Source organism: Bradyrhizobium sp. th-b2, assembly GCF_000426785.1.
Classification (GTDB): Bacteria; Pseudomonadota; Alphaproteobacteria; order Rhizobiales; family Xanthobacteraceae; genus Bradyrhizobium; species Bradyrhizobium septentrionale.
The window spans coordinates 54,955-110,703 of the sequence record NZ_AUGA01000005.1 but is presented as its reverse complement, the minus strand read 5'-3'; the positions used below and the strand labels follow the sequence as shown (position 1 = coordinate 110,703).

Below are 55,749 nucleotides of genomic sequence, written 5' to 3'. Positions count from 1 at the left end.
GCGCGCAGTGGCACGGTCGAACCCGCGCAAGGTCGAGACCTGCAAGGTGCCCGTGGTGTTCGATCCGCGGGTTGCCGGTTCGATCGTCGGGCATGTCGTCGGCGCCATCAATGGCGCCTCGATCGCGCGCAAGACCAGCTTCCTGAAGGACAAGCTCGGCGAGCAGCTGTTCTCCAAAGATATCCGCATCATCGACGATCCCCTGCGCGTACGCGGCCTGCGCTCGCAGACCTTCGATGCCGAAGGCGTCAAGGTGAAGCGAACGGCGCTGATCGACGAGGGCGTGCTGACGACCTGGGTGCTGGACTCGGCGACCGCGCGCGAGCTCGGCCTGGTCACGACGGGGCATGCGCATCGCGGCGTGTCGTCTTCGCCGTCGCCCGGCACCTATAATCTGCATCTCGAGCCCGGTGCGGTGACGCCGAAGCAGCTGATCTCCGACATCAAGCAGGGCTTCTACGTCACCGACCTGATCGGTTCCGGGGTCAACGGCGTGACCGGCGATTACAGCCGCGGCGCGTCCGGCTTCTGGATCGAGAACGGCGAGATCACCTATCCGGTCAGCGAAGTGACCATCGCCGGCCATCTGCTGCCGATGTTCAAGTCGCTGGTCGCCGCCAACGATCTGGAATTCCGCTACGGCGTCAATTCACCGACGCTGCGCATCGAGGGCCTGACGCTTGGCGGACGCTGATACGGACGACTGGACCAAGGCGCGCGATGCCGCCTTGCTGACCCGCTCGGTGCAGGAGGCCGGCCGGCTCGCGCTGTCGCTGTTCCGCACCGAATTGAAGAACTGGACCAAGGGCGCGTCCTCGCCGGTCTCCGAGGCCGACATCGCGGTCAATGACCTGCTGGGGCAGCAGCTGCGTTCGGCAACGCCAGCCTATGGCTGGCTGTCGGAGGAAAGCGCCGACAACACGGCCCGGCTCGGCAAGCGCTTCACCTGGATCGTCGATCCGATCGACGGCACCCGGGCCTACCTCGCCGGCCGCGAGGACTGGTGCGTCAGTGTGGCGCTGGTCGAAAATGCAGCTCCGGTGCTCGCGGCGGTGTATGCGCCGGTGAGCGAGGAATTCTTCTTTGCCGCCCGCGGGCAGGGCGCGACGCTGAACGACAGCGGCGTCCATGCAACCGCAGGCACTGAATTCGATTTTCCCCGTATGGCCGGACCGAAGCCGCTGGTGCAGCGGCTCAGCCCGACGTCGGACGAGATCACGCTGTTTCCGCGGATCGGATCGCTGGCGCTCCGGCTGTGCCGTGTAGCACAAGGTCGACTTGACGCCGCCTTTGCGGGCGGGCAAAGCCGCGACTGGGATCTTGCCGCCGCGAATTTGATCGTGCAGGAGGCGGATGGTAAGATGACCGCGCTCTCGGGGGAAGCGATTGAGTACAATCGCCGGGAGGTGACGCATGGGGTGCTGGTGGCAGCAGGACGCGAACGTCATGCACGCATTGTCGAGCATTTTCGCAACCGTCCATTGCCGTGAGACCCCGCCGATCCGCGCCGTTCCTCCGATTGCGACGACCAGACGTTACGACCGACTTGTTACGACAGACCTGTGACGACCAGACTTGTGACGACCACGACTTTGCCGGGCATCTCGTTAGGAAAAACCATCATGTCAGACAATGCCCAGCCGCAGCTGCTCCACCTCGTCATCGGCGGCGAGTTGACCGATCTCGAGCACAACACCTTCAAGAACCTGGACGAAGTCGAGATCGTCGGCGTCTATCCGAACTATGCGACCGCGCATGCGGCCTGGAAGGCGAAGGCGCAGCAGACCGTGGACAACGCCCAGATGCGCTATTTCGTCGTTCACCTCCACCGGTTGCTCGATCCTGAGCAGGACGCAAAGCACTCCCATTGAAACGACTACTTCGCGATCTGCTGCGCAGCGGCTTCGTGCAGCGCGTGCTGGGTGTGCTTGCGGCCGAGTATCTGCGGCTGGTCTGGCACACCAACCGCTTCAGCTACCAGCCTCCTGACGTGTATGGGATCGTCGAGCCCTTGATGCCGGCGATCTTCGTGTTCTGGCACGGCCAGCACTTCATGACGCCGTTCATCAAGACCAAGGAGAGCTACCGCGCCAAGGTGCTGATCTCCCGCCACCGCGACGGCGAGTTCAACGCGCTGGCGGTGGAGCGGCTCGGGATCGGCACGATCAGAGGTTCCGGCGACCATTCCGGCGCGTTCCATCGCAAGGGCGGCGTCGGCGCTTTCCTGGAGATGGTTCGGACGCTGGAAGACGGCTGCAACATGGCGACCACGGCCGACGTGCCGAAGCGGGCGCGGGTGGCCGGTCTCGGCGCCATCATGCTGGCGCGGGAGAGCGGCCGGCCGATCATCCCCTTTGCGATGGTCACCAGCCGATTCATCCGGTTGAAAAACTGGGATTCGACCACCATCAATTTGCCATTCGGGCGCGGCGCAGTGGTAGGTATTGAGCCGGTCTATGTGCCGCCCGATGCCGATGCCGCGACGATGGAAAAGCTTCGGCAGCACGTGGAGAACCTTCTCAACGAAGCGACCCGACGCGCCTATGCAGCTGTCGGGCGGCCGGAGGCAACGCTTGGCTAGCTCGCTACCGATGACGTTGCGTGTGTACCGCAAGCTGTCGTCCGCGATGGTGCCGCTCGCGCCTGCCCTGATCAAGCGGCGGCTCAAGCTCGGCAAGGAAGATCCCGAACGCGTCGGCGAACGGCGCGGCATGAGCGCCGATGTCAGGCCGCAGGGGCCGCTGGTGTGGATCCACGGCGCCAGCGTCGGCGAGGTGCTGGCGGCGGCAGGGCTGATCGAGCGGTTGCGCGCGCTCAATTTGCGCATCCTGCTGACCTCGGGCACGGTGACCTCGGCCGCGATCGTGGCCAAGCGCTTTCCGCCCGATGTGATCCACCAATACGTGCCGTATGACTCGCCGCGCTATGTCACGCGCTTCCTCGATCACTGGCATCCGTCGCTGGCGCTGTTCATCGAGTCCGATCTGTGGCCGAACCTGATCCTGTCGTGCGCGGCGCGGCGGCTGCCGATGGTCTTGATCAACGGGCGGATGTCGCAGCGCTCGTTCCCGCGCTGGCGCCGGGTCTCCAACACCATCGGGGCGCTGCTCGGACGGTTCGACATCTGCCTCGCGCAGTCGAACACCGACGCCGAGCGTTTTGCCGCGCTCGGCAGCCCGAACGTCGTCGTCACCGGCAACCTCAAGCTCGACGTCGCGGCGCCGCCGGCCGATCCCGCCAAGCTGGAGCGGCTGATGTCGGTGACGCGCGGCCGCCCGATCGTGGTCGCCGCATCGACCCATCCCGGCGAGGAAGAAATCCTGATCGAGGCGCACAAATCGCTGGCCGGATTCTTCCCCGGGCTGCTGACGGTGATCGTGCCGCGGCATGCTGCGCGCGGCGAGGCGGTGGCGCGGCTGGTGACGGAGGCGGGCCTGCGCCCCGGCATGCGTTCGCATGAAGATCTGCCGGTTGCGACCACCGACATCTACGTCGCCGACACGATGGGCGAGCTCGGCCTGTTCTACCGGCTGGCGCCGATCGTGTTCATGGGCGGCTCGCTGGTCGCGCATGGCGGCCAGAATCCGATCGAGGCGATCAAGCTCGGCGCTGCGATCGTGCACGGTCCGCACGTCTTCAATTTCACCGACGTCTATGACGCGCTCGATCGTGCCGGCGGCGCGCGGCGCGCCGACGATCGCGACGCGCTGGTCAAGCAGCTTGGCCAGTTCCTCGCCGATCCCGCGGCCCGCGACGCGTCGCTCGTGGCCTCCGAGCGCGTCGTCGAACAACTCGGTGGTGCGCTGGAGCGCACGGTGACTGCTCTCGAGCCCTATCTGTTGCAGTTGCGGCTCGAGATGGGAGCCGCCAATGCATGAGCCGGCCTTTTGGCACCGGCCGTCGTCCTGGATATCGCAACTGTTGAGACCGCTTGCCGCGCTGTACGGCGCGGTGGCCGCGCGGCGCATGCAGCGCGCCGGCATCGACGCCGGCATCCCCGTATTTTGCGTCGGCAACTACCATGTCGGCGGCGCCGGCAAGACGCCGACGGTGCTGGCGCTGGCTAAATTGCTGCGCGAGCTCGACGAACGGCCGGTGGTGCTCAGCCGCGGTTATGGCGGCAGGCTTGCCGGCCCGATCAAGGTCGATTCCGACAGCCATACGGCGGTAGATGTCGGCGACGAGCCCCTGATGATGGCAAAGACCTTGCCGGTCGTGGTGTCGCGCGATCGCGCCGCCGGCTTGGCGCTGGCGCGGGCGCAGAACGCAACCGTGATCCTGATGGACGACGGCTTCCAGAACCCGTCGGTCGCGAAGGATTGCTGCCTGATCGTGATCGACGGCACGCGCGGCATCGGCAACGGCCGCGTCATTCCGGCCGGACCGTTGCGCGCGCCGCTGCCGCCGCAGCTGGAGCGGACCGACGCGCTGATCGTGGTCGGGGAGGGGCGTGCGGCGCAGGACATCGCGGCCGAGATCGCCTCCCGCGGCAAGCCCGTGCTGTCGGCGCATCTGACGCCGGACGCGGCTTCGCTGGCGGCGCTGAGCGGCACGCGTGCGCTCGCCTTTGCCGGCATCGGCGATCCCGCGCGCTTCTTCAATTCGCTGCGCTCAAGCGGCGTCGATGTCGTGCGCAGCAGGGCTTTCGCTGATCACCATGCCTTCACCAGGGACGAGATCGAGCAGCTCGCCGCAGACGGGCGAGACAATGGCCTGACGCTGGTGACGACGGAGAAGGATTTCGCGCGCTTGCGCGGCACCAACGCGGCGAAGACGATCGTGCCGTTCGCGGTGACGCTGCAATTCGCCGACGCCGGCGCGCTGCGGCGTCTGGTGACCGATCAGCTATTCAAGGCGCGGGACCGGAGGCTGCGCAAGTGAACCTGGCCTCGAGCTTAGGCCTGCGACTTGAGCACGCCGGGATGGTGGCGCTGCAGCACGGCGGTCGGGGTGGCATAGGCCTCCTGCAGGTCGACGCTCCAGTACTTCAGCTCGTCGAGCGGAATCCGGACATCGGTGATCGCACAACGGACGAAGGTGCCGGGCGAGATCACGCGGAAATCGCCGTCAAGATATTGCACCTGCGCTTCGCCATGGCCCGAGGGACCGAACTTGTTCAGCACGATTGAGCTCTCCGCCTTGCCTCTGACGAGGCCTCCTGGATATTCATGAAGCCGTCTATCACAGATAGGGGGTCATGTCCGCCCGTTAAACCACCGACTTGTGATGATTTGGCGGCGGAAGCGCATGGTAGCGTTGTACGTGTGGTTCGCCGCGTTTGCAGCGCCATGACGAGCCGGCCGGATCGGATGCGCCTCAAGCCAGTTTTCATGTGTCTCGCGATGCTTGCCGTGCCGGCCGCGGCCGCGGCGCCGCTCCCGGCCCCGCATCAGGTCGAAATTCCCGAAGGCAATGTCACGCTGCATGCGCAGCTCTACCGGCCCGATGGCGACGGACCGTTCCCGACGGTGATCGCGCTGCATGGCTGCGGCGGTCTCGGCGGCCACTCCGAGCCGGTCGCACCGCGCTATCGCGATTGGGCCGAACAGCTCCTGACAAGCGGCCATGCGGTGCTGCTGCCGGACAGCTACGGCTCGCGCGAGCTGGGTCCGCAGTGCCGCATCAGGGAGCATCAAGTTCAGACCCGCCGTGCGCGGGTCGCCGACATCAACGCGGCGCGGCAGTGGCTGGTGCAGCAGAAATGGGTAGCGAAGAGCCGCATCAGCCTGATCGGCTGGGGCAACGGCGCGGCCGCCTTGCTGTGGGCGGTGCGGCCGCAGCTGGCGTCGCGCAACGCCGAGCCGGATTTCCGCTCGGCGGTCGCGTTCTATCCGGATTGCCGCGCCTCGTTCGGCCTCGGCTGGAGCGCGCGGGTGCCGACGCTGGTGTTGATCGGCGCGCGCGACGATGTGACATCGTCATCGGCCTGCCACCAGATGGTCGAGGCCGCGCATGGCCGCAGCGCGCTGGCGCGGATCGTGGTCTATCCCGAGGCGTATCACGACTTCGACCGTGCCAACCTGCCGCTGCACGCGGTCGCCGCCTCCGATGCCGACATCGCCGAGCGCGGTCACGTCGGCACTGATGCGGACGCGCGCAAGGATGCGCAGAAGCAAGTCGCCGAGTGGCTGGCGCGCTAAAACAGGCTGCCCTGATCGACCGGCTTTGCGACCCGCTTCGGCGCAGCGGGTTTTGCCTCGCGCGGCTGCGGCTTGCCCTGGTTCTCGGGCGCCACCGTCGCCGGCGGCTGATCGGCATTCACGGTGGCGGCGACGCGGCCATCGGCGAACTCGATCGAAAGGCCGGCGTTCGGACCGACCGCCGCGGCGGAATGTAGTGCGTGGCCCTGATCGTCGCGCACCAGCGCAAAGCCGCGCGCCAGCACGCCGCGATAGGACAGCGCCGACAGCAGCTGGCCGCGATGAGCAACCCGCGCCTCCAGCCGCTGCATCGTCGTCAGCAGCGCGCGCCGGGCGCGTTCGGCGAGGCGATGGGTGCGCTCGAGATCGCGCGCGATCGCGTTGCGCTGGGCCTTGGCATTGGCGAGCTTCGAGGCCTTGAGCCGGATATCGAGCCCGCCAAAACGCTCGCGCCGGCGATGCAGCAGCGCGCGTGCCGACAGCGTGATGCGCTCGCCCGAGACGGTGAGCCGCTGCCGCGCATGCGCGACCTGGCCGCGCAGCACGCCGATGGTGAGCCGCGAGCTCGTCGCGGCAAAGCGGCGGAAATGCGCATGCGTATTGGCCTTCAGCCCGCGCGGCAGCCCGGCTCCGAGATGATCGAGCCGTTGCCTGGGGATCGCGAGCAGTTCATTCGCCGCCGGCAACGCACGCGCCGCGGCGCGCAGCTCGGTGCGGCGGGCCTCCTGGGCCCGTTGCCAGCACACCATGGTGCGGCGGGCGAGGCTTTCGACCTCGACGAACAGCTCGCTGCGCACCGGCACCGCCATTTCGGCGGCGGCGGTCGGCGTCGGCGCGCGCTTGTCGGCGACGAAGTCGATCAGCGTGATATCGGTCTCGTGACCCACCGCTGAGATCAGCGGGATGTGGCTCTCGGCCGCGGCGCGGACCACGATCTCCTCGTTGAACGACCAGAGGTCCTCCAGCGAGCCGCCGCCACGCGCGACGATCAACAGATCAGGGCGCGGAATCCTGCCGCCTTCCGGCAGCGCGTTGAAGCCGCGGATTGCGGCCGCGACCTGCTCGGCCGAGCCGTCGCCCTGCACCTTGACCGGCCAGACCAGCACGCGGCGCGGAAAGCGGTCCTCGAGACGATGCAGGATGTCGCGGATCACCGCGCCGGTCGGCGAGGTGACGACGCCGATCACCTCGGGCAGCCACGGCAGCAGCTGCTTGCGCGCCTCGTCGAACAGGCCCTCGGCCGCGAGCTTCTTCTTGCGCTCCTCCATCAGCGCCATCAGCGCGCCGACGCCGGCCGGCTCCAGCGAGTCGATGACGATCTGGTATTTCGAGGAGTTCGGATAGGTGGTCAGCTTGCCGGTGGCGACGACCTCGAGGCCTTCCTGCGGCTTGAAGCGCATCCGGGCGTGGGCGAACTTCCAGATCACGGCCTCGATCTTGGCGTTCTCGTCCTTCAGCGCGAAATAGCAATGGCCGGAGGAGTGCGGGCCGCGAAAGCCGGAAATCTCGCCGCGGACGCGGACATGGCCGAACCGGTCCTCCACCGTCCGCTTCAGCGCGGAGGAGAGTTCCGAGACGGTGAATTCAGGCGCGTTGACGAGATTAGGCGCGGCAGCAGTCATTTGCAGGTGATTCGGCTGTTTGTGAGCTTCAACGCAACGTAGGGACTTTTGCCCGCCATCGCCAATCCGAGGGCTTGTTTGTCCATATACTCTGTGATACAGAGTTCTCTGTATTGAACTGATCGCGATCCTCGTTTGGGGGCATACCGATGATCCCGCATGTGACGCTGGCAGGTTTCGTTCATTCCGCGGCAGGCGCGATCCACGCCGTTGCGGCAATCCTTTGCATCGGTGTCGGGCTGATCCAGTTCCTGCGCCCGAAGCGCGGTGCGGGCCACCGCGCACGCGGCTATCTCTACGTCTACGCCATGCTGGTCGCCGACGGGACAGCGATGCTGGTCTATCAGTTCAGCGGCCGCTTCAACCTGTTCCATGTTGGCGCGATCGTGAACTTCGCCTGCATCGTGGCGGCGATTATTCCGCTGCTGCGCAGCCCGCGGCCGACGAACTGGAAACTGAAGCACTACTACTTCATCTCCTGGTCCTATGTGTCGCTGATGTCGGGGGCGTCGACGGAAATCGTGGTGCGTCTGCTGCCGCCGATGACGCGTGGGCAGATCGGGCTGATGGCTTTCGTCCTGTCGATCGTGAGCATGACGATCGGCTATATCCTGACCGGCAAATATCGCCCGCCGGCGGAAGCGCCGCCGGTGTCCGCCCAGCTCGCCGAGCAGGGTGGGGCGCCGATATGATCGACAGCCAGCAGGCCAGCGCGGCGCTGGCCGACATCAACGACGTCGTCCAGCGCGTCCGTCAGTCGCGGATCTATCAGATCGCGAGCATCATCATCACGCTATGGGGCGTGCTGCTATTCGTGGCCTACATCGCCAACCATCTCTGGCCCCGGCAGGGTTACACGATCTGGACCGTCGCCAATCTCAGCGGCCTTGCGATCAGCACCGCGGTTGGCTTCGTCATCAACCTCCGTTCCGGCAATCGCACCTTTCCGATCCGTTCGACGATCAGCTTCCTGCTGATCGGTGTATTCGGCGTTTACTGTTCGGTCATGCTCGGCCATTTCGGCCCGCGCCAGATGATCGTGTTCTGGGTGCTCTACGGCACGCTGTTTTACGCCATCGCCGGCGTGTGGTTCGGTTACGCCTTCATCGTGATCGCCGCCTGCACCAGCGCGCTGACGCTGATCGGCTACTACTATATCGGGCCGGCGTTCCTGCTATGGATGGCTGTGGTGCATGGCGGCGGGCTGATGCTCGGCGGCCTCTGGATGCGCCGGATCTGACGCGATGGCCGAACTCGACGAGATCATCCACCAGCCGCTGCGGCTGCGGATCATGGCGGCGCTCAACGCCTTGCCGGTTTCGACCGGGCTCGAATTCGCCCGGCTGAAGAAGCTGACGGGCGCCACCGACGGCAATCTCGGCGCCCATATCGAGACGCTGGCCAGGGCCGGCTATGTCTCGGTCGACAAGGCCTTCGTCGGCAAGAAGCCGCAGACCACGGTGACCGCGACCGCGGCCGGCCGCGGCGCCTTCGCCCGCTATGTCGCGACGCTGCAGGAGATCATCGCCGGCAAGCAGCCGTGAGCCGGAATGACGGGGGAATCGGCCCCGTCGCCCCTTGCAGGCTGGCGGGGATTCGTGCGACCGACACGGGTCTTACACCCTGTTCTTGCACCCTTTCGAGCCCGTATCAGATGAACATCCTTTTGCTCGGTTCCGGCGGCCGCGAACATGCGCTGGCGTGGAAGATCGCAGCATCCCCGCTGGTGACGAAACTCTGGTGCGCGCCGGGCAATGCCGGGATCGCACGCGAGGCCGAATGCGTCGCGCTCGATGTCGCCGACCATGCCGCGGTGATCGAATTCTGCCGGCGCAACGCGGTCGATCTGGTGGTGGTCGGCCCCGAGACGCCGCTTGCCGCCGGCATAGTCGATGATCTCGCCGCCGTCGACATCAAGGCATTCGGGCCCAATACGCAGGCCGCGCAGCTTGAGGGCTCCAAGGGTTTCACAAAAGACCTCTGCAGCGAGTTCAACATTCCGACCGGCGCCTATCGCCGCTTCGACAATGCCAGGGACGCGGTGGCTTACGTCCGCGCGCAGGGCGCGCCGATCGTGGTCAAGGCAGACGGGCTTGCGGCCGGCAAGGGCGTCGTGGTGGCGCAGACGCTTCCCGAGGCGGAAGCCGCGATCGCAATGATGTTCGAGGGCGTGTTCGGCTCGGCCGGCGCCGAGGTGGTGATCGAGGAATTCTTGTCGGGGCGCGAGATCAGCTTCTTCGCGCTGTGCGACGGCGATACCGCGATTCCGCTGGCGACCGCGCAGGACCACAAGCGGGTGTTCGATCACGACAAGGGGCCGAACACCGGCGGCATGGGCGCCTATTCGCCGACGCCGTTCGTGACGCCTGAGGTGCACGACCAGATCATGGCGCGAATCATCCTGCCGACGGTTGCCGGGATGAAGAGCCGCGGTACGCCGTTCAGGGGCGTGCTCTACGCCGGCGTGATGCTGACCGCGCAGGGCCCAAAACTGTTCGAATACAATGTCCGCTTCGGCGATCCCGAGTGCCAGGTGCTGATGCTGCGGATGATGTCCGACATCGTGCCGGCGCTGCTCGCCGCCTGCGAGGGGCAGCTGAAACATTTCGATCTGCGCTGGTACGACGAACCGGCGCTAACGGTCGTGATGGCGGCGAAGGGCTATCCAGGCGACTACATCAAGGGCACGCGGATCGAAGGCCTTGATGACGCCGCAGCTGTCGAGGGCGTCGAGATCTTCCACGCCGGCACGGTGGCGAAGGATGGCGCCATTCTCGCCAACGGCGGGCGGGTGCTGAACGTCTGTGCGATGGGCAAGACCGTCACCGAGGCGCGCGACCGCGCCTATCAGGCGGTCGATCGCATCAAGTGGCCCGACGGCTTCTGCCGGCGCGATATTGGGTGGCAGGCGGTAGAGGCGGAGAGGGGCTAGCGCGCTCCACTCGCTTCGCCCGTCATGCGCGGGCTTGACCCGCGCATCCATCGCCTTCGCGAGAGTCTCTTCGTGAGATGGATTGCCGGGTCAAGCCCGGCAATGACGGAGTGTGCGGGACGCCGCCGCCGACTACAGCAAATCCCCGCCCGCCGCTGATGCGGTGGTGCCGTGCTCGCGGAACGCCTTGATGACGTTCTTGCCGATCTTCCACTTGTGCACCTCGTCGGGGCCGTCGACCAGCCGCTGCGAGCGCACCTGGGTGTACCATTTGGCGAGCGGCGTATCCTGGCTGAAGCCGAGCGCGCCGTGCAGCTGGATCGCGGTGTCGATCACCTTGTGCACCATGTGGGCGTGGAAGATCTTCGCGATCGAGTTCTCCTGGCGGATATCGAGGCCCTTCTCCGCCTTGTAGGCGATGTGCAGCAGCATCAGCCGGCCGATATAGAGCTCGCTCGCGCAGTCGGCGAGCATGAACTGCACCGCCTGGCGGTCGGCCAGCAACTGCCCGAAGGTCGAGCGCTTGGTGACATGGGCGGCCGCCATGTCGAGCGCGCGCTGCGCTTTCGCAACGTTGTGCATGCCGTGCCGCAGCCGGCCGTAGGCGAGGCGGTGCTGGCCCATGTTGAAGCCGTTGCCCTCGCCGCCGAGCAGATTGTCGGCCGGCACCTTCAGATCCTTGATCTCGATCTCGGAGTGGCCGCCATGGATCACGTCGTCGTGCGGACCCTCGATCGCCATGTTGGCGACGTTGCGCTTGATGCGGTATCCGGGATTCGGCAGCTCGACGATGAAGGTCGAATATTGCTTATGGCGCGGCGCGTTCGGATCGGTCTTGGCCATCACCAGCGCCATGTCGGCGACGCTTGCCGACGAGGAGAACCATTTCTCGCCGTTGAGGATGTAGTTCTCGTTGCCGTCCTTCACGGCCGTGGTCCGCATGCCGGTGGCGTCGGCGCCGGCGGCCTTCTCGGTCATAGAGAAGCAGATGCGCTTCTCGCCGTTCAACAGGGGTTTAAGGAATTTCTCCTTCTGGTACTCGGTGCCGTGCGCCAGGATCGTCATCATCGAGGCGTCGTCCGGCCCCTGCGTGTTCATCGAGAGCGCGCCGAGCATGCTCTCGCCGAGTTCCATCTGCACCAGCGCGTTCGCCAGCGGGCCGAGGCCCATACCGCCATACTCCTTCGGCACGAAGGGGCACCACAGGCCCTGCGCGCGGGCCTTTTTGCGCAGCGGTCCAAGCACCTCGGCAAGCGGCTTGGTGTCGAGTTCCTTTTCCGCCGGAATGCACTCGTCGTGCACGAATTTGCGGACCTTCTCGCGGATCGCCTTGGCTTCGGCGGGAATCTCGAAATCGATCGACATGGCACTTCCTCGTTTCATGTTGTTGTTGGCTTGGCTTGAGGATGGCATAAACCTCGCCGAAAGCAGCGGCAACGCCGAACAAAGTTTGAAGCAGCGCGGCCGCGACAGGGAAGGGAGCCACCGATGCCTGATCTCGCTGATCTTTTTCCCGGCTATGCCTCCGAATGGATCAACACCTCGCAGGGCCGCATCTTCGCCCGCGTCGGCGGCAAGGGCCCGCCGCTGCTGCTGCTGCACGGTTTCTCCTCGACCCATGTGATGTGGCACACGGTGGCGCCGAAACTCGACGACAAGTTCACGCTGATCATCGCCGACCTGCCGGGCTACGGCTGGTCTGACATGCCGGACAGCGACAAGGACCATACGCCCTACACCAAGCGGGCCTGGGCCAAGACCATGGTCGAGGTGATGGAGCGGCTCGGCCATGTGCATTTCGCGCTTGCCGGTCACGACCGCGGCGGCCGGGTGTCGTATCGGCTCGCGCTCGATCATCCCGGCCGGCTGTCGAAGCTCGCGGTGCTCGATATCGCGCCGACCTATGATTACTGGCAGAAGCTCAATCGCCTCTCGGCGCTGAAGATCTACCACTGGGCTTTTCTGGCGCAGCCCTATCCGCTGCCGGAGACGCTGATCTCGGGCCACGGCGAATTCTTCCTCAAGGAGAAGATGGCGAGCCAGACCAGGAACAAGACGCTCGATGCGATCGATCCGCGCGCGCTCGAGCATTACCTCGCGCCGTTCCGCGATCCCGCCCGCATCCATGCGATGTGCGAGGACTATCGTGCCGGTGCCTATGCCGACTACGAGATCGACAAGGCGGATGTCGACGCCGGCAAGAAGATCACGATCCCGATGCTGGCGCTGTGGGGCGATGCCGGCGTGGCCAGCGCGGCGACAACGCCGCTCGACACCTGGAAGAACTGGGCGACCAATGTCAGCGGCGCGCCGGTGGCGTCAGGGCATTTTCTGCCCGAGGAAGCTCCCGACGCAACGGCGAAGCTGCTGCGGGAGTTTTTCCTGGCGGGGTAGCGCTAACACTGACCCGTCATCCTCAGGATGACGGGGAGAGAGTTCGCGCCGGGCATCGGCCGCAGCGCATCGCTGCTATCGGCTAACGCAACTGGTCCGCCTGAGCTCCGCGTCGTACGACACGGAGGTATTTTTGCGAATCCGTCCCGGGAATGCTGCATTGAACAAGCCCGTCGTGAGCGAGGAGGCGCTGGGCGAACCGGTGCTGGTGCCGGAGCTGCCGCCCTCGCTGGCCGCGAAGGCGGCTGCCGCGGGACCGGCCTATGTCGTGCTCGCCGGCATCAGCTTCTCGCACTTCCTCAACGACACGATGCAGTCGCTGATCGCTTCGGTCTATCCGATCCTGAAGGACAATTACGCGCTCGACTTCGCGCAGATCGGCATGATCACGCTGGCGTTCCAGTTCACCGCCTCGCTGCTGCAGCCGCTGGTCGGGCATTTCACCGACAAGAAAGCGCAGCCGTTCTCGCTTGCGATCGGCATGGGCTTCACTTTCTTCGGGCTGTTGCTGCTCAGCGTCGCGCACAGCTACGGGATCATCCTGATCGCCGCCTCGCTGGTCGGCTTGGGCTCCGCGGTGTTTCATCCGGAATCGTCGCGCATCGCGCGGCTGGCGTCAGGCGGCCGTTACGGTTTCGCGCAATCGGTGTTTCAGCTCGGCGGCAGTTTCGGCACCTCGATGGGACCGGTGCTGGCCGCGTTGATCGTGGTGCCGTTCGGCCAGCCCTCGATCGCCTGGTTCTCCTCGATCGCGTTCCTCGCCATCGTGATCCTCTGGCGCATCGGCGCCTGGTACAAGCCGCAGATATCAGGCAAGAAGGCGGCCACCATCGAGCGGCATCCGGACCATCCGGACCAGCGCCGCGTGAAGATCGCGCTGATCGTGCTGGTCGCGCTGCTGTTCTCCAAGCAGCTCTATGTCTCGAGCCTGTCGAGCTACTACATCTTCTATCTGATCGACAGGTTCGGCGTTTCGACGCAGGCGGCGCAGCTCTATCTGTTCATTTTCCTTGCCGCCAACGCCGTGGGCGCGTTCATCGGCGGGCCGCTCGGCGACCGTTTCGGCCGAAAATACGTGATCTGGTTCTCGATCCTCGGCGCGCTGCCGTTCACGCTGGCGCTGCCCTATGCCGGCCTGTTCGCAAGCGCCGTGCTGACGGTCGTGGTCGGCGTGATCATCTCGTCGGCGACCTCGGCGATCATCGTGTTCGCGCAGGAATTGATGCCGCACCGCTTCGGCATGATCTCCGGTGTGTTCTTCGGCGTCGCGTTCGGCATCGGCGGTCTTGGCGCCGCGGTGCTCGGCAAGCTCGCCGACCACACCTCGATCGCGTTCGTCTATCAGCTGTGCGCATTCCTGCCGGCGATCGGCCTGCTCGCGGTGTTCCTGCCGAAGATGCCGAAGGCTGCTCGCTGAGCGCCTTCCGTGAAGCGCGCGCCCCGCGTTAAGCATTCGCTAACACACCGGGCTCGCGTCAACGCTTCATTAGCACTTGTGGCGGGATCGCCATCTTTCACTGCTGCATGCGCGTATTGATGGACCCATAAGCACCAGTCGCAGAAAAAGGTGAGAGAAAATCAACCTTAAAAATTAGGGTTAAGTGCCGCTTAAACATTTGCTGGCATCGTCCGCCGTGAGTTTCAGACGTGGGGCTTTCGTGTCGCCTCACTTGGCCCAAAAGGACGAAGCCAATGCGTAGCGTAAAGACCCTGATTGCCGCAGGTGCGGCATCCCTGCTGTCTTCGGTGGCGTTCGCTGCCGACATGCCGATCATGCCGCCGCCCCCGATGGCGTATGCGCCCCCGCCGGTCCAGGATTTCGGCGGCTGGTATCTGCGCGGCGACATCGGCATGACCAACACCAAGGCCAGGCTGCACGTTAACGCGTACGACACGCTGCCGGCCGGCACCGCTTTCAATCAGTACGGCACCGGCTTCGACAGCGGCATGCTGTTCGGCATCGGCGTCGGCTATCAGTTCAACAGCTGGTTCCGCGCCGACATCACTGGTGAGTACCGCTCGAAGGTCAGCTTCAACGGCACCGACTTCTTCACGTTCCCCGGGCCGAGCTCGCTGGGCGACACCTATCATGGCGGCATGCAGAGCTGGGTCGGCCTCGTGAACGTCTACGCCGATCTCGGCACCTGGGGTTGCCTGACCCCGTTCATCGGTGCCGGTGTCGGTGCCGCGACGATCAAGACCTCGGCCTTCTCGGACATCGCCACGTTCCCGAGCGGGTCCGGCCTGACCAGTTCCTTCATCGCAGACGGCGCCACCAAGACCAACTTCGCCTGGGCCGTGCATGCCGGTGTCGCCTACAGGGTCACCAACAACTTCACGGTCGAACTGGCCTATCGCTACCTCGACATGGGCACCGCCGGGCAGGGCCAGGGTCACTTCTTCGACGGCACGCCGGCCGGTCCCTCGAGCTTCCAGTACCGCGACATCACCTCGCAGGACGTGAAGCTCGGTGTGCGCTTCGCCTTGCCCTGCTGCGACGTGCTGCCGCCGCCGCCGCCCCCCCCGCTGATCCGCAAGGGTTAATTTCGAGCCTTCACGGTTAACGATTGCAACGGCGCGGGACCATCCCGCGCCGTTTTTCTTTGCCGCGCGACGTCACGAGCTTCTGCAACTTGGGTGGTCGAAAGCGTGCGACGACAACGATTGGTTAAGGTTAACAGGCGATGATCAGCGCGCATTCGATGAGTGGGATGGAGCGTTGCGATGCGTAGGTTCTTGCTGACGGCGATGATGATGGGCGCGGTGACGGCTGCGCACGCGGCCGATCTGCCGGACTTCCCGGCCCTGCGCGGCGGCTTCAGCGACGCACCCAGCGCACCCGTCAACTGGCGCGGCTTCTATATCGGCGGGCAGGGCGGCTACGGTTCGTCCGATGAGAATTTCAGCGGCACGAATGCCAACATGCTCGCGGCCCTGCTCGATCACAACGTGATCCAGCAGATGGACGTCTCGAACTGGAATCTCGGGCTCGGCAAGGCGTCTCAGCGCTCGTCAGCCTATGGTGCGTTCGCCGGCTACAACTGGCAATACGACGACGTCGTCGTCGGCATCGATGCGAGCTACATGCACGGCAAGTTTGGCGGCTCGTCCACCGCGAGCAAGGAATTGGTCAGCGGCACCGCGCTGACCGACACCCTGTTCCACGATGTACGCGTCGATTCGTCAGCGGCGATCTCGATCTCCGACATGGCGACGATCCGCGGCCGCGCCGGCTACGCCTGGGGTTGCTTCCTGCCGTATATCTTCGGCGGCGTTGCGTTCGGCAATGCCGACATCTCGCGCTCGGTCACGGTTCACGACGCCGTCAGTGCCACCATCTCGGGGCCGTTCACGCCGCTCGCGACATTGAACGCGAACGACGTCCAGCATAATCACCTGGTGTACGGCTACACCGGCGGTCTCGGCTTCGACGTCAATATCACCGGCGGGCTGTTCATGCGCGCGGAGTGGGAATACGTTCGCTTCACGTCGACCGTCGACACCACCATCAATACAGTGCGTGCGGGTCTCGGTTACAAGTTCTGAGGCCAAGCCGCGCGGCTTGACAGTGCATGGTGTGACTGGTCGGATATCGCTCCGCAAGCGGAGCGACCTCACATGAAAATCCTCGGCGATTCCAATTCAGGCAATTGCCTGAAGGTGAAATGGGTGTGCGACAAACTGGCGCTGCCCTACACATGGGTCGAGATCGACACCATGAAGGGCGGCAGCCGGACGGCGGAATTCCTCAAGCTGAACGGTTGGGGGCAGGTGCCGACGGTAGAGCTGGATGACGGCCGCACGCTCGCGCAATCCAACGCCATCATCCGCTATCTCGCGCGCGGCAGCGATCTGATCCCCGGCGATCCCTATCGCGCGGCGCAGATGGATGCCTGGATGTTCTGGGAGCAGAACAGCCACGAGCCCTATGTCGCCGTCTGCCGGTTTCAGACCGTGTATCTCGGCAAGGCCGTTTCCGAGATCGATCCGAACCTGTTGAAGCGCGGCTATGTGGCGCTCGATCATCTGGAGCGGCATCTTGCGGGGACGCAATTTTTGGTCGGTGATGCGTTCTCGCTCGCCGACGTCTCACTGCTTGCCTATACGCGGGTCGCGGAGGATGGCGGCCTCGCGCTCGAGCGCTATCCCGTCATCCGCCGCTGGATCGCCGATGCCGAGCGCGTGCTCGGCCTGCCGCCGGCCCGCTGACCTCTGGTGAAGATCCATATGACCGAAGCCTCATCCATCACAATCCGCCGCGCCCGCCGCGAGGATGTCGCGGTCATCGTCGGCATGCTGGCGGATGATCCGCTCGGCCGTGCGCGCGAGCGGATCGAGGATCCGCTGCCACAAAGCTACTACGACGCCTTCGCGCGGGTTGAGCGCGATCCGAACCTTGAGCTCGTCGTCGCCGTCGACGGGGAGGGCACCGTGGTCGGCTGCCTGCAACTCGCGGTGCTGCCGGGCATCAGCTCGCAGGGCGGCTCACGCGGGCTGCTCGAGGACGTCCGCGTCGCAACCCATTGCCGCAGCCGCGGCATCGGCGAGCAGCTGGTGCAGTGGGCGGTCGCGGAAGCGCGGGCGCGAGGCTGTATGCTCGTCGAGCTCTTGACGCATCACACGCGCGTCGATGCGCAGCGCTTCTATGAGCGACTCGGATTCGCGCGCAGCCATGTCGGCATGACGTTGCGCTTCTGAGACGTTGCACTTCTGAAATTCGTGCGCGAAGTTGTGCCATGCATATGGCAATGCCTGCGGTAGCTGTTGCTCCGCTATCCGGTTAACAGCCAATAAACTAAGCCGGCCTCAGTGAATTTACGGGTCGGAACGAGTCCGGTATGTCCGACGTCTCCCACGGGGGCGCGGGCAACTGGGGATTTCGATGTCGGATTATTCGATCGTACGGGTCGGCAACGAGTATATCGTGCAGGCCGGCGAAAAGAGCATTTTGAGAATATCGAGCCGGCGCAGGGCAGTTAAGATCATGACTCTCGCGGCAGATTTGCTCGATCAGGAGACGGTGCAGCAGGTCGAGGACTCCCCATCAATCAGCCGTGATCCCCCCATCGTTCCGGACCCTTCTGAACTTCCTTGACGTTTGGGCGCCCGTCCACTATCTCCGGCGGCGGGAAACCTCTCCCCACCGAGAGGCAGCTATCTGGAAGGGTAGATTATGACTGCAGCGAAGCCCGCTTCGCGGCCTGATGTGCCGCATTTCTCCTCCGGCCCCTGTGCCAAGCGCCCCGGCTGGAACCCCAACAATCTCAAGGACGCCGCCCTCGGCCGCTCGCATCGTGCGAAGGTCGGCAAGGCCAAGCTCAAGCTCGCGATCGAACTGACGCGTGAAGTGCTTGAAGTGCCTGCCGATTACAAGATCGGCATCGTACCGGCGTCGGACACCGGCGCGGTCGAGATGGCGCTGTGGTCGCTGCTCGGTGCGCGGCCCGTCACCACGCTCGCCTGGGAATCCTTCGGCGAGGGCTGGGTCAGCGATATCGTCAAGGAATTGAAGCTGAAGGACGTCACCAAGCTGAACGCGGCTTACGGTGAAATCCCCGATCTCGCCAAGGTCGATCCCGCGTCGGACGTCGTCTTCACCTGGAACGGCACCACCTCCGGTGTGCGCGTTCCGAACGCCGACTGGATCAGCGCGACCCGTGAAGGCCTGACGATTTGCGACGCGACTTCGGCCGCCTTCGCGCAGCCGCTCGATTTCGCCAAGCTCGATGTCGTCACCTTCTCCTGGCAGAAGGCGCTGGGCGGTGAAGCTGCGCACGGCATGCTGATCCTGTCGCCCCGCGCGGTGGAGCGGCTCGAGACCTACAAGCCGGCCTGGCCGCTGCCGAAGATCTTCCGCCTCACCAAGGGCGGTAAGCTCAACCAGGGCATCTTCGAGGGCGAGACCATCAACACGCCGTCGATGCTCTGCGTCGAGGACTATCTCGATGCGCTGAACTGGGCGAAGTCGATCGGCGGCCTGAAGGCGTTGATCGCCCGCGCCGACGCCAACACCAAGGCGCTCGCCGACTGGAAGGCGAAGACGCCCTGGATCGACTTCCTGGCCAAGGATCCCGCGATCCGCTCCAACACGTCGGTGTGCCTGAAGTTCACCGATCCCGCGATCACCTCGCTTCCCGCTGACGCACAGGCCGACTTCTGCAAGAAGCTGGTCGCGTTGGTGGAGAAGGAGAACGCCGGCTTCGACTTCGCGTATTACCGCGATGCGCCGGCGGGCCTGCGGATTTGGTGCGGCGCCACCGTCGAGGCAAAGGACGTCGAGCTGCTGACGCAGTGGATCGACTGGGCCTTCGCCGAAACCAAGGCGGCATTGCCCAAGGCGGCCTGAAGATGTTCGCCAATCCGCTGACCGAAAGGCTCGCGGATTTCATCTGCGGCATCGGGATCGACGTGCGTCCGGCGCACTTGCCGGACGCGACGTTCCTGCCCGGACTTCGCATCAGTGACGGCGTCATCTTTGTCGATGAGGAGAAGCTCGCGCATCCCGGCGATCTCCTGCACGAGGCCGGTCATCTCGCGGTGACCGATCCGTCGATGCGGAACACACCGGAGCTGGCAACGCCGTCCGACGGCGACGAGATCGCGGCCATTGCCTGGTCCTACGCAGCGGCGAAGCACCTCGATATCGATCCGGCGATTGTTTTCCACGAGCACGGCTATCGAGGCAGCTCGAAAGCCCTGGTCGCGGACTTCGACGCCGAACGCACCTTCGGTCAGCCGCTGTTGCAGTACTACGGCATGACCTTCGAAAAGCGGCAGGCCGCCGAGAACGGCGTCCCGCCATTTCCGTTCATGGTGCGCTGGCTGCGCTGACCGCCCGCGCATTCGTTGCAAACACCCATTCAAGGGCCGCTGCTCGCGGCTTAACCGGACTGATCACAAGGATTGCAATCATGGCACCCAAGGTTCTGATTTCCGACGCGCTGTCTCCTGCCGCCGTGCAGATCTTCAAGGATCGCGGCGTCGAGGTCGACTTCCAGCCCAACCTCGGCAAGGACAAGGAAAAGCTCGCCGAGATCATCGGCAATTACGACGGTCTGGCGATCCGCTCGGCCACCAAGGCGACCGCCAAGATCATCGAGAAGGCGACCAGGCTGAAGGTGATCGGCCGCGCCGGCATCGGCGTCGACAATGTCGAGATTCCGGCCGCGACCGCCAAGGGCATCATCGTGATGAACACGCCGTTCGGCAATTCGATCACGACCGCCGAGCATGCCATCACCTTGATGCTGGCGCTGGCGCGCGAGATTCCGCAGGCCGACGCCTCGACCCAGGCCGGCAAGTGGGAGAAGAACCGCTTCATGGGCGTCGAGATCACCGCCAAGACGCTGGGCGTGATCGGCTGCGGCAATATCGGCACGATCGTCGCCGACCGCGCGCTCGGCCTGCGCATGAAGGTGATCGCGTTCGATCCGTTCCTGTCGCCGGAGCGCGCCAAGGACATCGGCGTCGAGAAGGTCGAGCTCGACGACCTGTTGAAGCGCGCCGATTTCATCACGCTGCACACGCCGCTGACCGAGAAGACCCGCAACGTCATCGACGCGGCCGCGATCGCCAAGATGAAGAAGGGCGTGCGCATCATCAACTGCGCCCGCGGCGGCCTCGTCGACGAGCAGGCGCTGGTCGACGCGCTGAACTCCAAGCATGTCGCGGGCGCCGCCTTCGACGTGTTCGTCGAGGAGCCGGCGACCTCGAACGTGCTGTTCGGGCATCCCAACGTGATCTGCACCCCGCATCTCGGCGCGTCCACCACCGAGGCGCAGGAGAACGTCGCGTTGCAGGTCGCCGAGCAGATGTCGGACTATCTGCTGTCGGGCGCGATCTCGAACGCGGTCAACTTCCCCTCGATCACCGCGGAAGAGGCGCCGAAGCTGAAGCCGTTCATCGAGCTCGCCGAGAAGCTCGGCTCGTTCGCCGGCCAGCTCACCGAGAGCGGCATCCTCAAGACCCAGATCACCTATGAGGGCCACGTCGCCGAGATGAAGATCAAGGCGATCACCTCGGCGGTGCTGTCCGGCCTGCTGCGCCCGATGCTGGGCGAGGTCAACGTGGTCTCGGCGCCTGTTGTCGCCAAGGAGCGCGGCATGGTGGTGGACGAGGTCGTCCGCGCCGCGCAGAGCGACTATGAAAGCCTGATCACGGTCACCGTCACCACCGAGCGCCAGGAGCGTTCGGTGTCCGGCACGGTGTACGCCGACGGCAAGCCGCGCCTGGTCGACATCAAGGGCATCCGCGTCGACGCCGAATTCGGCAAGTCGATGATCTACGTGACCAACGAGGACAAGCCGGGCTTCATCGGCGCGTTCGCGAGCCTGCTCGGCGATGCCAAGATCAACATCGCGACCTTCCATCTCGGCCGCGTCAAGCAGGGCGGCGACGCCATTGCGCTGGTCGAGGTCGACGGCGCGGTGCCGGCCGAACTGCTTGCCAAGGTGCAGGCGCTGCCGCAGGTGAAGCAGGCCAAGGCGCTGACGTTTTAACCCGGTTCGGGCGACGCCGGGCCACAGGTCCGGCGTCGGCGGATCGTCTGCACGGACGTTTGCTGGTCCCGAGATGGTTTCGCCCTTCGATCGGGTTGCGTGAGCAAGCCCGCCGGTATCGATTTCAGCGGCGAGGCTACGCGCGCTCCATCAGATCACCCAAAGTACTTTCGGACGATGTCCTTGTTCACCTTGCAGATATAGGTGTATTTCGGATTGACCACCTGCGTGCATCGCGCCTCCGCGATTTGACCGAGCAGCATGTAGCTTTCGGCTGCGGGTATCTTCCATTCGTCTTCAAGCCAGTAAACCATTTCTTCGAATGCAAGCCGCATGGCGTCTTCGAGCGGACGCGCACAGCCGAGCGTGCAGATGTGGGTTGGCGTTTCGATCCGGGGATGGTTCAGGCGCGCTGGAGCTTTTTCGAGCGACACTTTGACGGTGAGGGTGGCTGCGATCTCGATGGCGCCCATGCCGTTGCATTCCCCGTCCCCCTGGATTGCGTGGCAGTCGCCGAGGAACAGATGTGCACCGTCGGCATGGACCCGGAGCATGACGGTGTTGCCGGTGGTAATTTCCTGAACATCGAGGTTTCCACCGTGCGTGCCGTTGTCCACGGTGAGAACCGCTCCATAAAGCGGTGCGACTCCGATCACGCCTATCATCGGTTTGACCGGAAGTCTTAGATGCTCGTTCCAGTGCACAAGGCCATTCTTGACCTCGACAACACGCGTCTGAATGCCGAACTCCCTGCGGCGCACCCAGTCCGGGAACATACCGATGCCGGGCCACAGCGCGGTAAATCCAAGCCCCCCAACCTCCATGTTGACGATCTCGACCTTCAGCATGTCGCCGGCCTTGGCGCCGCGAACCTCGATGGGTCCCGTCGCCCCGTTGACGAACGGCATGGTGATGTCGGCTTCGGTCAGTTGCTGCCCGAGATGACGGATCGTTCCATCGTTGGCATTGATCGCGCATTCGACGACGAACGTTTCGCCGGGAGAGACGCTGGCAATGAAACGGTCCAGGCCCGACAGGGCATACTTGATATTGCCTTCTTTCGCGACGCGCTGCGACATCTCCACGTTCCTTTTCTTGCTGTTGCCGAAATAGGGGAATCTATTGAACCTTGCGCCAGGGCATGAGCAGCCGTTCAAGGCGGCCCACCACGAACGTCAGCAGCAATGCCAGGCCGATCGTTGCAATCAGCGCTGCAAACACCTTGGGAATGATGTAGAGCGAGCCGGCCTTGAAGATTGCGTGTCCCAGACCTTCTGACGACGACATGAATTCGCCGACGATCGCACCGATCAGCGCAAATCCGACGGTGAGCTTCAATCCTGCAAAAATATCGGTGAGCGATGCGGGCACCACCAATTTTCGGAATATCTGGAACTTCGAGGCTCCCAGTGTTCGCATCAGGTTGACCTGGTCGGCGTCAACGCCCGTCGCGCCCTTGTAGGACGTCACGAGCGCCACGATCACGACCGACAACGTCGACATCGCGACTTTCGAGATCAGTCCTGTGCCGAACCAGATGATGATGATCGGCGCGAGCGCGATGATGGGAATCGATCCCAAGGCGATGATGAAAGGTTCGACCACGCGCGATACGAAACGCGAGTACCAGAGCAGAAGCCCGATCAGCGTTCCGAAGAAATTACCGATCACGAAGCCGAGCAGGGTTTCGAAGCCGGTGACATAGATATCGCGCCACAGCGAGCCATCGCGCGCCGACTGGCCCAGAAAGCCGAAGATCGCCGAGGGCGACCCGAACATGAAGGCTGCCTGCTTGTCCTGCCCTGTCGCGCGCTCCCACAACGCAAGCAGCGCAGCCAAAAGCGCGACCTGAGTGAGCAGGACGAGTCCGGCTACCCGCCAACGCTTCCAGCGGTGCGCCGGCGGAGCCGGTGATCTTTGCACAACGTTCCCAAAATCGTCCTGTGCATTCGCGGTCATTGGAGTACGACGTCGAGATCGGCCCATATCTGCCGAACGTAGGCGCTGAATTGCCGGCTTTCGCGAGCGGCGATCATGTCAGTTCGTTCACCGTCCAGATCTATGTCGTACGTCGCCTTGACGGTTGTCGGCCTCTTCGACAGCACGATGACCCTGTCCGCTAGAGAGACGGCCTCCTCGATATCGTGGGTAATCAGCAACAAGGAGCGCCCGCGCTCGCGAACCAGCTTTGCCGTGTCACTTTCGATCAGCAGCTTGTTCTGAAAGTCCAACGCGGCAAACGGCTCGTCGAGAAGCAGCACCTCCGGATCATTGACCAATGTGCGGGCGAGTGCCACTCGTTGGCGCATGCCGCCTGACAATGTCGACGGATAGTGATCGGAGAAGCCGTGCAATCCGAGTTGATCCAGCATCGCGCGGCTGCGGTCATGCGCTTCGCTCGCCGCAAGGCCGCGGATTTCCAGTCCCAGCTTGACGTTGCTCAATGCAGTGCGCCAGGGAAACAGCAGATCCTTCTGCAGCATGTAGCCTACGTTCTGCGGCTGGCCGACGATCTCGTGCCCGTACCAGCGGATACGCCCGGAGTCAGCCGGTATCAGTCCGCACAGCGTATTGAGCAGTGTCGTCTTTCCGCATCCCGATGGACCAACGATGCTGACAATCTCGCCCTTCTTCAGCGTCAAGCTAAGATTGCCGATCACCGGGACAAATCGCCCCGCAACATCGTAGCCTTTGGCGACGCCTTCCACGGTCAACGGCACCAGGGACGCCGCGGATGTTCCGGTGCCGCCGTGGCCGGTGGTGATCGCAACTGTCATTTCAGACTGGCGACGGCCTTGTCGGCAAAGGAATTGTCGATGATCTGGTCGAACGGGATCGTGCCCTTGGCGTTGCCGAGGTAGACCTGCATCTCCATCAGATTCTTCCATTGATCTGGCTTGGTCACCACGGACTGTGCCGGGATCAGATACTGCAATTCGGCATCGATCGCCTTGTCGACAACCTCGCCCGGCAGATCCGGAAATTCCTTGCGCGCGACTTCCTTTGCGAAGGCGGGGTCTGCGTAGGTCTTGCGCGAGGCTTCCTCGAACGATGTCACCAGGGCTTGAACCATCGCGGGATCTTTCTGGATCGTCGATGGAAGGACCATGATTCCCGTATTGCAGAACGGGCCGATGTAGGTGGAGAAGTCGAACACCACCTTGGCTCCCTGGGCCTCGGCCGCGGCCACGCTGGGCTGATAGGCGATGGCAATGTCCGCCTGACCGGCCAGCATCGCAGCAATTTCGGTTCCAGGATTCACCGGCACGATGGTGGCATCCACGCCGACCTTGAGGCCGGCTTTTTCAAGCAGGCGCTTCGCCACGCTGTAATTCGTATTCGGTTCCGGCGAGGTTACGATCTTCAGGCCCTTGAACTCTTTCGGGTCGGTGATGGGCTTTAACGTCTTTGAGACGCCGAAATAGTGTGCGCGCTGGACGACCGTGCCGACGACGACGCCCGGACCACCGTTCTCCCGCGAGATCTGCGCCATGGTCGCATCGCCGATGGCAAAGTCAGCCGATCCGCCAAGCACTGCAGCGAACGTTTGCGTGTCGCCTCCAGCGGCGCTGACCTTCATGTCGAGACCGTTCTTTTCGAAGATCTTTGCATGCATGCCGACGTAGAGATTGATGTAACCGAGGTTGTGGACTGCTTCGCTGAAACGAACTTCTTTCAAGCCGGCCGCCGCGGCCGTCCTGATCGCGATCGGTCCGCCGAGCGCGAAACCACAAGCAAGACCAGCGGAAGCGGTCAGGATGTTGCGGCGGCTGACGCCGGTCTTGACGTCGGTAAAATCGCGGACAAGGCCAGTCATGATCTCAACTCCCTGCAGGACCGTTTGCGTTCGCGGCGAGGGTAATCGGTCGTTCGGATTTGCGACAAGAAGAAAGTACAGACAGCTGCTGCCGGGTTTTGTGCAAGATTTGGATTTGCGTCAGCGGCGTGCCAGTTCTTGCCGGGAGTGTGCCCCCGGATCGAAAAATTGCGCTCGATGCAGGGGCAGCTTGATCAAATCCCCGCCACGGTGCAGCGCATTATGTCACTTTTGCCAGAATGGCAGCCTGAATTGTTCTCGTCGAGATCAGCGATTGACACGGATTGATGCGAAGCGGCCCGTCACAGCGCCTCCGCACTTTTCCGCGGCGATGCTGATCGCACGACGGCCCCGGCCGTCGACGTCCTTCGGCGCGTTCGTTTGCGGCGTGCTGCCGCTTGCGATTTCGCCGGCCGGCGTCGCCTTGAGGCAGGCAGATAGATTGTCGATGACGTTTCGCAGCCTGACATTCTCGACGGCAAGTCCGCGCATGTCGAGCACGGCTGGGTGGTCTAGACCGCCATACCTCCGCCTCCATCGGTAGAATGTTCGAAGCGAGATGCCGGATGTCGTGCAAATCTCGGCCACCGAGACGCCGGTATTCGCCTCGTATAGGAGATGCCGGATCTCATTTTCCGTGAATTGAGACCGCCTCATCAGAGTCTCCATTTGTCGCGCGGCCGCACGGAAAGGTGGCGCATGGCGTCCGCGCAAGGGTTACCAGGGCCACCCTACCATGGACCAGGAATGCTCAAAGGGCCCAAGCCTGCGGCTGTTTTTGACACCAAGTCTTGCCTAGGATGGTGGCCGACATTTCCCGAGGGCAACTGCTTTGGAGGAGCGATGCCGCGCCGCCATGAAATTCCCGCCACTCCTGAGAGCATGGTATGGGGGTACCTAGACAGTGCCAGTCCACCGGTTCTTACCGTGGAGTCCGGTGACTCGGTCACGCTGCATAGTTTCCCGGCGGGTGGGAAAGAAACCTTGCCGGACGATTTCAGTCGGGTCCCTGCCGATTATCTCCATGCGCTGAATACGCTGCCGCCGGGACCCGGACCGCATTTCATCACCGGGCCGGTCTACGTGAAGGGTGCCCAGGTCGGCGACACGCTTCAGGTCGACATTCTCGACGTGAAGGTCAGACAGGACTGGGGATTTGTTTCGATCCTGCCTTTGCTCGGCACGCTGCCGGACGAATTCACCGACTACGAAACCATTCATCCGACCATCGACCGCGATGGGAATTTTTGTACGATGCCCTGGGGCAGCAGGATCGAGCTCAGTCCGTTTTTCGGAATCTTGGCAACCGCGCCACCGCCGGCGTGGGGCCGGTGCGGATCGCCGGTCCCGCGCGCGTTCGGTGGCAACATGGACAACAAGGAGCTTCGCGCGGGCACCACGCTGTATCTGCCCGTATTCAATGAGGGCGCTCTGTTTTTCGCCGGCGATGGGCACGCCGTTCAGGGTGATGGCGAAGTCTGCATCACGGCCCTGGAGACCGGAGTCACAGGCACGGTCCGCCTGACCGTGCGGAAGGACATGCGGGTCAAATGGCCGTTTGCAGAAAATGCAACCCACCTCATCTCGATCGGACTGGACGAAGACCTGGACGACGCCGCCAAACAAGCCGTCCGCGAGATGGTCAACCACATCTGCGCGCGCACGAATCTCACGCGCAACGAGGCGTATATGCTGTGCTCTCTCGCAGGCAATCTGCGCGTAACGCAATTGGTCGACGGCAATAAGGGAATTCACATGATGCTCGCGAAATCGGCCCTGTGAGGAGCACCTTGGAATTCCAGGCACGTTTGTAGGCTTCATCCGCGCCGCCACGTGATCCTGCTTCGTCGGTTGCGTCGGGCCGCTTCCGTTCCGCAGAGCGGTATTTTGATGGCGCTTATTTCTGTTGCCTTGACGCGCCATGTGTACGAAGACAGCATCCAAGCTGAAATCATCCACTCAGAGGGAGAAAACAATGCGTGAAGCCGTAATCGTTTCCTACGCGCGCACCGGCCTGGCGAAGTCCGGCCGTGGCGGATTCAACATCACCCCGCCGATGTCGCTGGCTGGGCACGCCATCAAGCACGCGGTCGAGCGCGCCGGCGTCGACAAGGATTATGTCGAGGATTGCTATCTCGGCAATTGCGCGCATGGCGCGCCGAACATCGGCCGTCAAGCGGCGCTGCTCGCCGGCCTGCCGAAGACCACCGCGGGTGTCTCGGTGAACCGCTTCTGCTCGTCGGGCCTGCAGACCATCGCGATGGCCGCCAACGCGATCCGCTCCGACGGCTCCGATTGCATCGTCGCCGGCGGCGTCGAGAGCATCTCGATTCCCGGCGGCGGCTCGCCGAAGGAATCGATCGATCCGGACCTGCTCAAGACCGCGCCTGACATCTTCATGGCGATGATCGACACCGCCGACATCGTCGCCGAGCGCTACAAGCTCAGCCGCGAATACCAGGACGAGTATTCGCTGGAGTCGCAGCGCCGCATGGCGGCCGCGCAGCAGGCCAACAAGTTCAAGGACGAAATCGTCCCGATGAAGACGAAGATGAAGGTGGTCGACAAGGCGACCAAGGCCGAGTCGATCGTCGATTACGTCGTCGATCGCGACGAGTGCAACCGCCCCGAGACCACGCTGGAAGGTCTTGCCAAGCTCGAGCCGGTCAAGGGCCCGGGCAAGTTCGTCACCGCCGGCAATGCCAGCCAGCTGTCCGACGGCGCCGCTGCCGTGGTGCTGATGGAAGCCAAGGACGCCGAGAAGCGCGGCCTCAACCCGCTGGGCCGCTTCGTCGCCTGGGCCTCGGCCGGCTGCGAGCCCGACGAGATGGGCATCGGTCCGGTCTTCGCCGTGCCGAAGCTCTTGAAGCGCCACGGCCTGAAGATCGACGACATCGATCTCTGGGAGCTCAACGAGGCCTTCGCCAGCCAGTGCCTCTATTCGCGCGACCAGCTCGGCATCGATCCCGAGAAGTACAACGTCAATGGCGGCTCGATCGCGATCGGCCATCCCTTCGGCATGACGGGTGCCCGGCTCACCGGCCACCTGCTGCAGGAAGGCCGCCGCCGCAAGGCCAAGTGGGGCGTTGTGACCATGTGCATCGGCGGTGGTCAGGGCGGCGCCGGCTTGTTCGAGATCTACAGCTAAGCGCGATCGATCCGGATCGTCCGAGAACGAGCGGCCCGGCGGCAACGCCGGGCCGCTTTTCGTTTGAAGGGCTACGGCGGCGGCAAATCAGCCGCGCGTTCGCCAAATTCGAGCGCGGCCACCAGTTCGAGCGCCTGCCTGAGATCGGCGGCCTGCTTCGCGCCAAAGGCGGTCTCGAAACGGTCCTGTGCCTCACGCCAGGCGGCCTGCGACTCGTCAAGCCTGGCTTCGCCGCGCTTGGTCAGCCGCACCAGTCGGCTGCGGCGGTCGTTGTTGTCGACCGTGATGGTCAGGAGGCCGTCGCGCTCGAGCGGCTTGAGGTTGTGGTTGAGCGCGGTGCGGTCGAGCACCAGCGCTGCTGCGAGTTCCCCCATCGTCGGGGATCCCGACCGTCTGACATAGACCAGAATCGCCCGTTGCGTGCCGCGCAGTCCTGACGTCGCGAGGATCGAATCGTAGAGCTGCGACACGCGCCGCGTCGCCTTGCGCAACGCCGTGAGATTGCACCGGCTGGTATCGATTTTCGCCATGCTGCCTCCAGACTGGACTTGACATATACATGCATATGCACCTATTTGCAATAGATGCATATGCACGTATATGGAGGGTATGATGGCGGAGGTAGAGGCAGAGACCATCGACCTGGTGGTCGGGACTGACGCGCGGCAGCGCGCGGCGACGGCATCCCCGCGCCAGGTGCTCGCGATCGTATCGGTCGGGATCTGCCTCGCCAATCTCGACCTGTTCATCGTCAATGTCGGGCTGCCGAACATCGCGCAGGAATTCCGCGGCGCCTCGCTCGAGGATCTGTCCTGGATCCTCAACGGCTATGCGATCGCCTATGCGGCGTTGCTGGTGTTCTTCGGCCGGCTGGCGGAGCGGCACAGCCGCAATTTGAGCTTCCTGCTCGGGGTTGCGCTGTTCACCGCAGCGTCGGCGGCGTGCGCGCTTGCGCCCAACGTCGAATTGCTGGTCGCCGCCCGCATCGCGCAGGCCGCCGGGGCGGCGTTGATGACCCCGACCTCGATCGGCCTGCTGCTGGCGTCGTTTCCGCCCGAGCAGCGCCCTGGCGCGGTGCGCACCTGGACCGCGATCGGCGGCCTTGCCGCCGCGCTCGGGCCGCTGGCGGGCGGTGTGCTTGTGACCTTCGACTGGCGCTGGATCTTCATCGTCAACGTCCCGATCGGCGTGGTCGCGCTCATCATCGGCTGGCTGAGATTGCCCGAGGTGCCCGGCCACGACGTGCCGCGTCCCAGTTTCCGGGCGGCGCTGCTGGTGACCTCTGGCATCGGTGCGCTGACATTTGCGATCGTGAAGGCCAATGACTGGGGATGGAGTTCGCGCGGCGTCATGCTCGGCTTTGCCATCGCAGCAATCTCGCTTGCCGCCTTCGCGTGGCACTGTCTCAGATCCAAGAATCCCTTCGTCGATCCTGCGTTGTTCGCGGTCAGGCCGTTCACCGGCGCCACGCTGGTGATGGCGCCTTACTCCGCGGCGTTTGGCGCGATGCTGCTGTCGGTGGCGCTGTGGGACCAGACCGTATGGGGCTGGTCGGCATTGCAGACCGGACTTGCGATCGCGCCGGGTCCGTTGCTTGTCCCGTTCACCTCACTGTTGTTTGCCGGCCGCCTGATCGCGCGATTTGGCGCGGCAGCGGTCGTGTCCGCCGGAATCCTGTCCTTTGCGGGCGCCCTCGCGATCTGGGCGACCTGCATGGGTCCCGAGGCCAACGTGCTTGCCGCTGTGGTCGGTATGATGTTCACCGGCATCGGCGTCGGGCTGACCTTTCCGACCCTGATGGGCGTCGGCGCCGGTTCCCTGCCGCCGTCGTCGTTCGCCACCGGCTCCGCCGTCATCAACATGATCCGGCAGGCGGCGCTGGCGATCGGCGTCGCGATCTTTGTCGCGATCCTGGCCACGCCGGTTTCGATGGCCGGGCGGATCGCGGCGTTTCAGCGTGGCTGGTGGATCATGATCGCCATCACCATGGCCGCTTTCGTGCCGACTTACCTGTTCATCCGGCGCAAAACGAATCGCTAACGGCGGAAAGCCGCCGCCGCGCCATACCGCAGCCGCGACGGCGCCATTGTGGCGCCGCACCGAAACCTCAATCGAACCAGTCCCTTCCTCGCTGCGTCTCACCACGAGAAACGGCGCGCCTGCGAGCCCGGCGTGCCGTTCGGCTCGTGCGATGCGACGTTTTCCCGGAGGGATGTCATGCGAAAGATTGCGAATTGTCTTGTGACCACCAGCCTGGTGCTGGCGGGCGCGCTGGTTGCCCGGCCGCTGCATGCTTCCAATCTCGATGCGGCCTCGCAGGTCGATGCCGTCACCGTCTATCCCGATGGCGCGAGCGTTACCCGCGTCATCACGCTGGACCTACCCGCAGGTGACAACACGCTCATCGCCAACGACTTCCCGATGGGGCTCGATCCGTCCTCGCTGCGGGTCGAGGGCGAGGCGGGCGGAAGGCTGACGATCGGGGCGATCGACGCCCGGCCGCCGCGCCCGCTGCCGCCGGCCAACCTGCCCGAGATCGACAAGCGGATCGAGGCGCTCAGGGATCAGCGCGAGGATCTGCAGGGCATCATCGCCGCCGCGGAGGCGCGGCGCAAATTCGCCGAGCACTTCGCCGAAGCCGCACCGGTCGGCATCGGCGAGAAGGGCGAGGCGCGCCCGATGAGCGAGTGGCGCACCGCATTCTCGACGGTGGGGGATGAAGTCGCAACCGCCGACACCGCGATCCGCGACGCTACGCGCAAGCAGCGCGATATCGACCGCGAGATCGCGCGTCTCGAAGCCGATCGCGCCGCCAAGCCGCCGAGCAAGCTCGAGGTGCGAATCGAGCTTGCCTCCGCCGCCGCCACCCGCGCGACGCTGCGGGTGACCTATGCGGTGCGCAACGCGCGCTGGACGCCGCTCTACGACGCCCGTCTCGACACCGGCGCCAAGGACCGCAAGCCCGCGATCGAGCTGGTGCGCCGCGCCGAGATCACCCAGTCGACTGGCGAAGACTGGTCGAACGTGGCGCTCGCGGTCTCCACCGTGCGCGTCGCTCGCGGCGGCAATGCGCCCGACCTCAATTCGCTGATCGTGCAATATCCGCAGCCGCCGCGGCCGCTGGCGAAGCTTTCGGGAGAGGGCAGCATGCGGTCGCGCGAGGCCTTGGCCCCCGCACCTGCGGCCGACGCGGTCCAGCAATTCCGCTTTGGTGGAGGGCGCGCCGATGAGATGGAAGCCGTCGCGGAGACCGGCGCCTTCCAGGCCACCTTCAAGATTCCCGGCCGCGTCAGCGTCGTCGCCAATGAGGGCGCCAAGAGCCTGCGCATCTCCACGGCGACGATCACCCCCGATCTCGCGGTGCGCGCCGTCCCGGTGATCGATCCGACCGCGTTCCTGGAAGCGAGCTTCGTGCAGGCCGACGAGGCGCCGTTGCTGCCCGGACAGGTCGCGATCTACCGCGACGGCATCTTTGTCGGCCGCAGCCGGATGGCCACCGCCGCCAAGGACGAGACCGTGCGGCTCGGTTTCGGCGCCGACGACAAGGTCAAGATCGAGCGCACGGTGGTGAAGCGCAATGAAGGCTCCGCCGGCCTGATCGTGACGACGTCGAAGACCGACGAGCGCGCGTTCAAGACCACGGTGCGCAACGGCCACGACTTCCCGATCAAGGTCGCGATCCAGGATCAGCTCCCGGTCAGCGAGAACGACGACATCGTGGTCGAGATGCTGCCGTCGTCGACGCCTGCGACCACCACCAATCTGCGCGACAGGCGCGGGGTGCTGGAATGGGCGTTCGAGGCCAAGCCGGGTGATGTCAAAGACATCAATTTCGCCTGGCGGATGCGCTGGCCGAAGGACAAGGGCGTCGTGATGGTGCCGGCGGGCTAGAGGTGTCATGCCCCGCCTTGAGCGGGGCATCCAGTACGCCGCGGCCTGTCCGTTGAATTCGACCGCCTCTGGAATACTGGATCGCCCGGTCTAGCCGGGCGACGACATTGTTGTTTGTGCCGCGGGCAACCGACTCACTTCGCCTTCAGGAAGTCGCCGACTTCGAGCAGCACGAACTCGTCGTCATCGGCCTTGTTCGGGTCGCGGCTCGAGGAGAACGGCAGATAGTTGTCGTTGCCGACGATGATGTGGCTCTCGTCGACCCGGTCGACATTCTCGATGGTGAAGAACGGGAAGGTGTAGACGCCGTCGTTGAGCGGCTTCTTCGCCTTCTTGTTGGGATCGCGGATCTTCAGGAGGTCGATATAGGCGATCTTGCGCGCGGGCTTGCCGACATTGGCGTCGGACAGTTCGATCTTGTAGACGCGCTTGAACTTGGCAAGATCCGGGAAGCAGTTCTCGCCGCGGGCGCCTTGCGGGCAGGCCTTGTCGGCGGTGCCTTCGCCATTGTCGCGCTCGATCACGAGACCCTGGGTCGGGTCGATCATGTTGAAGTCGCCGATCGCATTGCCGTTCTGCTCGAACACATATTGCCAGTAACGTCCGGTGAACTTCTCCGCGGCGACGTCGAATTCCAGGATGCGCGAGGCTTCCTTGCCGTCGACCTTCTCCCAGTCCTTCTTGTCGGCATCCCATAGCGGTCCCTCGAGCAGGCCGTAGAGGAACTTGCCGTCCTTGGACGAGGCAAAGCCCTCATAGCCCTTGGAGCGGCGCAGGTTGACGTTGGTGTAGCTCGCACCGGGCGCGCCCGGCGACTGCACCGCCCAATGGTCAGGCGAACGCACCGGCTTGCCGTCGGCGACGGTCTCGAACACGGCAAGGATCTTGCCGGTCTTGTCGGCCTTCAGGATATAGGGTCCGAATTCGTCGCCGATCCAGAACGTGTCGTTGACGATCTGGAAGCCTTCGGTATCGAAATCTGCGCCGGTCAGATAACGCTTGGCGGTGTCCTCATGCACGATGCGGAACGGCACCTTCTTGTCGGGATCGTGCAGGAACACGGTCTCCTGGCGCTCCATCTTGCCGCTGGCCCAGTCGATCTTGTGCCGGTTCAGGTACAGCATCGAGTCCGCCGAGTTGTAGCGCGAGCCCATGCCGTTGTCGGTGATCACCCAGAACGAGCCGTCCGCCATCACCTTGATGCCGGAATGGCCCTGCAGCGGCTGGCCCTTGAACGGCAGCGACACGCCGGTCGGCCGCTCATAGGACTTGCCCATCACGGTGCCTATCGCGTCGACCCGCTTGCCGGTGGTGTACTTGCCCGAGGTCTTCAGATCATCAGGGGCATCGGCGGGCGCGTCGATGAAGCTCTCCGCCGGCATCACGGCGTGTCCCGCCAGCGTCGCCGGGAATTCGCCCTCGCTCTGCGCGAACGCGGATGTGGCGAGCAGGACGGTGGCGACAGAGCAAAGCAATGACAGGCGCATGGTTGGTCTCCCAAGGAAAGATACGAAGGAACAAACGATGCGGTGTTCTCGGAGGCGCCTGTTACAGGCGCCTGACAGTTTTGTGAATCGCCGGCGTTGCCCCGGGGATAAGCCTTGCGGCGTTACGTCGCCTTGCCCGCCGGCCGCATCGTCTGCGGCAGCAGGAACGGCACGCCGTTTGCGGTGTAGTCGATCGCAACGTCGATCTCGAAGATCTTGCGCAGCGTCTCGGCCTGCATCGCGGCGGCGCGGTCGCCATCGACGGCAAGCCGGCCGCGGTGCAGCAGCAGGATGCGGTCGGCAAACCGCATCGCGAGGTTGAGGTCGTGCAGGATCGCGATCACGGCGGTGCCGCGCCCGGCCCGCCGCCGCGCGGTCTCGACGAGATCAATCTGGTGCCGCAGATCGAGGCTCGATGTCGGCTCGTCCAGCAGCAACAATCCGGGGCCGTGCAGCGCCTCGCCGCAGGCGAGCTGCACCAGCACGCGGGCGAAATGCGCGCGCTGCTGCTCGCCGCCGGACAGCGTCGGCAATTGCCTGCAACGGAAATGCGCCAGCCCGACCTGGTCCAGCGCCGCCTCGACGAGGTTACGCGCCGCCGTGCGCGGGCTTTCGCCGGCGCCCATGCTGACGATTTCCTCGACGGTGAACGGGAAGGTGACGTTGACATGCTGCGACAGCATCGCGCGGTGCTGCGCCAGCTCGCGCGGCCCGTAGCCGTGCAGGTCACGCTGCTTGAGCCTGATCGAACCGCGGGACGGACGGAGGTCGCCGGAGAGCATCCGCAAGAGCGTTGATTTGCCGGCGCCGTTGGGACCGACGATCGCGACCATTTCGCCGGCGCCGATCCGCAGGGAGACTGCATCGACCAAGGTCGTGCCACCGACCGTCATCGACACCGATTGTGCTTCGAGCAGCGCGCTCATAGCGACACCAGCCCACGCTGGCGCAGCAGCATGGCGAGGAAGAACGGCGCGCCGATCGCCGCGGTCAGGATGCCGATCGGCATTTCGGCAGGTGCCACGATGGTGCGCGCCACCGTATCGGCACCGACCAGGAGGATGGCGCCAAGCAGTGCGGAGGCCGGCAGCAGCAGCCGGTGCGCGGGCCCGATCACGAGCCGCAGCAGGTGCGGCACCACAATGCCGACAAAGCCGACCACGCCGCAGACCGAGACCGCAACGCCGGTCATCGCCGACACCAGCACGATCGAGATCCGCTTCAACCGTTCGACATCGACGCCGCTGTGGAACGCCTGGGCCTCGCCGAGCACCAGCACGTCGAGCCCACGCGCGATCGCGAGGCAGGCGATCAGCGCAATAGCCAGCACCGGCGCCAGTGCCGTGAGCTTGGTCCAGGTCGCGCCGCTCAGCGAACCCAGCAGCCAGAAGGTGATGTCGCGAAGCTGGCGGTCGTCGGCGACGAACACCAACAGGCCGATGCCGGCATTGGCGATCGCGGCAATTGCAAGCCCGGCCAGCAGGAAGATCGCAATCGAGGTCCGGCCGCCGCGGCTGGCGATGGCATAGAGCACGATGGTCGTGAGCAGCGAACCGGCAAAGGCCGCGATCGGCAGCAACTGATGCTGCAGGAAGCGCAGGCTCTCGCCGAGATGGCTGTCGGTGAACACGATCGCCACCGCTGCGGCAAACGCGCCGCCGGAGGAGACGCCGACCAGCGCGGGGTCGGCGAGGGGATTGCGGAACAGGCCCTGCATGACCGTGCCGGAGACGGCAAGGAGTCCGCCGACCATCGCGGCAGCCGCAATTCGTGGAATCCGGATCGACCACACCACAAGCTGGTCGCGCGCGAGCAGCGGATTGGCGGTGCCGTCGGTCCACAGGCCGAGCGCGGCCGGAAGCCGCGACAGCGGAATGCCGGCGGCGCCGACCGTCAGCGCAACCAGCGCAGTCGCTGTGAGCGCCGCAAGCAGGCAGAGCAAAGTGAGTGTCGCCGCCGGCCGCTGCGACATGCCGGCGCGCCGTTGCTTGGTGCGCGCGCGGCGCTCGGCCAGCACGCTCATTGCCGGCAGTTCGCGGTCAGCGCTGCCGGCTTGAAGTTGTCGGCCTCCGGCGCCAGCGCCGGATAGAGCTTGACCGAGAGGTCGCGTGCCGCGGCCGCGGTGCGCGGTCCGAAGCCGAGCAGATAGAGCCCCTCCATCGAGATGAAGGCCTTGTTGGCCGCGACCGGCGTCACCGCGAAGCCCGGATGCGCGAACACCGCGTCAGCGGTCAGCGAGTCCTTGCCGCGATCGATCGACAGCACGACATCCGGTTTCGCCGCCACGATGGCCTCGTCATTGACCGGCTTGTAGCCGTCGTAGCCGTCGATTGCGTTGACACCGCCGGCGAGCTGGATGATCTCGTCCGCGGCGGTCTTGTGACCCGCGGCCATCGCCCGGCCGTTCAAGAGCGACATCACGAACATCACCCGCACTGGTTTTGTTACCCTGGCGCGCAGCGTGCGCAACTGGGCGAGATCGGTTTCCACGGCCGCAGCCAGGCAGGCGGCGCGCGGATAGGCGCCCATGGCGTGGCCGACCAGCCTGATCTTTTCGATCAGCCCGGCCTCCGAGAAGGTCTCGGGCACCAGCACCAGCGGCACCTTGGCCGCCTCCAGCACGTCCATGGTCTCCTTCGGCCCGGAGCCCTGCACCGCCAGCACCAGCGACGGGTGCAGGCCGAGCACGCCCTCGGGCGAGAGCTGGCGCATGTAACCGACGTCGGGTTTCTCGCGCAGCGCCGCCGGCGGATAGAGGCTGGTGGCATCGACGCCGGCGATGCGGTCCGCGAAGCCGAGCGCATAGAGGATCTCGGTGATCGCACCGCCGATCGAGACGATCCGTGTGGGATCGTCGATCACGACGTCGCGGTCGCGTGCGTCATGCACGGTGATGCCCTCGGCAATGGCCGCGCCTGATGGCAGCCAACAGGAGAGTGCGAGCAGAGCGAGCGTGCGACAAATTGTCATCGGGGTGGTCACTTGGTGAGGATCAGCTTGTTCTGCGAGGTCAGCCGCAACCGGTAATGCTCCTCGCCATGCACGATGATGATCTCGCGCTCCGCCGAGAACAGCTCGCGGCTGTCGAGACGATTTCCGCGCATGATGAGCGTTTTCGCCGCGTCAGACGCTGATGCGGCCTGCTTTCCGGCCGTGCCGATGCTGTCTCCGGAAGATGCCGACATTCTCTTGGTGCTGCGCCTGCGAAATTTCAAATGCTGCTTGCTTGTATAAGCGGGCCGAGGCGCATTCCAACGGCCGCACTTTACAATCGATGTAAACAGTGCCGCCGCATTCTTGACCGTTTTGTTGCCGGCTCGTAACCAATCATCACGCGATGCGAGCGGGTGGCTTGCATCGCAACGTAGCCAGCAAGCCGCTCGCCAGAGCGCACGCCAGCCAAACCAGAAAAGCGATGATCGGGCTGGGGCTAGAATGGCTGACGGGGCTAGGGTTTCGCGCGCCCTGATTTTGGGCGCGTCGGTGTTTTCATTTGCGGCTGCATTGCCGGAGAACGGTCTCGCGCAAACCGCCGATGCTTCGGCTGCGCGTCCCGCAACCGAGCGGCCGAAGCAGGCCAAGCGGAAGCCGAAGCCCCAGGTTGCGCAGCAGCCCGCAACGTCGCCGGCAATGAATGCGCGCGCGCAGATCGGCGCAGTGCCGGTGCAGTCGCTCGACACCATCACGGCGGTGGCATCAAAGACCGAGGAGCGCGCGATCGATGCGCTGGCGCCGGTCAGCTCCGTCACGCTGGAGAAGATCCAGGGCCTGCAGCCGAACCGACTGTCGGACATTTTCTACGCCGTGCCTGGCGTCTCGGTCCAGGAACGCGGCGACGATCCGGCGACCGTGATCAACATCCGCGGCCTGCAGGATTTTGGCCGTGTCGCGGTCGTGGTCGATGGCGCGCGGCAGAACTATCAGCGCACCGGCCACAACGCCAACGGCTCGTTCTTCCTCGATCCTGAACTGATCGGCGGCGTCGACGTGGTGCGCGGCCCGACCGCAAATATCTACGGCTCCGGTGCGATCGGCGGCGTGGTCTCGTTCCGCACCAAGGATATCGACGATGTGGTGCGCCCCGGCGAGCGCTGGGGCGTCGATATGTCGGGCTCCTACGGCTCCAACAAGGACCGCGGCATGGGCTCGGTGTTCGGCGGCGTCCGTGTCGACCCGAACGTCGACGTGTTCGGCGGCGCCGTCTATCGCACGCAGAGCAATTACAAGGACGGCGCGGGCACCGAGATCGGCAATACCGGCAACGATATCGCGGCCGGCCTGATGAAGGTGACATTCCGCCCGGCCGAAGGCCACGAGTTCAAGATCGGCGGCGTCTTCCAGGACTACCAGTACAATATCGGCCAGCAGAACCGGGGCGCGACCACGACCGCGGCGCCGCTGGCGGCGATTGCGGGCTCCTCGGTCTATGCATCCGACGCCAAGAACTACACGGGCACGCTGAGCTGGAGATACTCCAAGCCCGACGACATGCTGTTCGACTGGAACATCTCGGTCTACGGCAACCGCACCGACAACGACCAGGTCAAGACCTACAACAATCGCATCACCACCGGCGGCGGCGTCTGCACGCTCGCCAATCCCGGCAACAACATCTCCGGCTGCGTCGGCGACAAGCGCGGTTATTCGCTCGACACCGTCGGCATCGACGTCAACAACACGTCGCGATTCAATTTCGGCGACTGGCGCAACGCCGTGACCTACGGTTTCGACGCCTTCCGCGACGATGTCGAGACCTTCGATTCCCGCGGCAACTCCAACATCACGACGCCGGGTGGCCAGCGCACGGTGTCCGGCGGCTTCGTGCAGCTGAAGCAGAACTACTCGACCTGGATCGAGCTCGTCAGCGCCGTCCGCTACGACCACTATGAGCTCAACTCGATCAACACCACGACCAGCGGCGATCGGCTGTCGCCCAAGATCACGGTCGGCGTCACGCCGGTCGCCGGCTTCACACCCTATGTAAGCTATGCCGAGGGCTATCGCGCGCCGTCGATCACCGAGACGCTGATCGCGGGCGGCCACGCCACCGGCGGCGGACCGGCGCTGTTCAATTGCCCTGATGGTACCAGCGGCCTGTTCTGCTTCCTGCCCAACCCGGCGCTGCGGCCCGAGGTCGGCAAGAACAAGGAAGTCGGCATCAACCTGAAATATGACGGCATCTTCTCGGCCAAGGACTCGTTCCGCGGCAAAATCAACGTGTTTCGCAACGATGTCGACGGCTATATCGATCTCGTCGCCTCGGCACCCACCCTGACGCCGTTCGGTCCGTTCAGCCAGTTCTACCAGTACCAGAACATCGCGCACGCTCGCATCGAAGGCTTCGAGCTCGAGACGATGTATGATGCGGGCGACTGGTTCCTTGGCGTCGCCGGCCACCTGATGCGCGGCCGGAACACCCAGACCAATGTCGGGCTCGCCACCATCACGCCGCGCAAGGTGACGACGACGGGCGGCGTGCGCCTGCTCGACCGATCGCTGATCATTGCCGCGCAATGGTCGTCGTTCGGCGCCAACAACGATTTGCCGGCGGGCTATCTGCCCTCGACTGGCTATGAGCTGGTCAATCTCTATGTGACCTGGAACGCCACCAAGGACATCACCTTCACGGCGTCGGTCGACAATCTCTTGAACCAGTATTACCGGCCCTATGCGATCCCGGGTTCCTCGACCGACGGCACGACGCAGAACGACGTGCTGTTCTCGAGCCCCGGTCCGGGCACCGTCTACAAGGCCGGGCTCAGGATTCACCTAGGTGGAGCGTAACGCGAGACGGCGATCATTCCATCCAGGTTGCTCCGGCCGCGCTGGTGCCCCCAGCGCGGCCTTGGCGCATTCCTTGGCGCATTCATGATATCAACGAGATCGACCGGCAGGATCCCGTGCATCCGCCGCCAAACAGGAGAAGGCTTTCATGTTCATCGCAATGAACCGGTTTCAGGTGATCAAGGGCAAGGAGCAGGCGTTCGAGACGGTCTGGAAGACCCGCGAATCCTATCTCGGCGATCTGCCCGGTTTCATCGAGTTTCATCTGGTGAAGGGCCCCGAGGCCGAGGACCCCACGCTCTATGCGACCCACACGGTGTGGGCCAGCAAGGCGGCGTTCGAGGACTGGACCAAATCGGATGCGTTCCGCCGCGCCCATTCCCGCGCCGGCAACGAGACCGGCGGCAGCCTCTATCTCGGCCATCCCAAATTCGAAGGCTTTGAGGTGCTGATCACCGAGCGCGCGAAGAGCCCGGCGTAACGGAGGCGATCGTGCAGAACGCGGAGCTAGCCGGATTGAAGGCCTACATGGCCGACAATCCCGGCGCTGTCATCGAGGACGTCGCGCGCGAGCGCAAGGTGACGCCGCGTGCGGTGCTCGAGGCGCTGCCCGACAGCATGCTGCGGATCGGCGCCGGCGAATTCGCCGCCGCGATGCAGGACATCGCGGAGTGGGGCGAGGTGACGCTGATCGTGCACACCGATGACGCGATCTTCGAGTTCACGGGCGCCATTCCGAACGGCGAGGTCGGCCGCGGCTATTTCAACCTGATGCAGCCGAAGGGCCTGCACGGCCATCTCCGGCATGAGCGCTGCGCGGCGATCGCGTTCGTCGAGCGGCCCTTCATGGGCAAGGTGTCGGCCTTCATCGCCTTCATAAATCTCGACGGCGGCATCATGTTCAAGGTGTTCGTCGGCCGCGACGAGACGCGCGCGCTGCGCGGCGATCAGCTGGAGCGCTTCCACGCGCTGGCGGACCGCCTCGCGCCGAAAGCAGGTGAGACCAACGTAGGACGGGAGGCGACCATGTCGCATCGCTGGCTTGGGCGGAGCATCTGGATGGTGGCTTCCAGCGCACTCGGCATGCTGCCGGGCGCGAGCCTTGCCGCATCCGACGCCGCGCTGTTGCCGCGCAACCTCTCGCCCTGGGGCATGTTCGAGAGTGCCGACATCGTCGTGAAGGCGGTCATGATCGGGCTCGCCTTTGCCTCGCTCGTCACCTGGACGGTCTGGCTCGCCAAGACCGTCGAGATACGCCGCAAGACCGCGCTCGCGAAGCAGCGGATCGGTCTGCTCGAGCGCGACACTCAGCTTGCCGAGGTCGAGCAGGCGAGCCGCGACGGCAGCGATGCCGTGGCGCAGATCGTGCAGTCGGCGTCGCGCGAGGCCGCGCTCTCCGGCGGCATGTTCGACGACGGTTTCAAGGAACGCATCGCGCTGCGGCTGGAGCGGGTCGAAGCGGCGATGTCGCGGCAAATCGCGCGTGGCACCGGCGTACTCGCCACCATCGGCGCCACCGCGCCGTTCGTCGGCCTGTTCGGCACGGTGTGGGGCATCATGAATTCGTTCATCGGCATCTCCGAGGCGCACACCACCAATCTCGCGGTGGTCGCGCCCGGCATTGCCGAGGCGCTGCTCGCGACCGCGCTCGGCCTGGTCGCGGCGATCCCGGCGGTCGTGATCTACAATCATCTGACCCGTTCGATCGCGGCCTACCGCGCGCTGCTCGGCGACGCCTCCGTCATGGTGATGCTGCTGGTCAGCCGCGAGGGCGATCGCAGCCTGTTCCGGCTGGCGCGCGCTGCGGAGTAGCAGATGGGCGTCAAGCTCGGCACCAGTGGCGCGTTCGGCCGACGTCGCGGCGACGACGACCTTGTCGAGGCGCATGAGATCAACGTGACGCCGTTCATCGACGTGATGCTGGTGCTGCTGATCATCTTCATGGTGGCGGCGCCGCTCGCGACCGTCGATCTCGGTGTCGATCTGCCGGCCTCGACCGCCGAGCCGCAGCCGCGGCCGGACAAGCCGGTGTTCGTCACGGTGAAGCCCGATCTGTCGGTCGCCGTCGGCGAGGATGTGATCGGGCGCGATGTGCTGACTGCGACGCTCGATGGCGCCACGCGGGGCAAGAAGGACGAGCGCATCTTCCTGCGCGCCGACAAGGCGGTCAGCTATGGCGATCTGATGGAGGTGATAAACCTGCTGCGCAACGCCGGCTATCTCAAGATCGCGCTGGTCGGCCTCGACGGGCGCAGCTGACGTCCATGAATGCGTATGCGCTTCATGATGCGGGTGACGAGGTCCGGCTGCGGCGCTGGGGTCTGTCAGCGGCTGCGATCCTGGCCGCCCATGCGGCGCTGCTTGCGCTCGGCATGAGTTGGGTCTCGGCACCGCCGCCGGGCGTTGCCGTACCCGCGGTGCTGGTTGACCTGACGCCGATCACGTCTGCGCCAGAAGTCTCCGAGACCGAGCTGCCGCCGGGCCCGGTGATGCAAGAGGCGGATGCCTCACCGCCGGAGCCTGCCGCCGCGCAGGCCGTGCAGCAGGAGATCGCACCGACACCGCTGCAGGAGAAGCCCGAGGTCGCCGCCCCGCCGGAGCAGAAGCAGCAGGTGACGCCGCCCAAGCCCGAGCCCGCGAAAGCGGTTCCCGAACACAAGCCCGAGCCGGTCAAGCCGAAGGTGGTTCGCCGCGAGGCCAAGAAGCCGTCCGAGGCGACGCCGGCGCCGCGCACCAGCGCGCCGAGCCGGGCCGAGCGCCAGGCACCAACCGCGTCCGCGATCAGCGCCGGCGCGGCGGCATCGGCGATCGCGGCGTACAACGCGCGGGTCCGCGCGCATTTGCTGCGCTTCCACTCCTATCCGGCCGGTGGCAATGGCCAGCGCGGCGTGGTCCGGCTGGTGTTCACGCTCGGCCGTGGCGGGCAGGTGTTGTCGAGCCATCTCGGCGGCTCCTCCGGCAATCCGACCTTCGATGCGCGGGCGCTGGCGATGATCCGCCAGGCCCAGCCGTTTCCGGCGTTTCCGTCCGAGGTCACGCAGGGCTCGATGGGCTTTAGCGTGCCGGTCGCGTTTGTGCCGCGGTAGCACAGATATCGTTGATCGGAGCCGCATCCTCTTATTCCCGTCATCCTGAGGAGCGCGCTCTTGCGCGCGTCTCGAAGGATCGACGGCCACTAGCCGGGCCGCGCATCCTTCGAGACGCCGCTTCGCGGCTCCTCCAGCGACAAAGGCGAAGCCTGCGCGCGGGGATGACGGAGATAGAGTGAGCTGGCTTCGACGCGGACGAAGCTCCGCTACTCCTTCACCGCCCCCGTCAGCGACGACACGTAGTAGTCGACGAACAGCGAGTAGAACAGCGCGACCGGCAGCGAGCCGAGCAGGGAGCCCGCCATCAGAGCGCCCCATTGGTAGACGTCGCCGGTGACGAGCTCGGTCAGGATCGCGACCGGCACCGTCTTGTTGGCGCCGCTCTGGATGAAGGCGAGCGCGTAGATGAACTCGTTCCACGACAGCGTGAAGGAGAAGATGCCGGCCGAGATCAGGCCGGGCACTGCGAGCGGCAGCGTGATCCGCCACAGGATCTGCAGCCGCGTCGCGCCGTCGACCAGCGCGCATTCCTCGAGCTCATAGGGGATCGACTTGAAGTAACCGATCAGGAGCCAGGTGCAGAACGGCACCAGGAAGGTCGGATAGACCAGGATCAGCGCCAACGGCGAGTCGAACAGGCCGAACTGCACGATCACGGTGGCGAGCGGAATGAACAGGATCGATGGCGGCACCAGATAGGCGAGGTAGATGCCGAGGCCGACATAGGGGCTGCCGCGGAAGCGCAGCCGCTCGATCGCGTAGGCCGCGAGCGTCGAGGCGAACAGCGACAGGAAGGTCGAGCCGATCGCGACCAGCATCGTGGTCTTCAGCCAGCGCGGATACGAGGTGTCGAACAGCAGGTGCTTGAGATGCGCGAGCGTCGGCGAGGTGATCCAGAACGGGTTGTGCTCCTTGTAGTTCAGAAGCTCCGCGTTCGGCTTGAACGAGGTGATCGCCATCCAGTAGAACGGGAACAGCAGGATCAGGATGAAGCAGGCGAGCGGCAGATAGATCATCACCACGCGCCGGGCGCGGGAGTCCCACGCCATCGTATCGGGCGTCGCGCTGGCGACGTTGGAGGATTGGGCCAATACTTGAACGTTTTGGTCAGTCATTGGCTTCTCCCTGCTGCCATTTGCGGCGCGCGAGGCCGAAGTAGCTGAACAGCGTCGCGAACACGAGGAACGGGATCATCGACACCGCGATCGCGGCACCCTCGCCGAGCTCGCCGCCGGCGATGCCGCGCTGGAACGCCAGCGTCGCGAGCAAATGGGTCGAGTTGACCGGGCCGCCGCGGGTGATGGCGTAGACGAGCTGGAAATCGGTGAAAGTGAAGATGATCGAGAACGTCATCACGATCGCGAGAATCGGCATCATCATCGGGAAGGTGATGTAGCGGAAGCGCTGCCACGCGGTGGCGCCGTCGAGCATCGCGGCCTCATAGAGCGAGGGCGAGATGGTCTGCAGCCCGGCCAGGAGCGAGATCGCGACGAACGGGATGCCGCGCCAGATGTTGGCGGCGATCAGCGAGAACCGCGCCGGCCAGGGCGAGCCGAGGAAGTCGACATTGCTGGAGCGCAGATGCAGCACGTCGACCAGCAGATAGGAGATGATTGAGAACTGCGGATCGTAGATCCACCAGAACGCCAGCGCCGAGAGCACCGTCGGCACGATCCACGGCAGCAGCACGATGGCGCGGATCAGGCTCTTGAACGGGAAATGGTTGTTGAGCAGCAGCGCCAGCCAGAAGCCGAGTGCGAATTTCCCGAAGGTTGCGATCGCGGTGTAGAAGACCGAGTAGAACACCGCGTTCCACCACAGGGGATCCTTGAGCAGGTACTGGAAATTCTCCAGCCCGATATAGACGCCGCGCTGGCCGATCGTGGTGTCAGTGAAGGCGAGCCAGATGCCGAGGCCGAGCGGATAGGTAAGGAACACCAGCAGCAGGCCGATCGCGGGCGCAAGGCACATCACGATCAGGAACGGCTTGTAGTCGAACAGGCGTGCGCCCCAGCCCGGCTGGCGCAGCGCGTGTCCGCGTGAAGGTAGCGTCGTTACAGACATTGAATGCTCATCCGCTGCCGTCATTGCGAGGAGCGAAGCGACGAAGCAATCCATTCCCTGGTGGTGCTATGGATTGCTTCGCTTCGCTCGCAATGACGGTTGGTCCAGATCTACGGTTCAATGACCGCCGTTACCGGCCTTGCCGCCGGAAGTACCGCTTAGCGCGCTGCTCGGCTTCCGCGGCGGCGGCTTCCGGCGTTGCGGCGTCGGTCGCCACCGAGGCGCACATCTGCACCAGAACATAGTCGGCGTTGACGGCGCCGGTCGCGGTCGAGATCGGCCCCTTGTAGCCGTTGTAATAGGGGCTCTTCATGGTGTCCTTGAAGATCGCGACCTTGGGATCGCCCGACCACACCGCCGCATCGGCGTAGGCCGCGAGCGGCTGCGACCAGTAGCCGGAGTTGGCGTTGAGCCAAGGCTCGTACTGCTCGTGCTCCAGCATGAACTGCAGGAACGCCTTCGCCGCGTTGGGATAGGGGCTGTGCTTGAACGCCATCGCGTTCAGCGTCAGGCCCGACATCGGAGAGACCGGTGCCAGCCCCTTGGGCAGGAACTGATGCTGGGTGTCGTCGGCGACCGCCTTGGTCGCGGGATCGTTCTTCAGCGAGAAGTACAGCGAGACGCCGTTGGCGGTCAGGCCGATCTCCTGCGACGAGTAGGCGCGGTTGTTGGAGACGTCGTTCCAAGACGGCGTGCCGGCGATGAAGTTCGGATAGAGCTCCTTCAAATATTTCAGCGCCGCGATCGTCTCCTTGCTGTTGATGATGATATTGCCTTCCTCATCGAGCAGCGCGGCGTTGTGCGACCACAACAGCCAGTTGGCGAAGCCGTTGCCGTCGCCGACCGCGTTGCCGAGCGCAAAGCCGGCCGGTTTGCCGGCCGCTTTCAGCTTCTTGCAGAGCTCGAGGATGCCGGCATGGTCTTCCGGTACCTTGTCGAAGCCGGCCGCATTGACCAGCGACTTGCGGTAGACCAAGGGGCCGCCCGAGGCGCCGAACGGCAGGCCAACCCAGCTCTTCGACTTCGAGCGCATGCCGTAGCGGCGCGCCAGCGTCAGCCATCCGCCGTAGCGCTTGTCCAGATAGTCGGCCACGTCGGTCAGCTCGATCAGCTTGTCGATATAGATGTGCGGTGCATCGCCGAAGCCGATGATGATGTCGGGGCCGGCGCCGGAGTTCGAGGTCACCGCGGTCTGCTGGTTGATGTCTTCCCAGCCGACAAAGTCGACCTTGACCTCGACGCCGGTCTTGTCGGTGAAGCGCTTGGCATTGGCGCGGAACACGTCCTCGTCGGCCTGCACGAAGCGCACCGGCCGCAGCATGCGCAAGGTCGCGCCCTTTTCGATCGGCAGCGACGGCGCCGCCACGTCGGCAGCCTTGACTTTCGACGCTTCCTGCGCCGAAGCGCCGGTGACTGCCAGTGCCGCTGCGGACGCCCCCAGCGCCAGCGCGTCGCGGCGCGTGATCTCGTACTTCATGTCGTTCGCACTCCCTTTTTTGTTGTTGCTTCCCGGCGTTTTGGCCGCCGGTGACGGGTCTTGTAGTCAAGGATCTTGTGGTTCTTGGCGCCCGCCACACGAAGGGCCCGTATCGTCAGCGAGACGGGCCCTCGTGCGAAGAACGCATTCCCGCCTAGCTGTTCGGACCGCGATCCATGCTGACGGGCTGCCAGCGACGCAACGCGGTGTTTTGCAGCACCGACGGGTTGACGCAGCTTACCGGCCACATGCCTTGGAGCACTAGTGACAATTCGTAGCCCACCCGGCGCTTGCGCGCCTCGTCAAAACGTGCCGACGCCGAGGCGACATGGGCGGTCAAGGTAACATTGTCCATCCCGAGCATCGGATTGTTGTGCGACGGCGGCTCCTTTTCCAGCACGTCGAGCGCGGCGTGGGCGATCCAACCCTCCTGCAGCGCCTTGATCAGCGATTCCTCGTCGACGGTGGCGCCGCGGCCGGTGTTGATGAAGACGGCCGATTTTTTCATCTGGCGAAAATGCTTCTCGGTCAGCATGTGATGCACTTCGGGCCGCGCCGGGGCGTGCATCGAGACGAAATCCGACTGCGACAGCACCTCCGACAGCGTCGAGGGGATCACGCCGTGGTCGTACATCAGGGTTTCCTGGATGAAGGGATCGTAGGCCATCATCCGAAGCCCGAACGGCGCGGCGCGCTTGGCCACCGCGCGTGCGACCCGGCCGAACGAGACGAAGCCGAGGGTCTGGCCCATCAGCCGCGGAATCTTCAACAGCGCCGGGCGGCCCTCGGCCCAGCGTCCGCTGCGCACCATCTTGTCCTGCTCGATCAGGCGGCGGAAGCCAGCGAGCAACAGCATCATGGCGTGGTCGGCAACCTCCTCGATGAAGGTGTCGGGGATGTTGGTGACGGGGATGCCGCGCGCGGTCGCGGCCTTGACGTCGACCGAGTCGACGCCGACGCTGCCGAGCGTGATCACCTTGCAGTTCTCCAGCGCGTCGATGACCGCTTTCGTGATCGGCATGCCCTTGGCGTAGATCGCGTCCGCGGTCCGTGCCGCGGCAATGAATTCGGCCTCGTTGGCCGGCGCCTCGACGATCTCGGCGCCGATCAGATCGAGCGCCTCGCGCTCATAATCGTAGCCGCCGCCGGCGACCGTGAAGCTCGCGCCCTTCGGCGTCACCACCCTGAATTTCGACATTGTCTGCTCCCGATGTGAGGTCTTCTGTTCTTGCTTCTTGCTGGTTCGGTTCTTGATCTTGCTTCTTGGTCTTGTTGCTTCTTGGAGCGCGGCTTGCGTCACCGCTTTCCCATACTTGTACGCGAGCTGCGCCATTCCCTCTACAATTGCCGGTTGGTCCGCGGCCCGATTCTCCGGGCTTCTACGGGGAACCTCCGTAACCATCGGGTAAAGGGTCTCACATTACGGTGAACCGAATCAATCCGCCAATCGCGTCGCGTTCCCCGCCTCCTGGAGACCCCCGTGAAGCTGTCAAATATGAAGATCACCCCCAAGCTCGGCATTCTGGTGGGGGTGGCCCTGATCGGCCTGTGCACCGCCGGCATCCTCGCGATCAATCTGATGCAGCGTGAGATGACGAATGCGCGCATCGACCAGGCCAAGGCCATGGTCGAGATGGCGAAGAACATGGCGGCGGGCCTGAAGAAGGATGTCGATGCCGGCAAGATGACCAAGGAGGCGGCGCTCGCCGAGTTCGGCAAGCGCGCCAACACCATGACCTATGACAACGGCGCCGGCTATCTGTTCGGCACCGACTACAACGGCATCACGGTGCTGGCGCCCGATCCGAAGCAGGTCGGAACCAACCGCATGGACGTCGTGACCAACGGCCGCAAGCTCTCGCAGGAATTGATGGACGGCGTGAAGTCCAAGGGCGAGATCCTGCTGTTCTATGAGTATGTGAAGCCCGGCCAGGAGACCCCGATCCGCAAGGTCGGCTATGCGGTGGCGGTTCCCGGTTTCGACATGTATGTCGGCACCGGCGCCTATCTCGAGGATATCGACGCCAAGATGCGGCCGATCGCGTGGCTGCTCGGCCTTGCGATCCTCGGCATCGGCATCATTTCCGGTTCGGTCGCCTGGCTGATCGGCCGCAGCATCTCCCGGCCGCTCAACTTGCTCGGCAGCCGCATGCGCGACATTGCCGACGGCAAGCTTGACGGCGACATCCCCGGCGTCGGCCGCGGCGACGAGGTCGGCGGCATGGCGGCGACCGTGCAGATCTTCAAGGACAATGCGGTTCGGATCCGCGGTCTCGAACAGGCCGAGGCCGAGACTCAGGCGCGCGCCGCCACCGAGCGACGCTCGGCGATGCAGAACATTGCCAGCGATTTCGAGCGCAGCGTCAACGGCATCGTCCGGACGGTAGCTTCCGCCGCCGCCGGCATGCAGACCACGGCACAGTCGATGACTGCGACCGCCAGCGACGCCAGCGCGCGCGCCGCGACCGTCGGCGCGGCATCCGACTCTGCCTCCAACAATGTCGGCACTGTCGCAGCCGCGGCCGAGGAGCTCTCCAGCTCGGTTGCCGAGATCTCCCGCCAGGTGGCGCGCTCCAGCGAGGTCGCGAGCCAGGCGGTGGCCGATGCCGAGCGCACCAATGCGACCGTGCAGGCGCTCTCCACCGGCGCCGAGAAGATCGGCGAGGTGGTCAAGCTGATCCACTCGATCGCCGCCCAGACCAATCTGCTCGCGCTCAACGCCACCATCGAGGCGGCGCGCGCCGGCGAATCCGGCCGCGGTTTCGCGGTGGTCGCCTCCGAGGTGAAGGCGCTGGCCAACCAGACCGCGAAGGCGACCGAGGAGATCTCGGCGCAGGTCGCCGCGATGCAGGCCTCGACCGGCGAGGCGGTGACTTCGATCGGCGGCATCACCGCGACCATCGCGCAGATGAGCGAGATCACGGCCTCGATCTCGACCGCGATCGACCAGCAGGGCGATGCGACGCGCGAAATCGCCCGCAACATCCAGCAGGTCGCGGCCGGCTCGAGCGAGATCTCCGCCCATATCGGCGGCGTCACCACCGCAGCCGCCGCCACCGGCACCGCGGCGGGCGACGTGCTGTCGAATGCGCGCGAGCTGGACACCCAGTCCGGCATGCTGCGCAACGCGGTCGACGAGTTCCTGCAGAAGGTCCGCGCGGCGTAACGGATTGCGTAGTTGGGTAGGGTGGGTTAGCGAAGCGTAACCCACCATCTTCATCGCGGCACGAAGTCGGTGGGTTACGCCTTCGGCTAACCCACCCTACGATCCTCGCCGAAGATTGCCGTCATGCCCGGGCTTGTCCCGGGCATCCACGTTTTTGATCGCGGCAAGAGAAGACGTAGATGGCTGGGTCAAGCCCGGCCATGACGGATCAAGAATCCATTACTGCTTCTCGATCCCGGCGTCGGCGATCAGCTTCTCCCACAGCACCAACTGCTCCTTGAGGAACGCCTCGAACTCCTCGGGCGTGCCGGAGAATGCCTCCATGCCGCGCTCGGCGAGCTGGTTCTTGATGTCGGGCCGCTCGACGATCTTGCGGATCTCCGCATTCAGCCTGACGACGACATCCTTCGGCATGTTGGCGGGGCCGAGATAGCCCTGCCAGGAGGTGATGTCGAAACCTTTCACGGTGTCGTCCATTGTGGGCAGGTCCGGCAGCAGCGCGGATTTCCGCTTGGTGGTCACGGCGAGCGGCTTCAGCGCCTTGGCGTTGACGTGCGGCAACCCGGTCGGGACGTCGATAAACATCATCGAGATGCGGCCGGCGATCACGTCGGTCAGTGCCGGCGGCGAGCTCTTGTAGGGCACGTGCAACAGGTCGATGCCTGCGAGGCGGGCGAAGGTCGCGCCGGAGACGCTCGCCGACGACGAGCCGCTGGCATAGGTGTATTTGCCCGGCTCCTTCTTGGCGAGCGCGATCAACTCGGCGACCGAGTTCGCCGGGATGTCCGGATGGATCACCAGCATGAAGGGCAGGTCGCCGGTGCGCGCGATCGGCGTGAAATCCTTGATCGGATCGTAGTTCATGGTTTTCAGCAGATACGGATTGGCCGAGTGTGTCGTGTTGGTGGTGACGAACAAGGTGTAACCGTCGGGGGCGGAGCGGGCGACATAGTTCGCCGCGATCGAGCCGTTGGCGCCGGCCCGGTTGTCGATCACCATGCCGACGCCGAGCGCAACCCCGAGCTCCTTGGAAATCAACCGCGTCGTGGTGTCGGTGCCGCTGCCGGCGGCGAACGGCAGCACCAGCGTGATGTTGCGCGTGGGATAGGTCTGGGCAAGTGCCGTCTCGGATATCGCCACGAGCACGGCGGCGGCTGCGGCCGCCAGGCACCAGTATCGTCGCGATCCCATGATCATGTCGTCGTCCCCCCGCGCGGGCCCTGAACAGGCCCATTGCGGCCGAAGCTAGCCCGGCCGCCACGGCTGCGGAAGCCGTGCCGGGAGCAGCCTTTCGCCGCATGGCCACTCCCGGACGCGGGTGGGGACGCTACGATCCCACCGGGAAGACCTGCGCGACGTGAAAAGCCTTGGTGGTGACGAGCCACCTGCCGTCGATCAGATGAAACACGAGATGGTCGATGAAGCCGGTTTGGCCGGCCCTGACGCGCACCTTGGCGATGGCCAGATCGGACGCGGTCTGGTCGATGCTGATGATGGCCTCCTCGCGCGGCGATTTCATCGACGCCGGCGAGGGTCGGCTGCGGATGAAGTCGCGGAATTCCGCGGCCGACCGCACCGTGTGCTTGCCGTCCCGGATGCCGTGCACGATGCAGGCATCGGAGAAGACGTCGCGGAACCGGCTATCGTCGACGTCATACATCAGGTTGAAATATCCTTCGATCGCGGATGCGATGGCCTGGATGTCGCTCATGGCAAAACTCCGTAGCGGATGATGTGGCGGTGACCCCACCGGATCGAACCGGTGGTCTGCGCCGACAGTGGCCGATACGGTCGCGGAGTGCTACGACTGGACTGTCATCTCATGGATGACTGAGAGGCATCGACATGGACGAAGTTGACGGTCGGCTCGTCGGCGGGCTTGTGATCCTCGCAGCCGTTGCGGACGCGCGCAGCTTCGGCAAGGCCGCCGAACGGCTCGGCATGACGCAGTCCGGCGTCAGCAAGGCGATCGCCAAGCTCGAGGCGCGCCTCGACACCAGGCTGGTTCATCGCACAAGCCGCGCCGTCGAGCTCACCGAGGAAGGACGCGCGCTGTACGAGCGGGTTGCCGCGCATCTGGCCGGGATCGGCGAGGCGGCGGCGGAGACCTCGAAATCGCGCGATGCGGTCCGCGGCAGGCTGCGGGTCAATGTCGACCCGCTGTTCTCCCGCATGGTGCTGTCGCCGAAGCTGAGCGAGTTCCTGCTGCAGAATCCAGGCATGGATCTGCGTATCGAGACCCGCGACCGGATCGCGGATCTGGTCAGCGACGGTTTTGATCTGGCGGTGCGCTTCGGCGAGCCGGCGCCGTCGGCGCTGATTGCGCGCCGCGTACTCGATGCGCGCGTGCTCACCGTGGCCTCGCCGATCTATCTCGAACGACACGGCCAGCCGCTTGATCCGCGGGAACTGGCGAGCCGCGACCATCAGTGCATCCTGGCAATCGACGCGGCGACCGGGCGTCCGTTCGATTGGGAGTTTTGGCGCGGCGGCGAGGTCGTGCCGGTCGCGGTCAACGGGCGGCTCACCGTGACCGATTCAGGAACCAAGCTCGGCGCTTGCCTGGCCGGCTTCGGCGTCGCCCAGGTGATCGATCTCGGGCTCGACGATCACCTGAGGAGCGGCGCGCTGATCGAGCTGTTTCCGGACTGGCCCGACGAGCGTTTTCCGCTCTATGTCTATTACGCCTCGCGTAACCACGTGCCGGCCAAGGTGAGGCGGTTTATCGACTTCATCACGGAAACGCTGGCGGCAAAGCCACATTCGCCACGCAAATCCGCCGGCTTGCGCAAGGTAGGCTAGAGCGTTTTCGAGCGAAGTGGACCCCGGTTCGCGTGAAGAAAACGCGTCAAAACAAAAAGCTAGAGCTTCGGTTCTGATTCAATCAGAACCGAAAATCTCTAGCCATATCCTCGGCGTCAGCTAGCGCTTCGCCGATCCTTGCCGCGAAGCGATCACGACGCCGGCGAGCACCAGCGCGTAGCCGATCAAATGAAATGGCGCCAGCGTCTCGCCGAGCAGCAGGATCGCCATCGCAGAGCCGAACACCGGCACCAGATGGAAGAACGGCGCCGCGCGGTTCGGGCCGATCAGCGCGACGCCGCGGTTGAAGAACAGATAGGCGAGCGTCGACGGGAAGATCAGCGTGTAGCCCAGCGTGGCAAACGTCAGAACGTCGAGCTTCAGCGTCACGCCGTTGGCGAATTCCCAGGCCGCCACCGGCAACAGCATCAGCGCACCACAGCAGGTGGTGAACGAGATCAGCGAGAGCTGATGGATTTTCGGCCGCCGCGGGATCAGCGCCGAATACAGCCCGAACGACACCAGCGAGGCGCCGAACATGATGTCGCCCCGGTTGAAGCTGATGCTGGCGAGTGCCGAGAAGTCGCCGCGCAGGATGATGGTCAGCACGCCGGCCAGCGAGATCGCGATGCCGGCAAGCTGCGCCGGCGTCAGCCGCACGCCGAACAGGATCAGCGACCACAGCGCCACGAACAGCGGCCCCGCCGATTGGATCAAGAGCGCGTTCAGCGCCTCGGTATACTGCATCGCCCAGTAGGAGATCGCGTTGTTGAAGGCGAAGCCGACCGCGGACAACAGCAGCATCAGCGGCAGTGCGCTGCGCAGCTTCGGCCAGTCCCGCTTCAGATGTGGCCAGGCGAACGGCAGCAGGATCAGGAACACGCCGAACCAGCGGATCGTGGTCAGCGTGACCGGCGGCACATGGCTGCCGACATGGCGCGCCAGCACGATGTTGGCAGCCCAGAACAGCGAGGTCAGGCTGAGCAGCAGATAGGGCTGGTTGTTGAGCCAGTGCAGCGGCGAGCGGCGGAGCGTTGTGGCAGGTGCGGGCAAAGCGGTCATTATCTGGCGGATGTTGTGCCCGAATCCGCCGCCGCGACAAGACGAAAGAGCGGATTGGTGCCATGCGCGGCCAAGCTCGTCGTCGCTCGCGCGGCGTCATGAATACTTGATTCCGTCACCCTGAGGAGCGCGGCACGCGCGTCTCGAAGGGTCGACGGCCACCAGCAGGGCCGTGCACCCTTCGAGGCTCGCTCCGCTCGCACCTCAGGATGACGGAGATAGATATTGCGCGTGTCTCCGACGCCCCGCCTATTTCTGCGGCCCCGAGAGCGAGATGTCGCGCTCGGCGCGAAACACGTTGCTGTAGAGATTGGCGATCCATTGCCGCCCGCTGGAGGTGACGTTGAGGTGACGGATCGCCGGCTGCACATGCGGCGCGGCGCTGTCCCAGTAGAAGCGCGGATAGAGGTCGACGAGATCGGCCGGCGAATCGTAGCCGAGCTGGCGGTTCAGCCCGGCCTCCTCGAACTCGATGTACAGCGCGTTGGCCTTGCGGATGTAGTGGGGGTCGCCGAGCTGGCCGATCAGATCGGCGGCGCGCAGCAAGGTGGCCTCTTCACCGAAATCCTCATCGTCATCAGGGGCGGTGAGCGGAAAGCGGGTGCCCTCGATGGCGCGGGCGATGCGCTCCTTGTCGAGCTGGGCGACGCCCTTGATCCGTTCCATCACGAAGATCTTGGAGCGGTCGACGTGATAGGACATCAGCGCCGCATCCGACGAGCCGCGCGGCAGGATCACCTTGCGGCCATCGGCATTGATCAGATAGCCGTCTTGGCCATCGGCCTCGAACAGCCCGCGCACATAGCCGATGTCATGGGTGAGGCAGGCGATGATGACATGCGCATAGTCCTCGGCGCTCATGTGCGAATGCAGCGCGCGGCCGCGCAGGATGTCGTGGCCGGCCAGCGTCACCAGCATGGTGTGCTCGACATTGTGATAGAGCGCGTCGCTGTTGCCGATGCATTCGATCGCGATCCGCGCGATCGATGGCACCATCTCCACCAGCTCGGTTTGCGAAGAGCCAAATCTGCGCTGCATGTATTCGCCGAGGAATTTGCCGAGCGCGTCGGCTGCAAGTTCGGGAAGGGTCATCACGGCCTTGACCTCCGAGAGCAGGGGCCAGCTTAGGGCTCGGCGGTATTTCAGGCTAGTCCCGCGATGTGACATAATGTTTGCGGCCGAACCGATGCGGCTGGACCAAAGGGCTTTGGGCGGGAGCGGGTGATGGGTGTCGATCTCTTGAACGTCAAAGGCCTGAACGAGCTGGATCGCCAGGCTCCGGTCGTGATGGTCAATCTGATGCGATTTCGGGAGCGATCGCTCGACGGCGACGGCTCGGGCTGGGATGCGTACCTGCGTTACAGCGCGCTCACCGTGCCGATGATCAAGGCGCGCGGCGGCACGCTGCTGTGGACCGGAAACGCCGAGACGGTCGCGCTGGGCGAGCCGGCCGGCCAGCGCTGGGATTATCTCGCGCTGGTCTACTATCCGAACGTCGCAGCCTTCATCGACATGATGACCTCGGCCGACTACGAAAACCGCTGCGACCCACATCGCCGCAACGGCTGCGAGCAGCACGTCATCATCGCGACGCGCGAGGCCTACAGCAAGTTCAAGGTCGGGTGAGGCGAGCGCGCCTTTCGCAACTCCACCACCGTCACCCTGAGGAGCGCGAAGCGCTTCTCGAAGGGTCGACGGTCCGACTGTGGCCGATTCATCCTTCGAGGCTCGCTTTCGCGAGCGCCTCAGGATGACGGGTCTGAAAGCGGCGCGAGTGGCGTCAACGCCGCGCGGCAGGCCGCCTGCACCACCCGGCAAATCTCATCCCTCGACCGCCCCGCGCTCAGCGAGGCGAAGGTCGGATAGCTCGTCAGTGCAAAGATCAGGTCGACGGCGTCCTTGCGGGCCTGCGGCGACGCGCTCCGGCCCGCGATACGGTCGATCAATGCGGTGACGCCGCGGCGGCGGCGTTCGTTGCGCTCGCGCACCGCTTCGGCGAATTCGGGATCGGTCGCCATCGCGTCGTGCAGCCGGGCGACCGCGGAATCGCGGCTCCAGAAGCCGCAGAAGATCTCGACCGTGCGGTCGAGCGCGGCACGCGGATCGGCCATCGTCATGGCGTCGGCGAGCTGATGCAGGCCGCCGTGACGGGCGATCTCGTCGAACACGGCCTCGAGCAGCCCGCTCCGCGAGCCGAACTGGTTGTAGACGGTGAGCCGGGTCACGCCGGCCGCCTTCGCCACCGTATCCAGCGAGAAGCGCGCGATGCTCTCGTCCTCACGCAGGGTGCGCGAGGCGGCCTCGATCACGCGCTCGCGCGTCTCGGCGGCAGCTGCGCTGCGTGCCGGGCTCACATAGCTGCGCGGCGGCATCGGC

The 55,749-nt window shown here is 64.8% G+C and carries 56 protein-coding genes and 1 pseudogene (1 of these 57 only partly in view); 34 read left to right on the top strand and 23 right to left on the bottom strand.

The genetic code is table 11. From position 1 onward, the window contains the following. From K359_RS0110020 to lpxK, 6 genes are all read left to right on the top strand, one after another. Positions 1–694: the final stretch of a TldD/PmbA family protein gene (locus K359_RS0110020; protein ID WP_029079223.1), read on the top strand. It extends 701 nt beyond the left edge of the window; 694 of the gene's 1,395 nt are visible here — the last part of the coding sequence; its start codon lies beyond the left edge, outside the window; its stop codon occupies positions 692–694. Continuing rightward, entirely contained in the window at positions 681–1,490 is an 810-nt protein-coding gene (locus tag K359_RS0110015; RefSeq protein WP_029079222.1) for a 3'(2'),5'-bisphosphate nucleotidase CysQ, read from the top strand. Before K359_RS0110020 ends, K359_RS0110015 begins: the two co-directional genes overlap by 14 nt. 132 nt (positions 1,491–1,622) lie before the next feature. Beyond that, positions 1,623–1,871 carry a DUF4170 domain-containing protein gene (locus tag K359_RS0110010; RefSeq protein ID WP_029079221.1) on the top strand — a complete coding sequence of 83 codons (249 nt, stop codon included), beginning with the start codon at positions 1,623–1,625 and terminating at the stop codon, positions 1,869–1,871. Then, complete coding sequence (locus tag K359_RS0110005; RefSeq protein ID WP_029079220.1) at positions 1,868–2,581, top strand: lysophospholipid acyltransferase family protein; 714 nt, start codon at positions 1,868–1,870, stop codon at positions 2,579–2,581. Before K359_RS0110010 ends, K359_RS0110005 begins: the two co-directional genes overlap by 4 nt. Then, positions 2,544–3,878 carry a 3-deoxy-D-manno-octulosonic acid transferase gene (locus K359_RS0110000; protein ID WP_035976398.1) on the top strand — a complete coding sequence of 445 codons (1,335 nt, stop codon included), beginning with the start codon at positions 2,544–2,546 and terminating at the stop codon, positions 3,876–3,878. Before K359_RS0110005 ends, K359_RS0110000 begins: the two co-directional genes overlap by 38 nt. Continuing rightward, the gene (gene lpxK, locus K359_RS0109995) at positions 3,871–4,881 is read left to right on the top strand and encodes a tetraacyldisaccharide 4'-kinase (protein WP_029079218.1); all 1,011 of its coding nucleotides are present in this window, start codon (positions 3,871–3,873) and stop codon (positions 4,879–4,881) included. The genes K359_RS0110000 and lpxK overlap by 8 nt, the downstream gene beginning before the upstream one ends. A gap of 14 nt (positions 4,882–4,895) precedes the next feature. Here lpxK and K359_RS0109990 read toward each other — a convergent pair whose 3' ends face one another. Beyond that, positions 4,896–5,123 carry a DUF2093 domain-containing protein gene (locus K359_RS0109990; protein WP_029079217.1) on the bottom strand — a complete coding sequence of 76 codons (228 nt, stop codon included), beginning with the start codon at positions 5,121–5,123 and terminating at the stop codon, positions 4,896–4,898. A 186-nt stretch (positions 5,124–5,309) separates the two neighbouring features. Between K359_RS0109990 and K359_RS0109985 the strand changes: the two genes are divergently transcribed. After that, a complete protein-coding gene (locus K359_RS0109985) occupies positions 5,310–6,140 on the top strand; it encodes a dienelactone hydrolase family protein (RefSeq protein ID WP_029079216.1) in 831 nt (276 codons plus the stop codon). On the opposite strand, the gene xseA is transcribed toward K359_RS0109985, so the two are convergent. Then, positions 6,137–7,762, bottom strand: coding sequence for an exodeoxyribonuclease VII large subunit (gene xseA / locus K359_RS0109980; protein WP_029079215.1), 1,626 nt, complete (start codon positions 7,760–7,762; stop codon positions 6,137–6,139). The two genes, K359_RS0109985 and xseA, sit on opposite strands and share 4 nt — an antisense overlap. A 149-nt stretch (positions 7,763–7,911) precedes the next feature. On the opposite strand from xseA, the gene K359_RS0109975 reads away from it, so the two are divergent. From K359_RS0109975 to purD, 4 genes are all read left to right on the top strand, one after another. After that, positions 7,912–8,454: a DUF2306 domain-containing protein gene (locus K359_RS0109975; RefSeq protein ID WP_029079214.1), complete on the top strand. Its 543-nt coding sequence runs from the start codon at positions 7,912–7,914 to the stop codon at positions 8,452–8,454. Beyond that, on the top strand, positions 8,451–9,002 hold the full coding sequence (locus tag K359_RS0109970) for a hypothetical protein (RefSeq protein WP_029079213.1): 552 nt from the start codon (positions 8,451–8,453) through the stop codon (positions 9,000–9,002). Before K359_RS0109975 ends, K359_RS0109970 begins: the two co-directional genes overlap by 4 nt. A gap of 4 nt (positions 9,003–9,006) precedes the next feature. Beyond that, entirely contained in the window at positions 9,007–9,306 is a 300-nt protein-coding gene (locus K359_RS0109965; RefSeq protein WP_029079212.1) for a transcriptional regulator, read from the top strand. 110 nt (positions 9,307–9,416) lie between these two features. After that, positions 9,417–10,694 (top strand): phosphoribosylamine--glycine ligase, encoded by a 1,278-nt coding sequence (purD, locus tag K359_RS0109960; RefSeq protein WP_029079211.1) that lies wholly within the window; start codon positions 9,417–9,419, stop codon positions 10,692–10,694. A 132-nt stretch (positions 10,695–10,826) separates the two neighbouring features. Here purD and K359_RS0109955 read toward each other — a convergent pair whose 3' ends face one another. Next, positions 10,827–12,059, bottom strand: a complete 1,233-nt coding sequence (locus tag K359_RS0109955) for an acyl-CoA dehydrogenase family protein (RefSeq protein WP_029079210.1) — start codon at positions 12,057–12,059, stop codon at positions 10,827–10,829. A gap of 123 nt (positions 12,060–12,182) precedes the next feature. On the opposite strand from K359_RS0109955, the gene K359_RS0109950 reads away from it, so the two are divergent. The 10 genes from K359_RS0109950 to serA all read left to right on the top strand — a co-directional run bounded on the left by K359_RS0109950 (position 12,183) and on the right by serA (position 21,586). Continuing rightward, on the top strand, positions 12,183–13,088 hold the full coding sequence (locus K359_RS0109950) for an alpha/beta fold hydrolase (protein ID WP_029079209.1): 906 nt from the start codon (positions 12,183–12,185) through the stop codon (positions 13,086–13,088). Between the two features lie 160 nt (positions 13,089–13,248). Beyond that, positions 13,249–14,505: an MFS transporter gene (locus K359_RS0109945; RefSeq protein WP_029079208.1), complete on the top strand. Its 1,257-nt coding sequence runs from the start codon at positions 13,249–13,251 to the stop codon at positions 14,503–14,505. Between the two features lie 275 nt (positions 14,506–14,780). Beyond that, entirely contained in the window at positions 14,781–15,632 is an 852-nt protein-coding gene (locus tag K359_RS0109940; protein ID WP_029079207.1) for an outer membrane beta-barrel protein, read from the top strand. A gap of 180 nt (positions 15,633–15,812) precedes the next feature. After that, positions 15,813–16,634, top strand: coding sequence for an outer membrane protein (locus K359_RS0109935; protein ID WP_029079206.1), 822 nt, complete (start codon positions 15,813–15,815; stop codon positions 16,632–16,634). A 72-nt stretch (positions 16,635–16,706) separates the two neighbouring features. Then, positions 16,707–17,297 (top strand): glutathione S-transferase family protein, encoded by a 591-nt coding sequence (locus K359_RS64325; RefSeq protein ID WP_029079205.1) that lies wholly within the window; start codon positions 16,707–16,709, stop codon positions 17,295–17,297. A gap of 18 nt (positions 17,298–17,315) precedes the next feature. Then, the gene (locus tag K359_RS64320) at positions 17,316–17,786 is read left to right on the top strand and encodes a GNAT family N-acetyltransferase (RefSeq protein WP_029079204.1); all 471 of its coding nucleotides are present in this window, start codon (positions 17,316–17,318) and stop codon (positions 17,784–17,786) included. A gap of 184 nt (positions 17,787–17,970) precedes the next feature. Next, positions 17,971–18,183: a hypothetical protein gene (locus K359_RS0109920; protein ID WP_029079203.1), complete on the top strand. Its 213-nt coding sequence runs from the start codon at positions 17,971–17,973 to the stop codon at positions 18,181–18,183. A 78-nt stretch (positions 18,184–18,261) separates the two neighbouring features. Then, complete coding sequence (locus tag K359_RS0109915; protein ID WP_029079202.1) at positions 18,262–19,434, top strand: phosphoserine transaminase; 1,173 nt, start codon at positions 18,262–18,264, stop codon at positions 19,432–19,434. A gap of 2 nt (positions 19,435–19,436) precedes the next feature. Next, the gene (locus K359_RS0109910; protein ID WP_035976397.1) at positions 19,437–19,919 is read left to right on the top strand and encodes a hypothetical protein; all 483 of its coding nucleotides are present in this window, start codon (positions 19,437–19,439) and stop codon (positions 19,917–19,919) included. Between the two features lie 77 nt (positions 19,920–19,996). Further along, a complete protein-coding gene (gene serA, locus K359_RS0109905; RefSeq protein ID WP_029079200.1) occupies positions 19,997–21,586 on the top strand; it encodes a phosphoglycerate dehydrogenase in 1,590 nt (529 codons plus the stop codon). Between the two features lie 155 nt (positions 21,587–21,741). Here serA and K359_RS0109900 read toward each other — a convergent pair whose 3' ends face one another. From K359_RS0109900 to K359_RS0109880, 5 genes are all read right to left on the bottom strand, one after another. Then, a complete protein-coding gene (locus tag K359_RS0109900; protein WP_029079199.1) occupies positions 21,742–22,665 on the bottom strand; it encodes an acetamidase/formamidase family protein in 924 nt (307 codons plus the stop codon). A gap of 40 nt (positions 22,666–22,705) precedes the next feature. After that, complete coding sequence (locus K359_RS0109895) at positions 22,706–23,545, bottom strand: ABC transporter permease (RefSeq protein ID WP_029079198.1); 840 nt, start codon at positions 23,543–23,545, stop codon at positions 22,706–22,708. Then, positions 23,542–24,363 carry an ABC transporter ATP-binding protein gene (locus K359_RS0109890; RefSeq protein ID WP_029079197.1) on the bottom strand — a complete coding sequence of 274 codons (822 nt, stop codon included), beginning with the start codon at positions 24,361–24,363 and terminating at the stop codon, positions 23,542–23,544. The genes K359_RS0109895 and K359_RS0109890 overlap by 4 nt, the downstream gene beginning before the upstream one ends. Further along, positions 24,360–25,403 (bottom strand): ABC transporter substrate-binding protein, encoded by a 1,044-nt coding sequence (locus K359_RS0109885; RefSeq protein WP_029079196.1) that lies wholly within the window; start codon positions 25,401–25,403, stop codon positions 24,360–24,362. Before K359_RS0109885 ends, K359_RS0109890 begins: the two co-directional genes overlap by 4 nt. A gap of 267 nt (positions 25,404–25,670) precedes the next feature. Then, positions 25,671–26,060, bottom strand: coding sequence for a transposase (locus K359_RS0109880; RefSeq protein ID WP_029079195.1), 390 nt, complete (start codon positions 26,058–26,060; stop codon positions 25,671–25,673). 186 nt (positions 26,061–26,246) lie between these two features. Between K359_RS0109880 and K359_RS0109875 the strand changes: the two genes are divergently transcribed. Together K359_RS0109875 and K359_RS0109870 are read left to right on the top strand one after the other, a co-directional pair. Beyond that, the gene (locus K359_RS0109875) at positions 26,247–27,185 is read left to right on the top strand and encodes an acetamidase/formamidase family protein (RefSeq protein ID WP_029079194.1); all 939 of its coding nucleotides are present in this window, start codon (positions 26,247–26,249) and stop codon (positions 27,183–27,185) included. 193 nt (positions 27,186–27,378) lie between these two features. Continuing rightward, positions 27,379–28,551 (top strand): acetyl-CoA C-acyltransferase, encoded by a 1,173-nt coding sequence (locus K359_RS0109870; RefSeq protein WP_029079193.1) that lies wholly within the window; start codon positions 27,379–27,381, stop codon positions 28,549–28,551. Positions 28,552–28,622: 71 nt separating this feature from the next. Here the strand turns inward: K359_RS0109870 and K359_RS0109865 are convergent, their stop codons facing one another. Beyond that, the gene (locus tag K359_RS0109865; protein WP_029079192.1) at positions 28,623–29,081 is read right to left on the bottom strand and encodes a MarR family winged helix-turn-helix transcriptional regulator; all 459 of its coding nucleotides are present in this window, start codon (positions 29,079–29,081) and stop codon (positions 28,623–28,625) included. Positions 29,082–29,163: 82 nt separating this feature from the next. Here K359_RS0109865 and K359_RS0109860 point away from each other — a divergent pair, with 82 nt between their 5' ends. Continuing rightward, the gene (locus tag K359_RS0109860; RefSeq protein ID WP_029079191.1) at positions 29,164–30,591 is read left to right on the top strand and encodes an MFS transporter; all 1,428 of its coding nucleotides are present in this window, start codon (positions 29,164–29,166) and stop codon (positions 30,589–30,591) included. Positions 30,592–30,768: 177 nt separating this feature from the next. Further along, the gene (locus K359_RS0109855) at positions 30,769–32,442 is read left to right on the top strand and encodes a mucoidy inhibitor MuiA family protein (protein WP_029079190.1); all 1,674 of its coding nucleotides are present in this window, start codon (positions 30,769–30,771) and stop codon (positions 32,440–32,442) included. A gap of 134 nt (positions 32,443–32,576) precedes the next feature. On the opposite strand, the gene K359_RS0109850 is transcribed toward K359_RS0109855, so the two are convergent. The 5 genes from K359_RS0109850 to hemP all read right to left on the bottom strand — a co-directional run bounded on the left by K359_RS0109850 (position 32,577) and on the right by hemP (position 37,114). Beyond that, on the bottom strand, positions 32,577–33,929 hold the full coding sequence (locus K359_RS0109850) for an esterase-like activity of phytase family protein (RefSeq protein WP_029079189.1): 1,353 nt from the start codon (positions 33,927–33,929) through the stop codon (positions 32,577–32,579). 122 nt (positions 33,930–34,051) lie between these two features. Continuing rightward, the gene (locus tag K359_RS0109845; protein ID WP_029079188.1) at positions 34,052–34,855 is read right to left on the bottom strand and encodes a heme ABC transporter ATP-binding protein; all 804 of its coding nucleotides are present in this window, start codon (positions 34,853–34,855) and stop codon (positions 34,052–34,054) included. Continuing rightward, positions 34,852–35,952 carry an iron ABC transporter permease gene (locus K359_RS0109840; protein WP_029079187.1) on the bottom strand — a complete coding sequence of 367 codons (1,101 nt, stop codon included), beginning with the start codon at positions 35,950–35,952 and terminating at the stop codon, positions 34,852–34,854. Before K359_RS0109840 ends, K359_RS0109845 begins: the two co-directional genes overlap by 4 nt. Continuing rightward, complete coding sequence (locus K359_RS0109835) at positions 35,949–36,899, bottom strand: hemin ABC transporter substrate-binding protein (protein ID WP_029079186.1); 951 nt, start codon at positions 36,897–36,899, stop codon at positions 35,949–35,951. The genes K359_RS0109840 and K359_RS0109835 overlap by 4 nt, the downstream gene beginning before the upstream one ends. 8 nt (positions 36,900–36,907) lie before the next feature. Continuing rightward, positions 36,908–37,114, bottom strand: a complete 207-nt coding sequence (gene hemP / locus K359_RS0109830; protein ID WP_029079185.1) for a hemin uptake protein HemP — start codon at positions 37,112–37,114, stop codon at positions 36,908–36,910. A gap of 250 nt (positions 37,115–37,364) precedes the next feature. Between hemP and K359_RS0109825 the strand changes: the two genes are divergently transcribed. The 6 genes and pseudogenes from K359_RS0109825 (at position 37,365) to K359_RS0109805 (ending at position 42,799) form a co-directional block, all read left to right on the top strand. Beyond that, on the top strand, positions 37,365–39,713 hold the full coding sequence (locus K359_RS0109825; RefSeq protein WP_029079184.1) for a TonB-dependent hemoglobin/transferrin/lactoferrin family receptor: 2,349 nt from the start codon (positions 37,365–37,367) through the stop codon (positions 39,711–39,713). Between the two features lie 148 nt (positions 39,714–39,861). Beyond that, positions 39,862–40,194, top strand: coding sequence for an antibiotic biosynthesis monooxygenase (locus tag K359_RS0109820; RefSeq protein ID WP_029079183.1), 333 nt, complete (start codon positions 39,862–39,864; stop codon positions 40,192–40,194). A 47-nt stretch (positions 40,195–40,241) separates the two neighbouring features. Then, a pseudogene (gene hutX / locus K359_RS58700) lies at positions 40,242–40,700 on the top strand (heme utilization cystosolic carrier protein HutX); the annotation flags it as partial. A gap of 96 nt (positions 40,701–40,796) precedes the next feature. After that, positions 40,797–41,525 carry a tonB-system energizer ExbB gene (gene exbB / locus K359_RS0109815; protein WP_371261143.1) on the top strand — a complete coding sequence of 243 codons (729 nt, stop codon included), beginning with the start codon at positions 40,797–40,799 and terminating at the stop codon, positions 41,523–41,525. Positions 41,526–41,528: 3 nt separating this feature from the next. Continuing rightward, complete coding sequence (gene exbD / locus K359_RS0109810) at positions 41,529–41,972, top strand: TonB system transport protein ExbD (RefSeq protein WP_029079181.1); 444 nt, start codon at positions 41,529–41,531, stop codon at positions 41,970–41,972. A gap of 5 nt (positions 41,973–41,977) precedes the next feature. Continuing rightward, complete coding sequence (locus tag K359_RS0109805) at positions 41,978–42,799, top strand: energy transducer TonB (RefSeq protein WP_029079180.1); 822 nt, start codon at positions 41,978–41,980, stop codon at positions 42,797–42,799. Between the two features lie 209 nt (positions 42,800–43,008). On the opposite strand, the gene K359_RS0109800 is transcribed toward K359_RS0109805, so the two are convergent. From K359_RS0109800 to K359_RS0109785, 4 genes are all read right to left on the bottom strand, one after another. Next, positions 43,009–43,851 (bottom strand): carbohydrate ABC transporter permease, encoded by an 843-nt coding sequence (locus K359_RS0109800; RefSeq protein WP_371261142.1) that lies wholly within the window; start codon positions 43,849–43,851, stop codon positions 43,009–43,011. A 58-nt stretch (positions 43,852–43,909) separates the two neighbouring features. After that, positions 43,910–44,866, bottom strand: a complete 957-nt coding sequence (locus K359_RS0109795) for a carbohydrate ABC transporter permease (protein ID WP_029079178.1) — start codon at positions 44,864–44,866, stop codon at positions 43,910–43,912. 130 nt (positions 44,867–44,996) lie between these two features. Further along, positions 44,997–46,343 (bottom strand): ABC transporter substrate-binding protein, encoded by a 1,347-nt coding sequence (locus K359_RS0109790; RefSeq protein WP_029079177.1) that lies wholly within the window; start codon positions 46,341–46,343, stop codon positions 44,997–44,999. A 154-nt stretch (positions 46,344–46,497) separates the two neighbouring features. Further along, on the bottom strand, positions 46,498–47,541 hold the full coding sequence (locus K359_RS0109785; protein WP_029079176.1) for a C-terminal binding protein: 1,044 nt from the start codon (positions 47,539–47,541) through the stop codon (positions 46,498–46,500). Between the two features lie 282 nt (positions 47,542–47,823). Between K359_RS0109785 and K359_RS0109780 the strand changes: the two genes are divergently transcribed. Further along, entirely contained in the window at positions 47,824–49,509 is a 1,686-nt protein-coding gene (locus K359_RS0109780; protein ID WP_029079175.1) for a methyl-accepting chemotaxis protein, read from the top strand. A 219-nt stretch (positions 49,510–49,728) separates the two neighbouring features. Here the strand turns inward: K359_RS0109780 and K359_RS0109775 are convergent, their stop codons facing one another. Then, entirely contained in the window at positions 49,729–50,700 is a 972-nt protein-coding gene (locus K359_RS0109775) for a tripartite tricarboxylate transporter substrate binding protein (RefSeq protein WP_029079174.1), read from the bottom strand. 136 nt (positions 50,701–50,836) lie between these two features. Continuing rightward, positions 50,837–51,220, bottom strand: coding sequence for a nuclear transport factor 2 family protein (locus tag K359_RS0109770; RefSeq protein ID WP_035976393.1), 384 nt, complete (start codon positions 51,218–51,220; stop codon positions 50,837–50,839). Between the two features lie 134 nt (positions 51,221–51,354). Between K359_RS0109770 and K359_RS0109765 the strand changes: the two genes are divergently transcribed. After that, the gene (locus K359_RS0109765; RefSeq protein ID WP_029079172.1) at positions 51,355–52,311 is read left to right on the top strand and encodes a LysR family transcriptional regulator; all 957 of its coding nucleotides are present in this window, start codon (positions 51,355–51,357) and stop codon (positions 52,309–52,311) included. A 120-nt stretch (positions 52,312–52,431) separates the two neighbouring features. Here the strand turns inward: K359_RS0109765 and K359_RS0109760 are convergent, their stop codons facing one another. Next, positions 52,432–53,373, bottom strand: coding sequence for a DMT family transporter (locus K359_RS0109760; RefSeq protein ID WP_035976390.1), 942 nt, complete (start codon positions 53,371–53,373; stop codon positions 52,432–52,434). A gap of 249 nt (positions 53,374–53,622) precedes the next feature. Then, entirely contained in the window at positions 53,623–54,468 is an 846-nt protein-coding gene (locus K359_RS0109755) for a hypothetical protein (RefSeq protein ID WP_029079170.1), read from the bottom strand. Positions 54,469–54,597: 129 nt separating this feature from the next. On the opposite strand from K359_RS0109755, the gene K359_RS0109750 reads away from it, so the two are divergent. Beyond that, the gene (locus K359_RS0109750) at positions 54,598–54,999 is read left to right on the top strand and encodes a DUF1330 domain-containing protein (RefSeq protein WP_029079169.1); all 402 of its coding nucleotides are present in this window, start codon (positions 54,598–54,600) and stop codon (positions 54,997–54,999) included. Between the two features lie 119 nt (positions 55,000–55,118). Here the strand turns inward: K359_RS0109750 and K359_RS51575 are convergent, their stop codons facing one another. Then, positions 55,119–55,745 carry a TetR/AcrR family transcriptional regulator gene (locus tag K359_RS51575; protein WP_035976389.1) on the bottom strand — a complete coding sequence of 209 codons (627 nt, stop codon included), beginning with the start codon at positions 55,743–55,745 and terminating at the stop codon, positions 55,119–55,121. Positions 55,746–55,749: the final 4 nt, after the last annotated feature.

Excerpts from the sequence above, each read along its gene's own strand:
- hemP (WP_029079185.1), bottom strand. The coding sequence starts at position 37,114 with ATGTCGGCATCTTCCGGAGACAGCATCGGCACGGCCGGAAAGCAGGCC.
- K359_RS0109895 (WP_029079198.1), bottom strand. The coding sequence starts at position 23,545 with ATGACCGCGAATGCACAGGACGATTTTGGGAACGTTGTGCAAAGATCA.
- K359_RS0109910 (WP_035976397.1), top strand. The coding sequence starts at position 19,437 with ATGTTCGCCAATCCGCTGACCGAAAGGCTCGCGGATTTCATCTGCGGC.
- K359_RS64325 (WP_029079205.1), top strand. The coding sequence starts at position 16,707 with ATGAAAATCCTCGGCGATTCCAATTCAGGCAATTGCCTGAAGGTGAAA.
- K359_RS0109935 (WP_029079206.1), top strand. The coding sequence starts at position 15,813 with ATGCGTAGGTTCTTGCTGACGGCGATGATGATGGGCGCGGTGACGGCT.
- lpxK (WP_029079218.1), top strand. The coding sequence starts at position 3,871 with ATGCATGAGCCGGCCTTTTGGCACCGGCCGTCGTCCTGGATATCGCAA.
- exbB (WP_371261143.1), top strand. The coding sequence starts at position 40,797 with ATGCTGCCGGGCGCGAGCCTTGCCGCATCCGACGCCGCGCTGTTGCCG.
- K359_RS0109975 (WP_029079214.1), top strand. The coding sequence starts at position 7,912 with ATGATCCCGCATGTGACGCTGGCAGGTTTCGTTCATTCCGCGGCAGGC.
- K359_RS0109860 (WP_029079191.1), top strand. The coding sequence starts at position 29,164 with ATGGCGGAGGTAGAGGCAGAGACCATCGACCTGGTGGTCGGGACTGAC.
- K359_RS0109785 (WP_029079176.1), bottom strand. The coding sequence starts at position 47,541 with ATGTCGAAATTCAGGGTGGTGACGCCGAAGGGCGCGAGCTTCACGGTC.
- K359_RS0109955 (WP_029079210.1), bottom strand. The coding sequence starts at position 12,059 with ATGTCGATCGATTTCGAGATTCCCGCCGAAGCCAAGGCGATCCGCGAG.
- K359_RS0109940 (WP_029079207.1), top strand. The coding sequence starts at position 14,781 with ATGCGTAGCGTAAAGACCCTGATTGCCGCAGGTGCGGCATCCCTGCTG.
- K359_RS0109855 (WP_029079190.1), top strand. The coding sequence starts at position 30,769 with ATGCGAAAGATTGCGAATTGTCTTGTGACCACCAGCCTGGTGCTGGCG.
- K359_RS0109970 (WP_029079213.1), top strand. The coding sequence starts at position 8,451 with ATGATCGACAGCCAGCAGGCCAGCGCGGCGCTGGCCGACATCAACGAC.
- K359_RS0109760 (WP_035976390.1), bottom strand. The coding sequence starts at position 53,373 with ATGACCGCTTTGCCCGCACCTGCCACAACGCTCCGCCGCTCGCCGCTG.
- K359_RS0109875 (WP_029079194.1), top strand. The coding sequence starts at position 26,247 with ATGCCGCGCCGCCATGAAATTCCCGCCACTCCTGAGAGCATGGTATGG.
- K359_RS0109890 (WP_029079197.1), bottom strand. The coding sequence starts at position 24,363 with ATGACAGTTGCGATCACCACCGGCCACGGCGGCACCGGAACATCCGCG.
- K359_RS0110000 (WP_035976398.1), top strand. The coding sequence starts at position 2,544 with ATGCAGCTGTCGGGCGGCCGGAGGCAACGCTTGGCTAGCTCGCTACCG.
- K359_RS0109825 (WP_029079184.1), top strand. The coding sequence starts at position 37,365 with ATGGCTGACGGGGCTAGGGTTTCGCGCGCCCTGATTTTGGGCGCGTCG.
- K359_RS0109750 (WP_029079169.1), top strand. The coding sequence starts at position 54,598 with ATGGGTGTCGATCTCTTGAACGTCAAAGGCCTGAACGAGCTGGATCGC.
- K359_RS0109790 (WP_029079177.1), bottom strand. The coding sequence starts at position 46,343 with ATGAAGTACGAGATCACGCGCCGCGACGCGCTGGCGCTGGGGGCGTCC.
- K359_RS0109915 (WP_029079202.1), top strand. The coding sequence starts at position 18,262 with ATGACTGCAGCGAAGCCCGCTTCGCGGCCTGATGTGCCGCATTTCTCC.
- K359_RS0109805 (WP_029079180.1), top strand. The coding sequence starts at position 41,978 with ATGAATGCGTATGCGCTTCATGATGCGGGTGACGAGGTCCGGCTGCGG.
- purD (WP_029079211.1), top strand. The coding sequence starts at position 9,417 with ATGAACATCCTTTTGCTCGGTTCCGGCGGCCGCGAACATGCGCTGGCG.
- K359_RS0109985 (WP_029079216.1), top strand. The coding sequence starts at position 5,310 with ATGCGCCTCAAGCCAGTTTTCATGTGTCTCGCGATGCTTGCCGTGCCG.
- K359_RS0109800 (WP_371261142.1), bottom strand. The coding sequence starts at position 43,851 with ATGGCGTGGGACTCCCGCGCCCGGCGCGTGGTGATGATCTATCTGCCG.
- exbD (WP_029079181.1), top strand. The coding sequence starts at position 41,529 with ATGGGCGTCAAGCTCGGCACCAGTGGCGCGTTCGGCCGACGTCGCGGC.
- K359_RS0109950 (WP_029079209.1), top strand. The coding sequence starts at position 12,183 with ATGCCTGATCTCGCTGATCTTTTTCCCGGCTATGCCTCCGAATGGATC.
- K359_RS0109775 (WP_029079174.1), bottom strand. The coding sequence starts at position 50,700 with ATGGGATCGCGACGATACTGGTGCCTGGCGGCCGCAGCCGCCGCCGTG.
- K359_RS0109870 (WP_029079193.1), top strand. The coding sequence starts at position 27,379 with ATGCGTGAAGCCGTAATCGTTTCCTACGCGCGCACCGGCCTGGCGAAG.
- K359_RS0109885 (WP_029079196.1), bottom strand. The coding sequence starts at position 25,403 with ATGACTGGCCTTGTCCGCGATTTTACCGACGTCAAGACCGGCGTCAGC.
- K359_RS0110010 (WP_029079221.1), top strand. The coding sequence starts at position 1,623 with ATGTCAGACAATGCCCAGCCGCAGCTGCTCCACCTCGTCATCGGCGGC.
- K359_RS0109880 (WP_029079195.1), bottom strand. The coding sequence starts at position 26,060 with ATGAGGCGGTCTCAATTCACGGAAAATGAGATCCGGCATCTCCTATAC.
- K359_RS0109845 (WP_029079188.1), bottom strand. The coding sequence starts at position 34,855 with ATGAGCGCGCTGCTCGAAGCACAATCGGTGTCGATGACGGTCGGTGGC.
- K359_RS0109765 (WP_029079172.1), top strand. The coding sequence starts at position 51,355 with ATGGACGAAGTTGACGGTCGGCTCGTCGGCGGGCTTGTGATCCTCGCA.
- K359_RS0109840 (WP_029079187.1), bottom strand. The coding sequence starts at position 35,952 with ATGAGCGTGCTGGCCGAGCGCCGCGCGCGCACCAAGCAACGGCGCGCC.
- K359_RS0109865 (WP_029079192.1), bottom strand. The coding sequence starts at position 29,081 with ATGGCGAAAATCGATACCAGCCGGTGCAATCTCACGGCGTTGCGCAAG.
- K359_RS0109835 (WP_029079186.1), bottom strand. The coding sequence starts at position 36,899 with ATGACAATTTGTCGCACGCTCGCTCTGCTCGCACTCTCCTGTTGGCTG.
- K359_RS0109770 (WP_035976393.1), bottom strand. The coding sequence starts at position 51,220 with ATGAGCGACATCCAGGCCATCGCATCCGCGATCGAAGGATATTTCAAC.
- K359_RS51575 (WP_035976389.1), bottom strand. The coding sequence starts at position 55,745 with ATGCCGCCGCGCAGCTATGTGAGCCCGGCACGCAGCGCAGCTGCCGCC.
- K359_RS0109795 (WP_029079178.1), bottom strand. The coding sequence starts at position 44,866 with ATGTCTGTAACGACGCTACCTTCACGCGGACACGCGCTGCGCCAGCCG.
- K359_RS0109900 (WP_029079199.1), bottom strand. The coding sequence starts at position 22,665 with ATGTCGCAGCGCGTCGCGAAAGAAGGCAATATCAAGTATGCCCTGTCG.
- K359_RS0109920 (WP_029079203.1), top strand. The coding sequence starts at position 17,971 with ATGTCGGATTATTCGATCGTACGGGTCGGCAACGAGTATATCGTGCAG.
- xseA (WP_029079215.1), bottom strand. The coding sequence starts at position 7,762 with ATGACTGCTGCCGCGCCTAATCTCGTCAACGCGCCTGAATTCACCGTC.
- K359_RS0109850 (WP_029079189.1), bottom strand. The coding sequence starts at position 33,929 with ATGCGCCTGTCATTGCTTTGCTCTGTCGCCACCGTCCTGCTCGCCACA.
- K359_RS0109820 (WP_029079183.1), top strand. The coding sequence starts at position 39,862 with ATGTTCATCGCAATGAACCGGTTTCAGGTGATCAAGGGCAAGGAGCAG.
- K359_RS64320 (WP_029079204.1), top strand. The coding sequence starts at position 17,316 with ATGACCGAAGCCTCATCCATCACAATCCGCCGCGCCCGCCGCGAGGAT.
- K359_RS0109965 (WP_029079212.1), top strand. The coding sequence starts at position 9,007 with ATGGCCGAACTCGACGAGATCATCCACCAGCCGCTGCGGCTGCGGATC.